The sequence below is a fragment of the Mesorhizobium sp. Root102 genome (genome assembly GCF_001425625.1).
Taxonomy (GTDB): Bacteria; Pseudomonadota; Alphaproteobacteria; order Rhizobiales; family Rhizobiaceae; genus Mesorhizobium.
Map to the genome: position 1 here is coordinate 110,780 of NZ_LMCP01000006.1, position 52,692 is coordinate 163,471.

Sequence of the window (52,692 nt, forward strand, 5' to 3'; positions counted from 1 at the left end):
GCCGCCCTCCTCGCTCTGCTCCTCTCCTTGCGGCTGGTTGTCGTCATTGTCCTCGGAGTCTTCCGTCTCCTGGTCGTCGCCGAGCTCCTCGGCCATTTCCATGGAGGCGAGCATCTCGCGCACGACACGGGCAAAGGCCTGCTGGTCGCCGAGCTTTGCCGACAACCCGTCGAGGTCGGCCTTGGCCTTTTCCTCGACCCAGGGGCGCCAGAGCTCGACCAGCCGCTCGCCGCTTTTCGGGACGGGCTGGCCGGTCAGCTTCTCGCGCACCATCAGGGCGAGGGCTTCCTCGATCGGCGCGTCGGCCTTGTCCTTGACGTCGACGAGGTTGGCCTTGGCGTATTTGTCCTCCAGCATCGAGCCGATGTTGTCGGCGACGCCTTGCATGGCGCGGCTGCCGATCGCCTCGACACGAGCCTGCTCGACCGCGTCATAGATGGCGCGGGCCGCTTTGCCTTCCGGCGCCAGCTTGGTGTGGATGCGCGCGTCGTGACAGGCGCGCTTCAGCGCCATGGAGTCGCCAAGGCCGCGGGTGATCGCAATGTCGGTCTTCGACGCCTTCTTCGGCAATTCGGGCAGCCGCGCCCGGTTGCCGGCGAGCGCCGGCCTGTCTTTGGCGAAGCCGACTTCGAGTTCCTTGTCGCCGGCGATGGCGCGCATGCAGACGGTGACGGCGCGCTTGAAGCTATCGGCTTCAGACCCCGTCTTCGACTTGTTGCGCGTGTTGTCGCCCGGACCCGCCATCGAGACCCTGCTTAGCCCAGCACCACGTTTGCCGCTGATTCCGGCAGATCCTCGCCGAAGGCGCGCTGGTAGAACTCGGCCACCACGGAGCGCTCGAGCTCGTCGCATTTGTTGAGGAAGGTCAGCCGGAACGCCATGCCGATATCACTGAAGATCTCGGCATTCTCGGCCCAGGTGATGACAGTACGTGGGCTCATCACGGTCGACAAATCGCCATTGATAAAGGCCGAGCGCGTCATGTCGGCGACGCGCACCATCTTGTTGACGATCTCCTTGCCCTTGGCGTCGCGATAGTGCTTGGCCTTGGCCAGCACGATGGCGACTTCATTGTCGTGCGGCAGGTAGTTCAGCGTGGTGACGATCGACCAGCGGTCCATCTGCGCCTGGTTGATCTGCTGGGTGCCGTGATAGAGGCCTGTGGTGTCGCCGAGACCAACTGTGTTGGCGGTCGAAAACAGCCGGAAGGCCGGATGCGGGCGGATGACCCGGCTCTGGTCGAGCAGCGTCAGCCGGCCCGACGATTCCAGCACGCGCTGGATGACGAACATTACATCCGGACGGCCGGCATCATACTCATCGAAGCAGAGCGCGACATTATGCTGGTAGGCCCAGGGCAGGATGCCGTCGCGGAATTCGGTGATCTGCAACCCGTCCTTGACCACGATCGCGTCCTTGCCGACGAGATCGATACGGCTGACATGGCTGTCGAGATTGACGCGCACGCAGGGCCAGTTGAGGCGGGCGGCGACCTGTTCGATATGAGTCGACTTGCCGGTGCCGTGATAGCCCGACACCATGACGCGGCGGTTGTAGGCAAAGCCCGCAAGGATCGCCATCGTCGTGTTCTTGTCGAACAGATAGTCCGGATCGATATCGGGCACATGCTCTGATGTCACCGAATAGGCCGGCACCACCATCTTGGACTCGAAGCCAAATTTTTCCTTCACCGACACCGTTGTGTCGGGCAGGTTGGCGATGTCACGATCGACCTTGTTCATATCTCTCAACGTCTCCACGGGCGAAACGCCTCATTTCGCCGGCAATCGAATTTGTCCGGGGGCGGTCTTAGAGCCTTTTCCAACCTTATGAAAGTTGGAAAACGACACGAACCGTATGGTCGCTCAGCACAGGCCCGCCTGTTTGAGCACGCGATAGGCCTGCAGCACATCGCGGAACCGGTCTTCCGAACCTCTGTCGCCACCATTCGCATCCGGATGGTGGAGTTTCACCAGTTCCTTATAGCGCGCCTTGATTTCCTTGCCAGTCGCCTTTGTATCAAGGCCAAGCGTTTCCAGCGCCTTGGCCTCAAGCGGCTTGGCCTTGCGCTCGCGCGCCTCGCGTGGATCCTTCGGCCCTTTGAACAGGTCGAAGGGGTCGCGCATGCGGTTGTAGTAGCCGGCGCGGCCAGAACGCATCTGCGCCACATCCGGCGACGAACGCGTCGAGCCGCCGTTGACGCCCATCTTCCAGGTCGGCCGGTGACCGGTCATCGCTTCCTTCTGGAAACGCGCGACCTCGGTGTCCGGCACGCCGGAGAAATAGTTGAAGCCCTTGTTGTACTCGCGCACATGGTCGAAGCAGAAGCGGAAATACTCGCCCTCCTTCATGCGCCCGACCGGCGCACGATGGGTGCCCGCTTCCTTGCAGCCGTCCCACTGGCAAATCGGCGAGTGCGACTTCAGCTCCGCGTCCTTGTCGGGACGGACGCGAATCTTCTCGAAATATTTTGGGTACGGCTTCATCTAACCCATTTATGGGGCGTTCGCAGATGCGAAACAAGAATTGACATTTTCGCGATCATCGCCCTAACCGCTGAATCGCGGCATAAAGCAGGCGAATGGCGGATTTTGTTGCGCGGCAGCGCCTTTTGCGAAGACCGATTTTCGGTTTCAAGGCTGATGCGCGAGCCATATGTGGTGAAGGGAGACGGCGATGTCCATACAGACGACCATGGAAGACAAGCTCAACAAGGCATTTTCGCCGGACCGGCTGGTCATCATCAACGAGAGCCATCTCCATGCCGGCCATCACCACCATGGCTCCGACCATCACGGCGCCTATGACGGCACCGGCGAGACGCATTTTCGCGTCCGCGTCGTCTCTTCGGCCTTTGCCGGCATGAGCCGCATCGACCGTCACCGCGCCGTCAACGAACTGCTTGCCGACGAACTGAAAGCCGGCGTGCACGCGCTGGCGATCGAACCGGCGGCTCCCGGCGAGAAGACCCGCTGGTAGGCCAGACCCGCCCTCACCTTCCGCCGCGCTCAGAGCACCGCTTCGATGAGGAACGGTCCGCGCCGCGACAGGGCACTGTCCAGCAGCGCGTCAAAGCGTTCACACGTATCGGCCCGGGCCGCTTCCACGCCCATGCCTTTGGCCAGCGAGACCCAGTCCAGCGTCGGAAGGTCGAGGTCGAGCATGCGCCTGGCGTTCTCGCCGATGGCGCCGACACCGACATTCTTCATCTCGCCATGCAGGATCGCGTAGGTTCGGTTGGCAAAGACGATCGTCACCACGTCGAGATCTTCCCTGGCCTGGGTCCACAATCCCTGCACCGTGTACATGCCGCTGCCGTCGGCCTCGAGATTGATCACCTTGCGGTCCGGGCAGGCGATCGCCGCTCCGGTCGCCATCGGGATGCCTCCGCCTATCGATCCGCCGGTGCCCATCATGTAGTCGTGCGGCGCGGCAAAGGCCGATAGGGCGAAGAAACGCCGCGCCGAGGTGATCGCTTCGTCGCAGACGATCGCATCCATGGGAAGCTTTCGCGCCACCGACAATGCGATGGCATCTTCCGTCAGCTTGCCGTTCGGCGTTGCCTCGTTGGGAAAGGCGGTCGCGAACACCTGTTGTTGCGACGGCTTTATGCCGAGTTCATCGCGAAGCGCTTCCAGCGCCGCATGCAGATCGTCGCCATGGGCAGCCAGCGTCAGCACCTGGCAGCCCTCCCGAACAAGTCGTCCCGGCTTTCCCGGATAGGCAAAGAAGGCAACCGGTTCCTTCCCGCCAACCAGGATCAGGACGTCGACATCCCCGAGCAGAGCCGTCGCCGCATCGACCGGATAGGGGATGCGCGTGGGCGCGACACGCCCGCGTCCGCGCTGCATTCGGGCGATCAGAACCTCGCTGAACAGGCGGACATCGCTGCCCGTCGAGATCTGCCCGGCAATAGCAAGCGCATCGGCTCGTGCGGCCTTTCCGCGAACGACCATGCCGGCCCGACCCGGAGCGGCACGGATCGCCGCGGCGATCTTGCGTACCGCGTCCATGTCGACGGCGGGCGGCGGCGCCAGCCTCACCTTGCCAACCGAGACCGCCCCGACTTCACCCCAGGCGGCATCCGCCGGCAGGATCAGGGTCGTGACGCCGGGGGGTGTCAGCGATGCGCGCAAGGCCGCTTCGGTCGCCGGCGCGACATCGTCCGGGCCGCCGATGCGGCGCACCCAGTTCGACATCGGTGCCGCAAGGCCGTCGATATCGCTGGTGAGCGGCGCATCGAGTGGCAGATGGTAGGACGCATGGTCGCCGACGATGTTGATCATCGGGCTGAGAGCGCGCCGCGCATTGTGCATGTTGGCGAGACCATTGGCCAGGCCGGGACCGGTGTGCAGCAGCGTCGCGGCCGGCCGATCGGTCATCCGCGCATAGCCGTCGGCGGCACCGGTCACCACACCCTCGAACAGCCCGAGCACGCAACGCATCTGCTGTTTGCGGTCAAGCGCGGCAACGAAATGCATTTCGGACGTGCCGGGGTTGGCGAAGCAGACCGTCACATCATTGGCCAGAAGCACGTCACACAGGACATCGGCGCCGTTCATGCAGTTCTCTCCCGTCGACGATCGAAGAGCAATTCCAGGAAAAGTGTGAAGCGGTTTTCCGTCCGGAATTGCGTCAAAACAAACAGACAGAGCAATTGCACCCGGGGGCACCCGCACAGCAATATCCCGCCAGTGCTTTTGATCTGATCCAGTGGCTAGCGTACCAGCCTCAATCAGCCGACCGTCGATTTCAGGAATGCCAGCGCGGCAGCGGTCAGCGCGTCGCGGTCCTCACCGAAGTCGTGATTGATCGACATGTGCGTATAGGCGCTGCCGTCGAACAACGTTACCTCTGTACCAGCTGCGGGTAGGCGCTCGGCAAAGGCCTTCGAATCCTCGCCACGGCCAGGCGCCCGCGAATAGGCAATGAAGGTCGGCGGATACTTGTGGCCGTCTACATAGACGGCCGGCAAAAATGCCGCCCATTGCGAGGTGTCGGAAAACACACGCGCATAGGCCCGCACCATGCCGCCATTTCTGGCAAGTGCTGCAAGATCATAGGCCCTGGTGTCGTCGAGGATGAGCGCAGCTATGCCAGGCAGCCCACCGCGCATGCCGGTCAGGGCGATCAGGTGGCAGCCGGCCGAATGGCCCATGCCAACGATGCGGTTTGGGTCGCCGCCATACTGGGCGATGTTGGCTCTGATAGAGGCATAGGCCTTTTCGACGTCGCTGGCCTAGGCGGCGACATCGGCCTTAGGCAACAGGCGGCAACCGATGGAAACGAAGCAGAAGCCGTTGGCCAGCAGGAAGGCCGGCTTGGCGTTGACCTGGCTGCGTTTGCCAAACTGCCAGGTGCCGCCGTGGACGAAAAACACGACCGGCAAGCCGCTTGCACCATCGGGCGCGTAGATGTCGAGCTTGGCCGACCCGTAGTCGACGGTTTTCGGCGACGGCGCGCGCGATGCGCTGGAGGCGCCGTTCGACAGAAAAGCCGCCATCGAGGCCAGAAGCAGGGTTCGCCGATCGATCATCATTCTCTCCTGGCCACCCCGGCGGACAAATGCACCCTGGTGCCGCGAAGTTCCAATGAAGGATTGGTAACATACAAGCCGGAGGCACTATGCGACCGGCTTGATCCTCAACCTTGCGATCCGGTTCTTGTCGCGTTTCATGACGATGAAGCGCTTGCCGTGGAACGTAAAAGCTTGTTTCTCCTCGGGAATCGACTGCGTCTCGTGGATGACGAGGCCGGCGATCGTGGTCGCCTCCTCGTCGGGCAGGTTCCAGTCAAGCGCCCGGTTCAGGTCGCGGATCGGCACCGTGCCGTCGACGACGACGGAGCCGTCGGCCTCCTGCTTGACGCCCTGGATGTCGACATCGTGCTCGTCGGCAATCTCGCCGACGATCTCCTCGATGATGTCCTCCAGCGTCACCAGCCCTTCGACCTCGCCATATTCGTCGACGACGACTGCGAAATGCGCCTTGCGGCGCAGGAAGGCGTTGAGCTGTTCCTGCAAGGTCGTCGTGTCGGGCACGAACCATGGTTTCGAGGCGATCTTCATCACATCGATCCTGGAGAAGTCGTTGCCGACTTCGTTGAGCGCGCGCAGCAGGTCCTTGGCGTGGAGCACGCCGACGATGTTGTCGAGCGAGCCCTTCCACAGCGGCATGCGGGTGTGCGGGCTCTGCAGGATCTCGCGCACAACCGCTTCCGGTGCATTGTCGGCATTGACCGAGCGCATGTTGGTGCGGTGGACCATGATGTCGGAGACTTCGAGCTCGGCGAGATCGAACAGGCCGCCGACGCGGTCGCGGTCCTCGCGCACCACCTGGCCGTCGCGGCGGAAATCGTCCACCGCGCCGCGCAACTCGTCCTGGGTCGAGCGCTGCGGCTCGATGCGCGACAGCTCATAGCCGAACATGGCGAGGAGGCGCGTGCGCACGGCAACGACCAGCAGGAGAAGGATGGCAAGGACGGCGACGACAATCCAGCCGGTCTCGTTGGTCATCTCGGCCGCATCTTCTGCTGGCCCAGCCTGCTTTCCTGCTGGCTGGGATGGTTCTCTTTTAGGAACGACAGCACTTCCGAGGCCGGCACATCCTTGGCGATGAAGGCCTGGCCGACGCCGCGCGTCAGGATGAAGGTCAGCGCGCCGCGCGACACCTTCTTGTCCTGGGTGATGAAGGCCAGCAGCGCCTCGGCGTCGGGCAAATCGCCTGGAATATCGACTATCCGCCAAGGCAGGCCGACGGCGCGCAGATGCGCTTCGACGCGCGCTGCGTCGTCGGGGCTGGCCAGGTTGAGCCGCGACGAGAACCGGTACGCCAGCGCCATGCCGATGGCGACGCCCTCGCCATGGACGAGACGGGCTCCGTCATACCGCGTGGCGGCTTCCAGCGCGTGGCCGAACGTATGGCCGAGATTGAGCAGGGCACGGTCGCCGGTCTCGAACTCGTCGCGGGCAACGACGTCGGCCTTGGCGCGGCAGGCTTCGGCAATCGCCTGCGCCCTCTCCGGCCCGCCGGCAAACACCTTTGCCCAGTTCTCTTCCAGCCAGGCGAAAAACTCCGGCCGGTCGATCAGCCCGTATTTGGCAAGCTCGGCGTAGCCTGCACGGAATTCGCGGATCGGCAGCGTGTCGAGCACTCCGGTGTCAGCCAGCACCAGCTTCGGCTGATGGAAGACGCCGACAAGGTTCTTGCCGCGCGCACTGTTGATGCCGGTCTTGCCGCCGACCGAGGAATCGACCTGCGCCAGCAATGAGGTCGGAATCTGCACGAAATTCATGCCGCGACGCACGATGCCGGCGGCAAAGCCGGCGAGATCGCCGATGACGCCGCCGCCAAAGGCGATGACGATGTCGCCGCGCTCCAGTTTCGCAGCCAGCACACCGTCGACCACCTCCTCGAGATGGGCGAAGCTCTTGGTCTTCTCGCCGGGCGGCAGCGTGATGACGGCCGGTTGAATGCCTACCGTTTCGAGGCCGGCTTTCAGCGCATCGAGATGCGCTGCCGCGACATTGGCATCGGTGATGACGGCGGCGCGTGTGCCCGGCAGGCGGCGCGAAATCTCCGCACCCGCGCGGGATAGCAATCCCGAACCGATCAGAATGTCGTAGGTCCGGTCGCCAAGGCCGACTTCGACAACAACGGGTGCATCAACGCTCACGATTCCACCTCGCCTGTCGCGGCAGTCTCATCGATGCCGAAATGCCGGCACAGCGCGTCCACCACCTCGGTGGCTATGACCTCTTTGCGGTCGTCGCGGGTCGGCACTGTGACATCGGATGTCGCGTAGACCGGATAACGCTCCCCCATCAGCCGCTCCAGCACGGCGCGGGGGTCAGCGCTTTTCAGGAGCGGCCGGTTCTGCTTCTTGGAGACGCGTTCCATCAACAGGTCGAGCTCGGCCTTCAGCCACACCGACACGCCGTGCGAGGCGATCGCCTCGCGCGTCTGCGCGTTCATGAAGGCACCGCCGCCTGTCGACAGCACTTGTGGGCCGTTTTCCAGCACGCGCAGGATGACGCGCTGCTCCAGCGCCCTGAATTCCGTCTCGCCATAGCGCTCGAACAGCTCCGGAACGGTCATGCGCGAGACACTTTCGATCTCCTGGTCGCTGTCGATGAACGGAAGCGCCAGCATCGTCGCCACCTTGCGGCCGATCGCCGTCTTGCCGGCGCCCATCAGCCCGACAAAGACGACGGAACGGCTGCCCAGCCGGCCAAGCAGCGCGGCGTGGGTCTCGTCCGGAGGATTTGCTGGCAGCGCGTTCATCGGATGTTTTCCACGGCCCTCTTTGCCGGCGTATCGACATGAAAAGCCCGTTTGCGTCAAGCGTGGCAAGCACCTTGAGCCTGATATGGCTGACCTCTGCATCAGAAGTTGCTAGCGGGCCTCAGCTTCTTCCTTGAATTGGCCGGATTGGCGTCCCATAAGGGGACAGGGTTTGGAAACGCAGAACAAGAAGACGGGCGAATATTGATGCCGACACTGTTTCGCTTTGTCGTTACGCTCGCGATTCTGGCTGGCATTGCCTATGGTACGATGTTCGCACTGGTGATGTTCGTCGAGCCCAAGAAGGGGGAAATGAGCGTGCGCATCCCTCCGGAAAAGCTCAATCCCAAGAAAAGTTGAATGACAAGAAAAGCTGAATGAACAGCGCCGCCCGCATCGAAGCCTTTCTGGAAATGATGAGTGCCGAGCGGGGTGCTGCCGAAAACACGCTTTCCTCCTACCGCCGTGACCTCGAAGACGCCTCAAGCGAGATCGATGGCGGTCTCGCCGGCGCGGCCGCTGCCGATATCCGCGCCTATCTCGACGACATCGCCGCCCGTGGCTTTGCCGCCACGTCGCAGGCGCGCAAACTGTCGGCGATCCGCCAGTTCTTCAAATTCCTCTACGCCGAAGGCCTGCGCGGCGATGACCCGACCGGCACGCTGGACAGCCCGAAAAAGGGCCGTCCGCTGCCCAAGACGATGAGCGAGGCCGACACCGCTAGGCTGATCGACCGCGCGGCACTTGAGGCCGGCGATGCTGCGCTCGGCAACAGTGAATGGCTGGCTTCGCTGCGGCTGCATGCGTTGGTCGAGGTGCTTTATGCCACCGGCCTGCGCGTTTCCGAACTGGTCGGCCTGCCGGTGACGGTGGCGCAGCGCGATGACCGCTTCTTCATGGTGCGCGGCAAGGGCGACAAAGAGCGCATGGTGCCGCTCTCGGCCAAGGCGCGCACAGCGATGAAAAGCTGGCTTGCCGCCCGCGCCAAGGTTCCCGCCTTCGCCGACAGTCCGTTCCTGTTTCCGGCCGCCTCCGACAGCGGCTGTCTCTCGCGTCAGGTCTTCGCGCGCGACCTGAAAGGGCTGGCGGCAAGAGCCGGCATCGCCTCGGCGAAGATCTCGCCGCATGTGCTGCGCCATGCTTTCGCCAGCCATCTCCTGCAGAACGGCGCCGATCTCAGGGCCGTGCAGCAATTGCTCGGCCATGCCGACATATCGACGACACAGATTTATACCCATGTGCTGGAAGAGCGGCTGGTGCGGCTGGTCAACGATCATCATCCGCTTGCCGACTAGACCTCATATCGCTATGTGAGGACGACATTCCACCGCCCGGAGCCTTGTATTCAAGGGTTCCGTCAGCCATTGCCTTCCGACGTATCGGTCCGCTCACGCATGTATAATTACCTCGATTTCGAAAAGCCGGTGCAGGACCTCGAGGGCAAGATCCTTGAGCTGAAGAAGCTTGCCGAGAACGGCGAGGCGGTGGATGTTGGCGACGAGATCAGCCGTCTCGAGAAGCGCTCCCGCGACGCCCTGCGCGACGCCTACAAGGCGCTGACCCCGTGGCAGAAGGTGCAGGTGGCGCGCCATCCCGACAGGCCGCATTGCGTCGACTACATCAAGGGTCTGTTCAACGATTTCACGCCGCTGGCCGGCGACCGCAATTACGGCGAGGACCAGGCGATCGTCGGCGGCTTCGCCCGTTTTCGCGGCGAGCCTGTCGCCATCATCGGCCAGGAAAAGGGTTCCGACACGACCAGCCGGCTGAAGCACAATTTCGGTTCGGTGCGGCCGGAAGGCTACCGCAAGGCGGTGCGGCTGATGGAACTCGCCGACCGCTTCAAGATCCCGTTGCTGACACTGGTGGACACCGCCGGCGCCTATCCCGGCGTCGGTGCCGAGGAGCGTGGCCAGGCGGAAGCCATTGCCCGCTCGACTTCGGCCTGCCTTGGCCTGAAAGTGCCATCGATCTCGGTGGTCATCGGCGAAGGCGGCTCGGGCGGCGCCATCGCGATCGCCACCGCCAACCGCGTCTACATGCTCGAACATTCCATCTACTCGGTGATCTCGCCGGAGGGCGCCGCCTCGATCCTGTGGCGCGACACGACGCGGTCGAAGGACGCGGCGACCAACATGAAGATCACCGCGCAGGATCTTCTGGAGTTGAAGATCATCGACGCCATCATTCCCGAGCCGCTCGGCGGCGCGCATCGTGGCGCCGAAACCGTGATTGCCGCGACCGGCGACCTGATCGCCAGGACGATGAAAGAGTTTGCTGGCGCCAACACCGATTTCCGCGAGCAGCGCCGCGAGAAGTACCTGGCTATGGGCCGCAGTCTCTGACCACGTGCAGCCTTGCCCGCCACAATGTGGCGGTCCGGAGCATTTTTGCCACAAAAATGCCGCTGCATTCGGCTCAATGGAACAGCCGCGAGGGGACGCGTCGACACTTGCGGTAAGGAATTTTCAAGGTTAACGGGCTTAGGGTCCGCCCACGTTCAATGCAGTAGCCGTGGCACAAATTGCCCTGGCGCCAGAGAAAAGACGATATCCGCAGCCATGTTTGTCAAGATTGCCCGCACCGGACTTCTGATCGCCGCCCTCGGCGTTGCCGGCTGCAACAATTCGTCGATGAAGGATTTTGCCCCGGAGGCCAATAAGCCGCTGCCCGACAAGATCCTCGCCGACATGAAGGCCAAGGGCATGGTCCGCACTTCCTCGGTGATGGCCCGCATCTTCAAGGAAGAGGGCAAGCTCGAAATCTGGAAGGCCAAGACCAATGGCCGGTACGACATGGTGGCCAGCTACGACATCTGCAAATGGTCGGGCAAGCTGGGCCCCAAATACACCGAGGGTGACCGCCAGGCGCCGGAAGGCTTCTACACGGTGCGGCCGTCGCAGATGAATCCCCGCTCGAACTACCATCTGTCCTTCAACATCGGCTTTCCCAACGCCTATGACCGCGCCAATGGCCGCACGGGTCAGAACCTGATGGTGCATGGCGCTTGCTCGTCGTCGGGCTGCTATTCGATGACCGATGCGCAGATCGAGCAGATCTATGCCTTTGGCCGCGACGCGTTTCAGGGCGGGCAGACCGAGTTCCAGGTCGAGGCCTTTCCGTTCCGTATGACCGCCGCCAACATGGCGCGCTATCGCAACGACCCGAATTACGAATTCTGGAAGATGCTGAAGGTCGGCTACGACAATTTCGAGATCACCAAGGTTCCGCCGAAGGTCGATGTCTGCGAAAAGCGTTATGTCTTCAACCAGGTTGCCGCTGACGGCCAGACATTCGATCCGACCGGCGCCTGCCCGGCGACGACGCAGCCTGATTCGCTGAAAAGCGCCTACAATTCCTACATGAGCACCTATGACGCGGCTTTCAACAGCGCGGTCAAGGCCAGCGTGCCCCCACCCAAGCCGACCATCGCCGGCATCAAGGAAGCCAGCATCGTCTCCGACTGGTCCAAGCGCCGGGCGCGCGGCGAGCGCGTGCCGATCGACCCGCCGTCGCTCAACAATGACGGCACGGTCACCGAGACGGCGCGCATGGGCCGCATCGATTCGCCGGCAGGCCGCAAGATGGCCGCCCTCGACGCCGAAAAGGCCGCCAAGCAGAAGGCCGAAGAGCAGAGGCTGGCTGCCGTAGAGGCGGCCAAGCAAGCCAAGGAAGCCGCCAAGGCCCAGGCTCTGGCTCAAAAGGAGGCCGAGAAGGCCGCCAAGGAAGCCCCTGTCGCCACCGCGACCATCGTGGCCCCTTCCGAAGCCGCGCCAGTGGCCGAAACGGAGGCGGTAAGCGCCGATGAGAGCCGTGTGACGAAGCTGAAGAACAAGTTGCTCGGCATGTTCGGCGGTTGATTTTCACCCGTGGCTGACCGCGCCGATATCTATGACCTCAAGGGACTGAACTGTCCCTTGCCCGTGCTCAAGGCGAAGAAACGCCTGGCCGGGATGCAAGCGGGCAGCCAGCTGTGGCTCGAAACCACCGATCCGCTGGCCGTGATCGACATTCCGGCATTCTGCTCCGACAGCGGCCACCGTCTGATCGAAACGGCGTCGGTATCAGGCGGCCATCGCTTCCTGGTCGAGCGAGGCGAACAGCAATCGTAGGATTTACCGTCCGGCAATAGCCAGCGGGTTGTTTTCCAGCGCCGCGCGGTCGGGCGTGTCGATCGACGGCCGGTTGGTGAAGGCGGCGAACAGCCTGCGGATATAATCTTCCGGCATGTCGAGCGTGATCAGCACCAGCCGCGTGCCGCGCTTGCCATCGGGCCAGGACGACAATTGCACCGGCGGATGCAGGATCTTCTGCACGCCATGGATCACCAACGGCCGCGACGGGTCTTCCCGGAGCTCGATGACGCCTTTCATCCGCAGCAGGCGCTCGCCATGGGTCGAACGCAGCAGGTCGAGAAACATCTCGATGGCTGAAAACGGCACCGGCCCGTCATGCACCAGCGAATAGGAACGCACGCGCGAATCGTGGCGATGGCCGTGGTCATGGCCATCTTGATGATCATGGTCATAATGATGGTGGTCGTGATCGTGCGCTGCTTCCTCGCCAAGCCAGCGCCGCACGTCGGCGGATTTCGTCGCCGGATTGTAGAGGCCGCAGTCAAACAGCGCCACCACGCCTGTCCCCGTGTCGGCGACATCGAGCAGTTCGGCGCCTGGATTGATCTGCCGCAGGCGTGCCCGCAGTGTTTCCAGTTCGCTGGGATCGGTGGCCAGATCGGCCTTGCTGAGCACGATGCGGTCGGCGACGGCGACCTGCTTGACCGCCTCGACATGGGCATCGAGCGTGGCATTGCCGTTGACTGCATCGACCAGCGTGATGACGCCGTCGAGCCGGAAGGCCTGGACAAGCGCGGGATGCGCCATGATCGACTGCAGCACCGGCGCCGGGTCGGCAAGGCCGGTGGTCTCGACGATGACGCGGGCAAGACGGGCGATACGGCCGGTCTGCAGCCGGTCGACCAGATCGGCCAGCGTATCGACCAGCTCACCGCGCACCGTGCAGCACAGGCAGCCGTCGGAAAGCTGGATGATGCCGTCTGAAGACTGCTCGACCAGCAGATGGTCGATCGCCACCTCGCCGAACTCGTTGATGATGACCGCCGTGTCGGCCAGCGCCGGATCCTTGAGCAGCCGGTTGAGCAGCGTCGTCTTGCCGGCGCCGAGGAAGCCGGTCAGCACCGAGACGGGGATCGGGAAGCCGCTCATCGAACTCTATCTGTCTGTTTGAGCATGATCTTTTTCCGAAAACCGGTGCCCACTTTTCGGGATCATGCTTCTAGTTCGCAACCTTGGCCGGCTGGTCGCCCTGCGCGGCGGAGCCGGCAATCTTCGGACCGGTGCCGGCCGGCGCCGGTCTGTCGGGCCGCCAGCTGGGGATCGGCACGTCGGCGTATTCCTGGCCGCCGTGATCGAGGATGGCCTTCGGCGCCGGACCGGTGGCGCCGCCAAGGCCGACGGCAACCAGCGTCGGCACATGGTCGAGCTTTTCCTGATAGGGCGATTTCGGCACGTCCTTGGCGACGGCCGGCGGCGCTTCGGACTGTTCCTCAGGCGCCTTCTTCTTGCAGACCTCGTCATGCATGTCGTTGGGCGAGACCGTGTCGCCGTAGGGCGCCAGCGTGGTGACAGTGGCCGAACCGGCGGCAGGCGTGTCAAAACCCTGGTCGAGCAATCTCGCGGCGGTCTCGGCACGGGTGACTGCCGACTTCTCACCAAGCACGACCGCGACCAGCGTGCGCCCGTTGCGGGTCGCCGAACCGATCATGTTGAAGCCGGAGGGGCAGACAAAGCCGGTCTTCATGCCGTCGGCGCCGGGATAGCGGCCGATCAAGAGATTGTAGTTCGGGATCGCCTTCTTGCCGACGGCAAGACCTTCGATCGAAAACCACGGCACATATTGCGGAAATTCACGGCGGATCGCCATCACCAGCACGGCGAGGTCGCGCGCCGTCGTGTACTGGTCCGGCGAGTAGAGCCCGTTCGGATTGACGAAATGCGTGCCGTTCATGCCGAGCCGGGTCGCCTCGGCATTCATCCGCTCGGCAAAGGCTGCCTGCGAACCGCCGACATTTTCGCCGACGGCCATGGCGATGTCGTTGGCCGATTTGACCAGCATCATCTTCAACGCATTGTCGAGCCGCATCACCGAGCCCGGCTTGAAGCCCATCTTGCTTGGCGGCTCGGCGGCGGAGTGTTTCGTCACCTTGATCGGCGAATCAAGCTGCACTTCGCCGGCCGCGATTGCCCGAAAGGTCACATAAGCGGTCATCAGCTTGCTCAGCGACGCCGGATACCAGCGCTTGAACGCATCCTGGTGCTGCAGGATCTTTCCGCCGTTGAGGTCGAACACAACCACCGGATTGGCCAGCGCCGGCCCGGCCACGACCGTCAGCGCCATTGTGCCAGCCGAGAATAGTTTGAAGAAATGCCTGTGCCGCATGATCAAATCCGAAATCGCCTCTTGCCGTAGTCGCCCCTGGCTCCGTAAGATTTCGTTACGCGATCGCCAGCATGATAGGTCCGACCCTCAAAAACCGGACCGCATCGTTGCGGTGCTATTTACTCTATGTGACGCCAACATGGCAAAGTGCCTGGCGATCACAATTGCAAGGCGGATAACACCCGCCTGCCCCAACAGCGAGATGGAACCATCATGCCAATCCTGAACCGTGCCGCCGAAATGCAGGACGAAGTCGCCGGCTGGCGCCAGCATCTGCACCAGACGCCAGAACTGAACTTCGACGTCTTCAAGACCGCTGCCTTCGTCACCGAGAAGCTGAAAGCCTTCGGTTGCGACGATGTGGTCACCGGTCTCGGCAAGACCGGCGTGGTTGGCATCATCCGCGGCCGCCAGGGCGAAGGCCCCACCATCGGCCTGCGCGCCGACATGGACGCTCTGCCGCTCAACGAGACCACCGGAAAGCCTTACGCCTCGACCATTCCCGGCAAGATGCATGCCTGCGGCCATGACGGCCACACGGCGATGCTTTTGGGTGCCGCGAAATATCTCGCCGAGACGCGCAACTTCACCGGCTCCGTGGCGGTGATCTTCCAGCCGGCCGAGGAAGGCGGCGGCGGCGGCAACGAAATGGTCAAGGATGGCATGATGGAGCGTTTCGACATCTCCAAAGTGTTCGGCATGCACAACATGCCGGGCCTGCCTGTCGGCCAGTTCGCCATCCGCCCGGGTCCGATCATGGCGGCGACGGCCGAGTTCACCATCACCGTGCGCGGCAAGGGCGGCCATGCGGCCATGCCGCACGGCACGATCGACCCGATCGTCATCACCAGCCAGCTGGTCGGTGCCTTGCAGACCATCGCCTCGCGCAGCACCGACCCGGTCGAGGCCGTGGTGGTGTCTGTGACCAAGTTCCACGCCGGCGATGCCTACAACATCATTCCGGAAACCGCTGAAATCGCCGGCACCGTGCGCACCTTGCGCAAGGAAATCGCCAAGAAGTCGGAAGAGCGAATCCGCACCATCTGCGACGGGCTGGCGACCGCGTTCGGCGCCAAGATCGAGGTCGACTACCAGGCAAACTACCCCGTGACCTTCAACCACGCGGAAGAGACGGTGTTTGCCAGCGATGTCGCAGCCGGTGTCGCCGGCGACGCCCATGTCCACCGCGGCATCCAGCCGGTGATGGGCGGCGAGGATTTCTCCTACATGCTCGAAGCCCGCCCCGGCGCCTTCATCTTCATCGGCAATGGCGACACCGCCGGTCTCCACAACCCGGCCTACGATTTCAACGACGAGGTCATCCCGCACGGCATGAGCTACTGGGTGAAACTGGCGGAAACCGCCCTGGCCGCCTGATACCTTCAACGCCAAGAGTTGGCCGAATTGCCTTCGGCCAGCCTCTTGGCGAAACGATCCGAAGCGGCTATGTGTCGGGCCGCGTGGTCCCGTAGCTCAGTAGGATAGAGCGGCAGATTCCTAATCTGTAGGTCACAGGTTCGATTCCTGTCGGGATCACCAATGTTTTCAAATACTTGGCGAATTGACGCCGTACTTTTTTGCAGGATTTTTGCGAAATAAGTACGGCGAATTTCGCAGACCTTCAGTCGTTGGGCATGCCTGCCCTAACGACGAAATGGCCGAAATCTGAGATTCAGTCTGAAGAGTTGAGTGTCAGCTTCCGTTTCAGAAGCTTCCGCGCTTTCCGACCTTCGTCGGTATTCAGATTGATCTCACACAAGGACGAAAGGCTCACGACGGCTACACTCCGCGCATGATTCTCAATCTGCTCATCGGCACTGTCGTCATAAGCCTGACGGTCTTGATCCATACCTTTGGTCTGATCGCCATTACACACGCGATGGGACACCTGGTCGCCCGGTTTCGCATGCACGGACGCCGCAGCCGTATCGTCGCGATGGTCAGCGTGGTGATGGGACTCTTTGCCGTCATGACCGCAGAGGTCTGGCTCTGGGCAGGACTATACCGGTTGCTGGATATCTTCGCCGACTTCGAAACCGCACTGTACTTTTCGACCATTACCTTTTCGACCGTCGGCTACGGCGACATCGTGCCCGCCCATGGGTGGCGTGTCCTGGCGGCGCTGGAGGGCGTAAACGGGTTCTTGCTAATCGGCTGGTCGACCGCCTATCTGATCGCGGCAGGCACCCGCATCGGCCCGTTCAAGGCCGGCGAACATTTCTGACGGGAGCCAATGCTCAGACCGCCACCGAATGCCTGGCTTTGCCGGTTTCGAAATATTTGTCGAACTTTGCCGCGATGCTCCTGACAAAGGGCCGGCTTTCCGCCGGCACGACGAAGCGGTCACCGTCAAGTTCAAGCAACCGCGCAGGATCGTGAAGGGCTGTGGAACTCGCTTTGACGAGAAGCCTTTGACCGGCTTCGCCAAAGCGCTCCACCAGATCGATCGCGGAGAAGCCGAAGTCACACATCAGCCGCTCGATGATCCAGCCGCGAACGCGGTCGTCATCGGAAAACGCAATCCCACGGACCGCGGCCAACCCGCCGTCTGCGACCATGCGCCCATACTCGGAGGTCGAAGGCATGTTCTGTGCATAGCCTTGCCGAAATTGGCTGATGGACGATGGGCCGAGGCCGATCAAGGTTTCGCAACGATCCTCGGTGTAGCCCTGAAAATTCCGGTGCAAAGTCCCGGCGCGTGCCGCCAGCGCCAGCGCATCGCCCGGTTTGGCGAAATGGTCGAGCCCGATTGCTTCGTATCCATTGTCCACGATCGCTTGCGCGGCCAGTTGCGACTGGGCAAAGCGCTCCGCGGGACCCGGCAACCAGGCCTCGTCGATCATCGTCTGATGTTTCTTGAACCATGGTACATGCGCGTAGCCAAAAAGCGCGATCCGATCCGGTTCCAGGGTCAGTGCCTGCGTGACCGTGGAGGCAACGCTCTCCCTGGTCTGGTGCGGCAGTCCGTAGAGCAGGTCGAGGTTGACGGATTCGACGCCACGCGAACGAACGCCGTCGACAACCGTCTTGGTCTGCAAGAACGTCTGCTCGCGGTTGATCGCCTTTTGCACCTTCGGATCGAAGTCCTGAACGCCGAGGCTCGCCCTTGTCATGCCGATTTCGGCAAGCGCGTCGAGGCGGGCATCGTCCATATCGTTGGGTTCGATTTCGACACTGATCTTGGCGCCGGGAAGGAACGCGAAGCTGTTGCGCAGGACGGTTCCCAGCGCCACCATGTCCTCCGGTTTGAGCATCGTCGGCGAACCGCCGCCGAAATGGACGGCACGCACGCGGCCCTTTCCTGCGACAAGACTGGCGACCGTTGCGATCTCGGCATGCAGTGACCGCAGATATGTGGTCACCGGTTCGTAGTGGCGTGTCTGCTTGGTATGGCAGGCACAGAACCAGCAGAGCTTGTCGCAGTAGGGGATGTGAAGATAGAGCGAGATCTCGGCACCCTCGTCGAGCGCCTGCAGCCAGTCACGACAAACGGCAGCGTCAACGCTTGCATTAAAATGCGGCGCCGTCGGGTAGCTCGTGTAGCGCGGCACGTTCTCACCAAGTCTGGCAACTAATTCTGGCCGCATGTTTCTATCCGCTCCGCCTTGCATGGCACGACATTGGTCCCATTGGACGTCGGCAGCCTTGATTTCGGTCAAAGCCATCCACGGACAAACTGCCGCAAGGATTTTCCTGCCGCCGATGCTATCTTGCCGGCATTTGGGTCCTCGGACGATCATGATGACAGTGCGTCAGGATGTTCACAGCACCGGCATTCCCGTGCTTTGCCAATCGTGCGAAGCACGCCACCGTGGCGTCTGCGGCGCGCTCGATCCCGATCAATTGGTCGGGCTCGCCAAGACCTCATCGAAGCACACGATCGAATCGGGGGCAGAACTGATCGGCGACGCCGAGACCGTCGATAGCTATTCGAACGTGCTTTCCGGCGTGGTGAAGCTGACAAAGAGTCTTTCCGACGGGCGCCAGCAGATTGTCGGGCTTCAGTTCGCCCCCGATTTTCTGGGGCGTCCATTCAAGGTGGAAAGCGCGATCAACGCGGAAGCGGCAACGGCCGTCTCGCTGTGTTCGTTTCCAAGGGCGTCCATCGAAAGGATGATGAGGCAATCGCCGGACCTCGAGCATCGCCTGCTCAAGCAGACACTGAACGAACTCGACGAAGCCCGCGACTGGATGGTCACGCTGGGACGCAAGACCGCCGCTGAAAAAGTGGCGAGTTTTCTGCTGATGATCGCTAGAAACATCGATCCCACGCTCGATCCAGCCACCAATGCGACGAGCTTCGAGCTACCGCTCACGCGTGCCGACATCGCCGATTTCCTCGGCCTGACGATCGAGACGGTGAGCCGCCAGTTGACCCGGCTGCGGACAGACGGCGTGATCCAGATCGACAACAACCGCCATGTGACTGTGGACAGCCTTGCTCGGTTGGCGAGCCGCTCCGGCGCCTAGTCTCGGTCGACGATCCCGATCATCGGCAGGACATGCTCGCGTTCAAACGCGATGTGCCGGCGCAAGTTCTCGAACAGGCCGCGCAACATGAAACCGATGGCTTCGGGGTTCCCGACCGTCTCGCCATGACCGATGGCCAGCAGAATTTCGGTCACCTCACCGGCAAAGCATTCGTCTTCCACATGTTCGGCCCGCAATCGCCGGGTTGAGGCAAGGTTCGCATTGCTGCCGGCCCCAGCGTCCTCGTAAGCGGGAAAGATGACCGCCTCTTCGTATTGATGAATGTTGCGCAGCAGCGGAACGATCGCGTTGGCCGCGCCGAGGCACTTCATTCGATCGACGCTGGGCAAGGCGTCCGCGATTCTTTCCAGGGCGTCGCAGAGCTGCAGCTTTTCCCTGTGCGCGCGCTTCATCACCGCGGCCGGGACCACTTCCCTGCTGGATCGATCAGTTGCTGCGGGGTTTTTATCGCCTGCTTTGAGCAGCGACGACCCCGGCCCATTCTTCCGGCTCAACGGCGGCCTCCGTTCATGTGCAAGAGCACGCTGCCCAATCAGATGGGGTTGAGCTTTGACATGGATCAAGGCGGCGACAACGCGGCTGCTGAATTGGTGTCCCACGTGGATCGGCGTCCGCGCATCGGAATCCGAGGTCGGGGATATCTCATGAAGTTCGGCACAGAAATCGTCGCTTTGAGCCTTTTCACATTTGCGGCCCTGGTGGCTGCGGGCTTCGGCATGGACGAGCCATTTCGACAGCACATGTGGGTGCTGTTTTTTGTGTTGCTCGGTTTTGTCGGCATCCTCATCCGCAACACGAGCTTCGAAGCTGCCGCTCCGATCGACCCATCCGCTTACATGGATGGTCCAATCCGCTACGGCGCCATCGCCACCATGTTCTGGGGTGTCGTCGGTATGCTGGTCGGCGTGGTCATCGCCTTGCAGCTCGCCTACCCCGATCTCAACATCCAGCCCTGGTTCAACTTCGGCCGTTTGCGGCCACTACATACGTCGGGCGTCGTCTTCGCTTTCGGCGGCAACGCATTGCTTTGCACGTCACTATACGTCGTGCAACGCACCTGCCGCGCGCGGCTGTTCGGCGGCGATCTCGCCTGGTTCGTGTTCTGGGGTTACCAGCTTTTCATCGTCATGGCCGCGACCGGCTATCTGCTCGGCATCACCGAGAGCCGGGAATACGCCGAACCCGAATGGTATGTGGACATCTGGCTGACCATCGTCTGGGTCGCCTATCTGATCCTGTTCCTGGGCACGATCTTCAAACGCAAGGAACCGCACATCTACGTCGCCAACTGGTTTTATCTCTCCTTCATCGTGACCATCGCGATGCTGCATGTGATCAACAACCTGTCGATGCCGGCCTCGTTCCTGGGCTCCAAGAGTTACTCCGCCTTTTCCGGGGTCCAGGACGCCCTGACGCAATGGTGGTATGGCCACAACGCCGTCGGCTTCTTCCTGACCGCCGGCTTCCTCGGCATGATGTATTACTTCGTGCCCAAGCAGGCGAACCGGCCAGTCTACTCCTATCGGCTGTCGATCATCCATTTCTGGGCGATCATCTTTCTCTACATCTGGGCCGGGCCGCATCACCTGCACTACACCGCCCTGCCCGATTGGGCACAGACGCTCGGCATGGTGTTCTCGATCATGCTGTGGATGCCGTCATGGGGCGGCATGATCAACGGCCTGATGACGCTGTCCGGCGCCTGGGACAAGCTCCGCACAGATCCCATCATCCGCATGATGGTTATGGCCATCGCCTTCTACGGCATGTCGACCTTCGAAGGTCCGATGATGTCGATCAAGGCGGTCAATTCGCTGTCGCATTATACTGATTGGACCATTGGCCACGTGCACTCCGGCGCACTCGGCTGGGTCGGCATGATCTCGTTCGGCGCAATCTACTTCATGGTGCCGAAGCTCTGGAACCGTGAACGGCTCTACTCGCTGAGGCTCGTCACCTGGCACTTCTGGCTGGCGACACTCGGCATCGTCGTCTACGCCGCCGTCATGTGGGTGTCCGGCGTCATGCAGGGCCTGATGTGGCGAGAATACGACGAGCAGGGCTTCCTGGTCTATTCCTTCGCCGAAACCGTCGCCGCCATGCACCCCTACTATGTCATGCGCGCCATCGGCGGAGCCATGTATCTCTCGGGCGCCCTGATCATGGCCTGGAACATAGCCATGACCATCCTCGGATACCAGCGCGAGGAGGAGCCGATGCCGGGCTCCGTTCCCGCCCTTCAGCCTGCCGAATAAGGAGCCAGAAAATGGGCTTGATGGACAGACACGCACTGATCGAGAAGAACGCTACGCTTCTTCTCGTCGGCTCCCTCCTTGTGGTGACCGTCGGCGGCATCGTCGAGATCGCACCGCTCTTCTATCTCGACAACACGATCGAGAAGGTGGAAGGCATGCGGCCCTATTCGCCGCTCGAACTTGTCGGGCGCAATATCTATGTGCGCGAGGGCTGCTACCTCTGCCACAGCCAGATGATCAGGCCGTTCCGCGACGAAGTCGAGCGCTACGGCCACTACAGTCTGGCTGCCGAGTCGATGTACGATCATCCTTTCCAGTGGGGATCGAAGCGCACCGGGCCGGACCTCGCCCGAGTAGGTGACCGCTATTCGAATGCATGGCACGTCGCGCATCTTTCCGATCCACGTTCCGTGGTGCCGGAATCGATCATGCCGAGCTATGCCTTCCTGAAAGACGCGCCGATCGAGGTGAAGGATTTCTCGACGCATCTGGTCGCCAACCGGCGTGTCAGTGTCCCCTACGACGACGACATGATCGCGCACGCAAATGCTGATTTGATGGCGCAGGCCGACCCCAACGCCGACACATCCGGCCTCGAAGCCCGCTACCCCAAAGCCAAGATCGGCGACTTCGACGGCAACCCGCAACAGGTCACCGAGATGGATGCCCTCGTCGCCTATCTGCAGATGCTCGGGACGCTGGTCGATTTCAAGAACTACGACGAAGCCGCCGGTTTCCGCTGAGGAGTTTTATCCATGGATTACAATCTGATGCGAGAATTCGCGGACAGCTGGGGTCTGGTCGCCATGGCCCTTTTCTTTGTCGCCGCAATTGCATTCGCGCTCCGCCCCGGCAGCCGCAAGCTGGCCGATGAAGCTGCCCGGATTCCCCTTGAGGACGAGTGATCATGAGCGACGAGCATCTCGATGAAATCTCTGGCATCTCGACCACCGGCCACGAATGGGATGGCATCCGGGAGCTGAACAACCCGCTTCCGCGCTGGTGGGTCATCACGTTTTACATCACCATTGTCTGGGCGATCGGCTACACCATCGCCTATCCGGCATGGCCGCTGCTGCACTCGGCAACAAAAGGTGTGCTCGGCTATTCCAGCCGCAACGAAGTCAGGAACGAGTTGACTGCGGCTGAAGCCGCCAAGGGCAAATATATCTCGGCGGTCGAGTCCAAGAGCGTCTCGGAGATCGCCGCGGACGATGGCTTGCGCGAATTCGCAATCGCCGCCGGTGGCGCCGCTTTCAAGGTCAATTGCGTCCAATGCCATGGCTCCGGCGCCCAGGGTTCCAAGGGCTTTCCCAACCTCAATGACGACGACTGGCTTTGGGGCGGCAAAGCCGAGCAGATCCAGCAGACGATCACGCATGGCATCCGCTTCGCCTCCGATCCGGATACGCGCTTGTCGGAAATGCCCGCCTTTGGCGACATCATCACCGCCGACCAGATCGCTCAGGTGAGCGCCTACGTCGCCAGCCTGTCGGGAAAGGTCCAGAATGCCGGCCTCATCGAGCCTGGCGCCAAGGTCTTTGCCGAGAATTGCGTCGCCTGTCACGGTGCCAACGCAAAAGGCAACAAGGAGCTCGGCGCCCCAGATCTGACCGATGCGATCTGGCTCTATGGATCCGGCGAAGCAGCCATCGCCGCGCAGGTCCGTGCGCCGAAACAGGGCGTCATGCCGGCCTGGGGCGCACGCCTGGGCGAGACCAAGGTCAAGGAACTCGCCGTCTACATCCATTCGCTTGGTGGTGGGGAATAGGAAGCGGGGACCTGTTCCCGGCCCTTCGCCAGCCAAGCGACGAGGCCCGGCCATGCCGGGCCTCGACCTGTATTCGGCACCGGCGATTGACTTGCATCAACGCGCCAGCCCCCGCCCCGCGGCAAGACTTGCCCACGCTGACAGCCTAGGCATGGGCAGATTGTCGCCTGCGCGAGTGGAGATGCATGTGCTGGACAATACGCAGGTAGAGCGGCTCGAAGCCGAAGCGGTCAACTCCGCCAAAGTGCGCCAGCCGATGTATGCCGCGCGCAAGAAGATATTCCCGAAACGGACAACGGGAAGCTTTCGCCGGTTCAAGTGGCTGGTGATGGCGATCACACTCGGCATCTACTACCTGATCCCGTGGTTGCGATGGGACCGTGGCCCGTTTGCCCCGGACCAGGCCGTGCTGCTCGATCTCGTCAACCGGCGCTTCTACTTCTTCTTCATCGAGATCTGGCCGCAGGAATTCTATTATGTGGCCGGCCTTTTGATCATGGCCGGCGTCGGTCTTTTCCTGATCACGTCGACAGTTGGCCGGGCTTGGTGCGGCTATACATGTCCGCAGACCGTATGGGTCGATTTGTTTCTGGTCGTCGAGCGCGCCATCGAGGGTGATCGCAACGCACGCATGAAACTCGATGCCGGCCCCTGGACCGCCCGCAAGCTTGCGCTGCGGGTATCGAAGCACGCCATCTGGCTGGTCATAGGGGCTGCGACCGGCGGCGCTTGGGTCTTCTATTTTGCCGATGCGCCGACGCTGATTGGCGAACTCTTCACCGGCACCGCGGCACCCGTCGCCTACATCACTGTCGCCGTGCTGACGGCGACGACCTATACGTTTGGCGGGCTGATGCGCGAGCAGGTCTGCACCTATATGTGCCCATGGCCGCGCATCCAGGCAGCGATGCTCGACGAAAGTTCGCTCACCGTCACCTATAATGACTGGCGCGGCGAACCGCGTTCGCGTCATGCGAAGAAGGTGCAAGCTGCAGGGCAGTCCGTCGGCGATTGCGTCGACTGCAATGCCTGTGTCGCGGTCTGCCCGATGGGGATCGACATTCGCGATGGCCAGCAACTCGAATGCATCACCTGCGCGCTTTGCATCGACGCCTGCGACGGCGTCATGGACAAGCTCGGCAGGGAGCGTGGACTGATTTCCTACGCGACGCTCTCCGATTACAACGCCAACATGATGCTGGCGACCGCGGGCGGCTCCAGTTCAGTCAACCCGTCGCTGGTCAGGACCGCTGATGGCCTGTTTTCCGACAAGGTGGCGCATTTCCATATTCGCAAGATCTTCCGGCCACGCACTTACGTCTACATGGGTATGTGGTCGTTGATCGGCCTGGGTCTGCTCTATTCGCTGCTGACGCGCGATCGGCTCGAAGTCAACGTGCTGCATGACCGCAACCCGCAATTCGTCACCCTGTCCGACGGCTCGATCCGCAACGGCTACACCGTCAAGCTGCTCAACATGATCCCCGAGCCAAGGACCATTGTTGTCACGATGCAAGGCTTGCAAGGGGGCGAAATGAGCGTGGTCGGGGACGACGTAAAGGCGGGCCGCTCCTTCGCCATCCCGGTCGAGCCCGATCGCCTGAAAATGCTGAAGGTCTTCGTGCGCCAGCCGGCCGACCAAATCCATGGCGCAGCGCAAACCTTCACGTTCCGTGTCGAGGACAAGTCGAGCTTCGAGGCGGACGAATACACCGCCACCTTCAACGCGCCGGAGACTGCCAGATGAGCGCCAGAACTCAAAAAACCCGCGAATTCACAGGCAGGCACATGCTGTTCACCATCCTTGCCTTCTTCGGCGTGGTCATCGCGGTCAATCTGACCATGGCCACGCTCGCCAACACGAGCTGGACCGGCCTTGTCGTCGAAAACACCTATGTGGCTAGCCAGCAATTCAACAAGAAGGCCGAGGAGGGTCGCGCGCAGGCAGCACTTGGCTGGACCGGCAAGCTGACCATCGCATGGGGCGAGGTCCGCTATGGCCTCACCGATGCCGCCGGCAAGCCGGTTCCCCTGCATGGCGTCAAGGTGCTGTTTCGACATCCCGCATACGAGAAAGAGGACAAGTCCGTCACGCTCGCCCACGCCTCCGGCGAGGAATTCGCCGCGCAGCACATGCCGAAGGATGGCGTCTGGATTATCGAAGTCGACGCCGATGCCGGTCTGGATGAACCCTACCGCGACGTCCGCAGGATCATGATTTCCAATGGATCACTGCAATGAGTTGTTGTGCACCGGGCGCTGAAATGGCGCTGGATCTCGTCAGCACCACTTCGGTCCTACCGTCTAGCCAGGAGATCAGGCTGGCAAGCCGATCGCTTGGCGATGATCTTCGCCAGACCGACCTTTCAGTGCCGACGGTTCATTGTGCGGCCTGCATCCAAGCGATCGAGACAGCGCTGGCAAAGCTCGACAACGTCGAGGGTGCTCGCGTCAACCTGTCGACGAAACGGGTCGCGGTCAGGTGGCGAGGCGACCAGGTTCCACCGTTCGTCGCTGTTTTGGGGCGACTGGGCTACGAGGCTCATCTGTTCGACCCGGAGGTCGGCAACAAGGACAAGACGCTTTCAGAGTTGATCCGCGCCGTCGCTGTCTCCGGCTTTGCGGCGGGCAACATCATGCTGCTTTCGGTCTCGGTCTGGTCCGGCGCTGAAGGCGCGACCCGCGACCTGTTTCATTGGGTCTCGGCGCTGATCGCCATTCCTGCCCTCGCCTTCGCCGGCGGCATCTTCTTCCGCTCGGCTTGGAACGCGCTGCGCCACGGTCGCATGAACATGGACGTGCCGATCGCAGTTGGCGTTTCTCTGGCCTACGCCATGAGCCTCTACGAGACGATCAACCATGGCGACCACGCCTATTTCGACGCGTCGGTATCGCTGCTGTTCTTCCTGCTGATCGGCCGCACGCTCGACCACGTGATGCGAGAGCGTGCGCGGACCGCCATAAAAGGGCTCTCACAGCTGGCCGCACGTGGCGCCATGGTGCTGCGCGGCGACGGCGCGCGCGACTATCTGCCGGTTGGCGAGATCGAACCGGGAATGCAGCTGCTCGTCGCAGCCGGCGAAAGGATTCCCGTCGACGGCAAGATCATTCATGGGGCGACGGATCTGGACTACTCGCTGGTCTCCGGCGAGAGCACGCCCAGAAACGTGGCGCCTGGTGAAACCGTGCAGGCCGGTGTACTCAATCTTACCGGCTCGCTGACGATCGAGGCGACAGCTGCCGCGAAAGATTCGTTCCTGGCGGAAATGGTTCGCCTGATGGAGGCCGCGGAGGGCGGTCGCGCGCACTATCGCCGGATCGCCGATCGCGTTTCAGCGCTCTATGCTCCAGTGGTTCATCTAACCGCTTTAGCGACATTCCTTGGCTGGATGGCGGCGACCGGCGACTGGCACCGGGCGATCACAATAGCCATTGCCGTTCTCATCATCACATGCCCATGCGCGCTCGGCCTTGCCGTGCCGATCGTTCAGGTGGTCGCGGCGCGGCGCCTGTTCGAGAACGGCATCATGGTCAAGGATGGTTCGGCCATGGAGCGCCTGGCGACAATTGACACAGCGGTGTTCGACAAGACCGGAACGCTAACGCTCGGGCAGCCCCGGCTGGTCAATGCGGCGTCGATCGATCCGGGCATGCTGGCAATCGCCGCAGACATGGCCGCGCATTCCCGCCACCCATTTTCAAAGGCCATAGCCGGCTTTGCCGCTCTTGGCAGGCAACACAAATTCGATGCCGTCAACGAGCACCCGGGATTTGGAATCGAGGCCACTGATGCCGGAAGCACCTGGCGGCTGGGCCGACGCGGATGGGCTGGATGGAAGGCTCGGACCGGTGGCGAAGGCAAACATGGCTATGGCGGAACGGTCCTGACAAAGGATGGGTTCATTGTCGCCACGTTCGATTTTGAGGATGCGCTGCGTGCGGGCGCCAGGGCGGCGATCGAGCAATTGAACGACGCCGGAGTGTCGGTGGAAATGCTATCGGGCGATACAGCCGGCGCCTGCGGCGAAGTTGCAGAAATGCTGGGTGTCGACGACTTCGTTCCGTGCCTGCTGCCGTCCGGCAAGGTCGAGCGCGTCGAGACCATGACGAAAGACGGACACAAGGTTCTGATGGTTGGCGACGGCCTGAACGACACGCCCGCACTGAGCGCGGCGCATGTCTCGATCGCACCGGCCACCGCCGCCGACATTGGCCGCAATGCGGCCGACTTCGTATTCCTGCGCGAAAGCCTTCTGGCAGTGCCGCTCGCGCTGGACGTCTCGCGCAAGGCGGGAAATCTGATCCGCCAGAACATCGCGATTGCGATCGTCTACAATGCCGTCGCCGTGCCGATCGCCATCCTGGGGCACGTCACGCCATTGATAGCGGCGATCGCCATGTCCGCCTCATCGCTCCTTGTCATTGGGAACGCGCTAAGATTGCAGACTTCCATGCCAAATTCACCGGCGAAAAATGTGCGGCGCGACAGGCGTTCCAACATCACCAAATTGGCCCAATCCTCATGACAACCCTTGCCTACCTCATACCTGTGGCCCTCTTCCTTGGTGCGCTTGGCCTGGGGGGCTTCCTGTGGGCTTTGAAGAGTGGCCAGTACGAAGATCTGGACGGCGCCGCCGAGCGGGTCCTTATCGATCGGGAAGATAAGCTCGGCCGCTAGCCAAGCGCTGGCAAAATAACCGGACCACGACATTCTCCGCCTTGACTATGACGCGCTGGATCGATGTGTTCGAGGCTCTAACATTCCCAAAATTAACTCCATCAATTTGCGGCAGCGCAAAGAAACGCTGCGTCAGGTCATCTAGGTTCTCCTCATCCACAACGGTTGAGAGACAGGAGACTGAAATGATCACGCGACGCGAAGCTCTGTTCGGTGCAGCGATTGGCGCTGCCGCCGTGGCAGCACTGCCGGCATTTTCGGCAACTGTGACAAAGGCAGATATTCGAGGGCTCGCCCGAGAGAAGATCAAGCTCGTGGCACCACCTTTCGTGCATCCGCACGATCAAGTCGCCAAGGGTGGACCGAAGATCGTCGAGTTCACCATGACGATCGAGGAAAAGCCAATGATCATTGATGCCGATGGTACAAAGCTCAACGCGATGACCTACAATGGCTCGATCCCCGGTCCGCTCATGGTCGTGCATCAGGACGACTATCTCGAGCTGACGCTCATCAATCCCGATACCAACTCCCTCGCCCACAACATCGACTTCCACGCTTCGACCGGTGCGCTGGGCGGCGGCGCCCTCACCTTGATCAATCCCGGCGAACAGGTGACCTTGCGCTTCAAGGCGACGCGAACGGGAACGTTCGTCTATCACTGCGCGCCTGGTGGCGCGATGATCCCTTGGCATGTCGTCTCCGGCATGAGCGGCGCCATCATGGTCCTGCCGCGCGATGGGCTCAGGAACGACAAGGGCGAGCCGGTCAAATACGACAAGATCTTCTACATCGGCGAGAACGACTTCTATATTCCGCGAGACGACAAGGGCAACTTCAAGAGCTACGAATCGGCCGGTGACGGTTACGACGACATCGTCAAGGTGATGCGTGGGCTGATCCCCACGCATGTCGTGTTCAACGGCAAGGTTGGATCCTTGACCGGCGACAACGCCATGAAGGCGAAAGTCGGCGAGACCGTGTTGATCGTCCATTCGCAGGCCAACCGCGATACGCGGCCGCATCTGATCGGCGGGCACGGCGATTATGTCTGGGAGCAGGGCAAATTCGCCAATCCGCCGGCCAAGGATCTGGAAACCTGGTTCATCCGCGGCGGCTCGGCTGGCTCGGCGCTCTATACGTTCCTGCAGCCGGGTGTCTACGCCTACGTCAATCACAATCTGATCGAGGCTGTGGAACTCGGAGCGACCGCTCACTTCATGGTCGAGGGCGAGTGGGATGACGACCTGATGACGCAGGTCGAGCCGCCTAAACCCGTCGCCACCAACTGACGGCACTCCAATCTGCCCGGATAGCGTCGCTGTCCGGGCATGGACAAAAGCAATGTCTCCTTTCATCCTCAAAGTTTTCTCGGTTGCCATGGCGGCCGCAACGGTTCCAATGGGCTTGACCGCCATCGGCCGGAACGGACATCGCGAGCCCCACCCTGCCGCCATGACAGTCACCTTGGTGCCCGGTCCGATCACCTATCCCCTGCCGGGCGAGTTCTTGAGGAACGGACGCCCGCAAGCAAATCTCCGGCTCAGGCGACAGTTCCACGAACCCATCGAAATCATGACCTATCAGGTCAGCGTGTCGGACTATGCGGACTGCGTGTCGGCTGGCGGCTGTCAGCCGGCACAGGAGACGCGCGCGATCCCGAGCAATGCTCCCGTTACCGGAGTGAGCTATCTCGACGCCAATGCCTACGCCCAATGGTATTCGGAAGTGACAGGCGACGACTGGCGGCTGCCGTCCGATGAGGAGTGGGCGTTTGCCGCGGCAGAGCGGTTCGCAGGGGAATTCGAGGGTGTCGAAAACGACGCCAGCAACCCCGCCAGACGATGGCTCACCAGCTACAAGGCCGAGGTGGACCTCAACCGCAAACCAGACCCATTGCCCAGGAGCCGTGGCTCTTTTGGTGTGAACTCCCAAGGCCTCGCCGACTTTTCCGGCAACGTCTGGGAGTGGACTTCGACCTGCTATGTCCGCACCACGTTGGCCGTGGATGGAAGCGTTGCAAGTTCGGTCGACAATTGCGGCGTCCACGTCCTTGAGGGGCTTCACAGAGCCTACATGTCAAACTTCGTCAGTGACGGGAAAAGCGGAGGCTGTGCCGTCGGCACGCCTCCCGACAATCTGGGATTCAGATTGGTCCGTGACCATTCGGGATGGGCAAGCCGGATCCTTGGTGGGCTTGGCATCGTCTGAAAAGCAGGAATAGCGGGCCACGTCTTCTCGACCGTCGCGAGCCCGCCCGCCGCCCCTCGCCTCACCGTGCCTTGGGTGTCGTCAATGCGGTTCCGTGGATCAGCAGGAAGCCGGCGAATGCAGCCACCCATGCGGCGCCGGCCATATCGATCACCGCGCCTGAGGGGAAGAAAGCGGCCAGGATTCTCAATGTTCCCGCGAGCAGGATGGCCACGAAGATGAACGAGGCGCCGTTCCCAGCCTTGAGCGTTCTTCCTGTGTGTCCGAGCGTTGCGCGGGTCATCACGGCGAGCGTCATGGCTCCGACCGCACCCGTTCCGAGCGCGTGGAGCCCCGCAGCAGCTGGCACGGCGGAAGGAAAAAGGATCGAAGCCGATATAAGGCCGAGGCCGACCGGCACGAAGGCATATGCAAGATGGAGGATGAGCACGAGCGGATCCCGCAACGTGCGTTCGCCAGCCCAGCGCGACAGACGCCACGCCTGGCAGATTGCAGCGACCGCCATAAGCATTCCCGAGGCGTGGTTGTCGGGGGCGAACGTCCATGCTCCCAGCGCGATAGCAGAGATGGCTATCGATACGATGTCAAAACGGCCGAACGGCGCGGGCAGCCTGCCAGGATTTTCGCGAACGAGCCAGTTGCGCGTGAAGCTCGGAATGAGGCGCCCACCGATCAGCGAGATGAGCACGATCGCCGCGGCCATACCGAGCCTGCGGCTGATGTCGGATGTGCCTTGAAGGTGCGCCTCGATATGGAACATGCCGTTGGCGCACGCCAGGACGGCAAGCGGCAACAGCACCTTGAGATTGCGCCAGTTCCGTCCCGCGACGATCTCGCGGGCCGCCGCGGCAGCGACAGCAAGCAGAAAGCAGCCATCGATCACGGCCGCTGCTTCCCAGCCAATATCGGCCGAGAAGAAAACAGCCGCACGCCCAGCAAGCCACAGGACCACCAGCGCCAGCAGCGGCAAGCCTTGCACGGGCAGCCGGCCGGTCCAGTTCGGGATGGCGGTCAGCAAGAACCCGGTAACGATCGCCGGCAGATAGCCGAACAGCATCTCGTGAATGTGCCAGTCGACGGCAGCGAACGCACTGTGGGCATCGAGTTCGCCGGCATACATCGGCAGCCAAAGCAGAATGGAGAGCGCGGCATACAGCGACCCGAGGAAAAAGAAGGGCCTGAATCCGTAGGAAAGAAATGCGGGCCCAGTGTAGGCCCGCAGGCGTGGAATTCCCATGATCTGCGTCTCCAAATGAACAGGGCCGGATGAACCGCCGCTCTCGGTTCGTCCGGCCCGCGCCCGCCTCGCCTATGGCAGGCAGACTGTATGCCTCAGTTGGCCGGAACCTGGGTGAACAGGTCGGCGAACACCGTTTTTGCCTTGCCAGGATGCTTGACCGCCTTGGCGGTATCGAGGTTGACCGGCTTGCCGACAACGATCAGCGCGACCATGCCCATTCCGTAGTGGGGCGCGCATTTGACACCGTAGACGCCCTCCTTCGTCAGCGTGACGGTTATTTCCTCACTGGGCTTTCCCTTGAAAGGCTCGGCGCCGTCCGGAATCATGCCCTTGATCGACTCGGCATCATGCGTCTTGTCGGTCGGCACGAACTTCACGGTGTCGCCAGGAGCTGCCTTGACGAAGGCCGGCTGGAAAACCATTGCGCCCTTTTCGCCCTTGTTGAGCATTTGCACCACATGCTCTTCGGCGCTTGCGCCGCTAGCGAGCGCAAGGATGGAGATTGCGGCGGCGAGGATGGAGAGTTTCATCGATTTGTCCTTTGTTCGTGTTCGCGGCATTGCGCCGTTCCACGCCATCTAGCCAGATGCGGCTGGGAACAATTTGCGCTGGCGCAAACTTGGGACAAGAAAGGTCTCCCGCACGACTGATGCGGACCATGGGCTGTGAGGTATCCGCTTGGCTGCGCTGGACCGATCGCTGATATCGCTGCTGCCCCTCTTCCAGGGGATGGAGCCCCAGGAGCAAAGCGAGATCCTCAAAGGCGCTCGATCGTCACACTACGCCAAGGACTCCTCGATCCGGTAGCTCAGCATCACCGCCACCGTTGCCGGCCATTTTCTCATGATCTCGTCGACGACCATGTCCCGACCGATCGAACTGAGTTCCTTCACGATGGGGTCCCCGCGATTTGCGAAGCCTCGTGATATATCCCGCCCGCGCCGCCTTCGTTGCACTTTCGCAACTTCATAGAACTGGCGCTGAACCCTCTCGGGTTATTTCGAAGGACGATAAGTGCCCATGGCACAGCCTGGTTCGACGGTTCGCAAGACCCGTCAGATGGCAGTACCAACGACGGCACCAATACCGGCGGTCAGCGCCATTGCCAGCGCCCCCCAGAAGGTGACGCGAACAGTTGCCCTTAACACATTGGCGCCGCCGGCTTTGGCCCCAATGGCGCCCAAAACCGCCAGGAACAGGAGCGAGGCGACAGACACCGTTGCGGCAAGCCAGGCGGCCGGCGAAACAAGCACCATCGCCAATGGCATGGCCGCGCCAACCGAAAATGCAGCCGCCGAGGCCAAGGCAGCCTGGATCGGTCGCGCCGTCGTCACCTCCGAGATGCCAAGTTCTTCGCGAGCGTGGGCGCCGAGCGCATCCTTCGCCATCAATTGGTCCGCGACCTGCAGGGCCAGCGTTGGCTCCACGCCACGTTTGACATAGATCTCCGCAAGTTCCTGTCGCTCGAAGTCTGGCTGCGTCGCCAGTTCCCCTTTCTCACGGGCAAGGTCGGCCTGTTCGGTATCGGACTGCGAACTGACCGAGACATATTCGCCGGCCGCCATCGACATCGCGCCGGCGACCAGACCGGCGACACCTGCGACGAGAACATCGGCCGCCGCGGCGTTGGCTGCCGCCACGCCAACGATCAGGCTCGCCGTCGATACGATGCCGTCATTGGCGCCGAGCACGGCGGCTCGCAGCCAGCCGATGCGGGAGATGAGATGGTTTTCAGCATGCAAGCGGCTCACGGTGTCACCCCATACGCCGGGCCGCCGGGAGCAGCATCCTGACCAGCACGTCCGATTTCACATAGAAATGCTGCCACAGCGCCGCCGCGGCATGGAGGCCAACGGCAATGATGATCACCGGCTTGGCGAGTTCGTGAATCTCACCCATCACTCGAAAGCTGAAGTACCATGCCAGCGCCCCGGTAATCGGCATCCCGAAAATGAACAGGTAGAGCAGGAAATGAGCGACCGCCGAAGTCCGCTTCAGCAGGACGCTTTCTTCGGGCGGCGCGGCCGGCACACCATGCCGTAGACGGACTGCAATCCGCCAGATCGCCAGCACCAGAACGGCCAAACCGACATAGACATGAATATTCGCGTTGAGGATGTCGCCAGCTGCCGGCTCTGTGCCGCGCGAGAACGCCCGGTAAGCCGGCTTGATGTCCTCACCGATTACAAGCTGCAGAACGACCAGCCCTGCGATAATCCAATGCAGAAATATCTGGGTTCCAGTGTATCCGGCCGGCTCGTTGGCAACAGTCATAGGCAGCTACCTCGCTTGAGAGAACCTTCCTACCTTGCTGCATATGCGACCATGTTGATCTAGGACAAGTCAATTCACCGTTCCCCTCTCGCTTTCACTATCCCCTCGCAGTTCGAACTCGGCTGACAGCCAGTTGTCAGCTTGGTCGTGGGATATTGCCTCCGAAGCGGACTCGATGAACCGCCCTGCAAGATTCAACGTGGAAATACAATTCCGATGAAACAGATTGCCTTGTCGCTTTTCGTGATCGCCGCCTCCGGCGCCTATGTCTGGGATCAGGCCGGCAAGAATCCGGCAAACGACATGCTCGGCGAAGCGCTGCCGGCCAACGCAGCCGGAGCGCCTTCCGTGCAGCCAAAAGAGCCCGGATCCGCTGTGGCTTTGCCGATGCTTCGGACCTCGCCGGCGCCTCTCGATGCCCGGCTCAGAACAAGGTTCCCCATTGCCCGGGAAACGACGGCTGCCATAGCAGTGCTCGCCAAACGGCCAAATGAACCAGTCAAGCAGACAGTGGCTCCGGTGGCACCACAACCGTCGCCAACGCCACTGGCGCCGCAAGTGGCTTCGGCTGACTCCGATCCTGCGCTACCAGCACCTTCCTTCGCCATAACTCCCGCCGTCTACATACCGGTCCCCCAGCCGAGGCCAGCATACCCGGAGACGCTAGCGCGCATCATCCGTACAGGCACGAAGCTCGCAGCACATGGCTATACCGATGGCGTCTACACCGGCCCCGCGGCCGATGCCTATTACGGTATCATCCAGATTCAGGCCCTCGTGCAGGGCGGGCAGCTTACGGCGCTGAAAGTGCTGAAATATCCTTCCGATCGCCGCACCTCCATCAGCATCAACAGGCAGGCGCTGCCCATGCTGCGCGACGAAGCGATCCGCGCCCAAAGCGCCAATGTGGACATTATTTCGGGCGCGACGCTGACCAGCAGGGCTTTCATCCAGTCGCTAGGCGGCGCGCTGAAGAAAGCATCGTCCTAGTTCCATGCGTGAAACGCGCATTTTGATGGGAATGCCCATTACGGTCGACATCGGCGGCGCGTCGAACGCTGAGCTGATCGATACGGTCTTCGGCTATTTCGAACATATCGACCGGCGCTTCAGCACATATCGGGCGGACAGCGAGATCGCTGCCATCAACCGCGGCGGCATTCCGGTCGTCGACTGGAGCAGCGAAATGATGGAGGTGCTGGCCATTGCCAAACAGACGAAAGACGAGACGGCCGGATACTTCGATATTCGCAAGCCCGACGGGTCGCTCGACCCTTCCGGCATCGTCAAGGGCTGGGCCATTCGCAATGCGGCAGGCATCGTTCAGCGAGCCGGCATCAACGATTTCTTCATCGAGGCGGGCGGGGATATCCAGTCTGGCGGCAAGAATGCATCGGGCCATGACTGGAGCGTCGGCATCCGCAATCCCTTCAACGCGGATGAGATCGTAAAGATCGTCTATCCCCGCGGTCGCGGCGTCGCTACCTCCGGCACCTATGTCCGCGGTCAACACATCTACAACCCGCATGGCATTGGCAGTCCGATCCAGGACATCGTCAGCCTGACCGTGATCGGCGCCGATGTGCTCGAAGCCGATCGTTTCGCCACCGCGGCCTTCGCCATGGGTCGGGACGGCATTCTTTTCGTCGAGCAGACACCTGGCCTGGAGGGATATCTCGTCGACGCCAATGGCCGCGCAACGCCGACAACCGGGTTCGGAGCCCTTTGCCTGCAATGATCAAGACCATCGACCGATTTCTCGATCACCTGACCATGTACAGGCTGGTCCTCTACTATCTGATGGCGCTGGTCGGCGCGGCGTTCGTGCTCGGCTTCGTCAAGCTGGTACCACATGATCCGACTGCGCTTGCCTTCACGACAGCGCTTGCGCTGGCCGCCTGCTGGATCACCAACAAGGTCTTTGCGCTTGTCTTCGCAGTCCCGGCCAACAACGAGTCCGTCTACATCACAGCGCTCATTCTGGCGCTCATTCTCGATCCGGTTGCCGTCACGGACATAAAGGGGATTGCGGCGGTGGCATTGGCAGCCGTCTGGGCGATTTCATCCAAATTCATTCTCGCGATCGGCCGGAAGCACCTTTTCAACCCGGCTGCTCTGGGCGTGGCGCTGTCGGTGCTGCTGCTCGACCAACCAGCCACCTGGTGGGTTGGCGGCAATCTGCCGTTGCTTCCGCTCGTTCTCGTCGGCGGCATGCTCATAGTCCGCAAACTTCGCCGGCTTGACCTCGTCTCGACCTTCATTGTCGTGGCGCTGGCGACCATCCTGGCAACCACGGATCCATCGCAATACTGGACCGCGCTCACGGAGACACTGGGTTCGTCGCCTCTGCTGTTCTTTGCCTTTGTGATGCTGACCGAGCCGCTGACCGCGCCGACGATGCGTTGGCCGCGTATCGCCTTTGCCGCCATCGTCGGCTTTCTGTTTGCTCCCAACATCCATATCGGCTCGTTCTATTTCACGCCGGAACTGGCGCTGCTTGCCGGCAACCTGTTTGCCTATGCGGCGGGCCCCAAGGGACGCTTCGTGCTGACCTTGGAACGCATCGAGCAATCGGCTGTCGACAGCTTTGACTTCGTCTTCCGGTCGCCGCGCAAGCTCGCCTTTGAGGCCGGCCAGTATCTCGAATGGACGCTTGGCCTCGATCGTGCCGACAATCGCGGCAACCGCCGCTATTTCACGGTCGCCTCTGCGCCGACGGAGGAGACAGTCCGTCTCGGTGTCAAGTTCTATCCGCAATCAAGTGCCTTCAAGCGCGAATTGATGACCATGAAGCCAGGCAGCACGATCCATGCCGCGCAACTGGCCGGCAACTTCACTCTGCCCGCCCAGCGTGAAACCAAAATCGCGTTCCTGGCCGGAGGCATCGGCATCACGCCGTTTCGCTCGATGCTGCAATATCTCCTCGACCGCAAGGAGCGGCGACCGATCGTCATTCTCTACGGAACAGAAGGCCAGCAGGACATCGCCTATCGCGACGTGCTTGGCGCCGCCCGGCAGGAACTTGGTATCAAGACGATCCACGCCGTGGCGCGAGGGGGCGAGCGCGGGCAATATCCCGGATACATCGACGAGCGCCTGATACGTCTGGCTATACCCGACTACCTCGAGCGCACTTTCTACATTTCCGGCCCGCAGGCGATGGTCAAGGCGCTGCGTCAGAAGCTGCTGGCCATGGGCATTCGCCGCTCGAAGATAAAGGTCGACTATTTCCCGGGTTTCGCCTGAAGCATGCTCAACTGTGTCGCGGCAAGGAAATGGCCACCGCCAGACCCGGATCGGCATTGGCCATGGCAAGACGTCCGCCATAGGCTTCGACGATATCGGATACGATGGCCAGGCCAAGACCGCTGCTGCCGCGCTTGCTGTCGAGCTGGACACCACGTGACAGCGCTGACTCCCGATCGACATCCGGTATACCTGGGCCATCGTCCGCAACACTGACGGTCACCTCGTCCCAGGCAATGGATGCACCGACACGGACTGACGATTTTGCGTAGCGCGCGGCATTCTCCACCAGATTGCCGAGAATTTCTGACAAGTCGCCTTCGTCGATCGGCGCCGTCAGATTTTCCGCGACATCCAGCTTGAATGAAAGCTGCTTGCCGCTTGGTGTCCGTTTGACCACGGCAATGACGCCGGCCGCCACGTCCGACACAAGGCAGGATGCCTTGCCGGAGACGCCGGGCGCGAGGCGGGCGCGCGCGAGCTCCCGCTCGACATGGCGCCGGATCGCTCCGGCGCTCTTCTCGATCTCATCGGCCAGCTCAGTTTCGCCTTTTTTTCTCAACGCGCGGATATCGGCCGACAGGACTTGCAGCGGTGTCTTGAGACCGTGCGCCAGATCGGTGGCGCGCGAGCGCGCTCGCGCAAGTGCCTTCTCCTGGGCATCGAGTAGGCGATTGATTTCGTCCGCGAGCGGCTGGACTTCGCTTGGTGCCGCCACCTCAAGCCGTGCAGTTCGTTGTGCAATCACGTTTCTCACCGAGACCCGTAAGGTTTCCAGAGGCGCGAGACCGACGGTGATCTGGATGAAGAAGGCCGCCATGAGAGCAATGGCGAGCAGAATGAGGGCTGGTGCAAGGTCGCGGACATACCCGTCGACGGATTCCTTCACCGTTTGATGGTCTTCCGCCACGACGGCGCGAAACGATCGGCCGCTGGCGTCGATGATCGTGCGCTCGACGGCGATGGTGAGCTCGCCTTGTGGCCCTTTGAATTCCTTGATCTCCCTGAGTTCGCCGTTGGTTGCGTGATCAGGCAAAGCAAGCGTCGCGTCCCACAATGAACGCGAGCGGACGAGGTTGCCGGAACCAGTATCCTGCACCTGCCAGTAGTGGCCAGAAAAGGGAATGGAGAAACGCGGATCGGCCAGGGTTGCCTGGACCGAAAGACGGCCATCGGCGGCGAAATTGGTCGCGCCGATAAGGTCGTTCAGGTCGACGGTCAGCTCGCTGACAACGCGCCGCTCGACATTCAGCTCGAACAGATAGCGCAGTCCGACACCAGCGATGGCAAGAGCAACAAGGATCGAAATCGTTGCCGCCAACCAGAGCCTGAAGCGGATCGAGTTGCCCATCAGCGGGTATCGTCTGGGACGAAGTACCCGAACCCGCGCCGCGTTTCGATGACGTCACTCCCAAGCTTGCGACGCAAACGCGCGACGATTACCTCGACCGCATTCGGATCGCGGTCGTTCCCTGAATCGTAAAGATGCTCGGCCAGTTCGGTCGGCGCCACCACCCGCCCGGCATGATGCATCAGAAACGCCATGAGCCGGTATTCCAACGGCGAAAGCGCAATGGGAATGCCGCGCAGTGAAATGCGCATCTGGCGTGTGTCCAGAAGCAGGGGCCCCGACTTGAGCACTGGCGCGGCCTGCCCGGTCGAGCGGCGTAGGATTGCGCGTAACCGGGCAAGCAGCTCTTCCATTTCGAAAGGTTTCGGGAGGTAGTCGTCAGCGCCAGCATTGATGCCTTCGACACGTTCCGTCCACATGCCCCTGGCGGTCAAGATGAGAACCGGGAACCGGCGGGCGTTGGCTCGCCAACGTTTCAAGATCGTGAGACCATCGAGCTTGGGCAACCCGAGGTCTAGGATCGCAGCATCATAGTTCTCCACATCGCCTGCGAACCAGGCAGCCTCTCCATCGCGAACGGTATCAACCGCCATTCCGGATGCCTTGAGGACTGTAGCGATATCGGTCGCGATACGAGGCTCGTCCTCGGCCAGGAGGATCTTCATCAGTCGCCCTCCCCCTCGCGCATGATGGCACCGGCGCCGGCGTCGACGTCGATAGTCTTTCGCCGGCCATCGGCACCGACGACCTGAAACCGGTAGACCCATCTGTTGGCCTGGCGGATGAGGTCGACCGCAACAACGTCGCCGGGGGCTTTGGCGCGAACAACGTCCAGTATATCGGCAAGGCCTTTGATCTCGCCGTGTTCGTACAAATCCCGTGCCCGGTCATGGTCGCCGTCGTCGTCCTCATCGGCACGGGTTGCGAGAGGCATGGCCAGGACAAGTCCAGCGAGACCCAGCACCGCCAAACACTTCAACTGGCTTTTCATCGGCAAGGCATGTCGCACATTGAAGCTTTCAATTTGCTGTCAGTCATCCTCAGCCCGCAGCAAGCAAAGGGTCCATATCAAGGCATCATCGCGTTCAATCATGGCCGCGCCGAGAAGGATACCAGACCATGCGCAATTCAATGTTTGTCCTTGCAGCACTTGCAGGCCTCACGATCTTTGCCCTGCCGGCGGCCGCTGAATCGGAAGAAGGATCATGTGGGGCGCCACCGTCTGTTGTCCCGTCCGGCCCCATCGACCTGCAGGCCATCCCGATGCAGGACGCAACCACCCCGAAAGCCATCAAGGGTGATGACGATGCGTGTGACGACCGGCAGGGCGATGAGGCCGACGAAAACGACTAGATCTCTCGTTCGCAGTGCGTGGCCCACTACAGCACATAACGCTCGCAAATGTCGTCGGCCAAGGCTCGCTGCAAGGCCGGCAATTATCCAAGGTCCCTTGCCAATTTCTGGAGAGTCTTCGTGGTCCCCATTCAACATATCCACCCCATTCTTGTTCATTTTCCTATTGTTCTGATCTACACGCTTGTGGCTATCGACCTTGTGGCGCTGGCTGGCGGCAGCGCCGTCACCGGGAAATCGGGCGCTGGTACGATCTCTACTTTTGTGGCCTTGGCTGCCGGAGTGTTCGCCATTGGTACCTGGTTCTTCGGCGGTCTTGCCCTGGATCACGCCGAAGCGGCCGGCTTCAGCAGCGATATCGCGGAAATCCACGAAAGCCTGGGGGGTATCACTGCCTTTGCCTTTCTGATCTGGGGACTTGTGAGGCTCGCGCTTTGGATACGCAACCGCGAGTTTCGGGCTGTGACGATCACCATTCCTCTGATTGAAATTGGCGGAGCGGTGTTGGTCACTGCGACGGCCTACTATGGTGGACTGCTTGTCTACGAACTTGGCGTGAATGTCGCTAAGACCGCAATCGCTGGGTGACGGGCACGCGCCCGTCATTCGTGATCTCGACTTTGGACCATTTGCCTCGGTGGCAAAATGATTCAGATCAAGGCGCTTCATGCATGGGACTTCTAAGAAGCCGGAGGTTTGGAGAACTCCGGAGAGCGAACATGCAAGCCGAAGCCATAATGAGCAAGCCAGTCGTCGGCATAGATCCGTCCGCATCGATCGCTGAGGCGGCCGGGATGATGCTCATCAAAAAGATCAGCGGCTTTCCCGTCATTCGCGGCGACGGCACCCTGGTGGGGATCGTCAGCGAGGGAGATTTCTTGCGTCGCGGGGAACTGGGCACGGAGCGCAAGCGCCCGCGCTGGCTGGAGTTTCTCGTCAGCCCCGGAAAGGCCGCCGATGAATATGTCCACGCCAATGGGCGACGGATCGAGGAGGTGATGTCGCAAGATGTGGTCACGGCATCCCCTACCGCATCGCTCGCCGAGGTCGTCGAGCTCATGACGCGTCACCATGTGAAACGCATTCCGGTCGTCGACGCTGGGAAAGTCGTCGGCATCATCACCCGCTCTGATCTTCTGCGGGCATTGCTCAGCGTCCTTCCTGATGCAGCCCCTTCAGCCATCGATGACGAACAGATTCGGCAGGACATCATGACCGAGCTAGCGACACAGAAATGGGCCGGCAAGGACTTGATAAACGTGACGGTGAACAAAGGCGTGGTGAAACTGAGCGGCGCCATCTTCGACGAACGCGAGCGCCAGGCAGCCATTGTAGCAGCCGAAAACGTCGCCGGCGTCAAAGCTGTCGAGGATGATCTCTTCTGCGCCGATCCCGTGTCCGTCGTCCTTGTTTCGTAGCGGTGGCACGACCGGGTTGGTGTCGCCAGCGGCCATGCCAGTGGGTTTCGACGTTGCATGGAGTATAGGTCCACCTGCGAAACAGCAGAAATGCTTCTAGAAAGAACAGATCGTCCACGAACGTCATGACTTCCTCAAGGCTGATCTGCTCGATGCACTACGATTGGCCGGCTGCGTCCTGCAGTCGTGCGATTAGGTCGCGGTTGCGACAGTAATCTGGCGGAACATCTGCTTGCTGATGTTCGTCAAGCCAGGTCGAGCACTCATCCTGATGCCCGCAAGAACGACAGCGGTCCACCGCCCGATTGGTGACGCCCGCATGGTCCGGCACCGATTTCAATTGTTTGTCGACCCCGAGCTTCTGCATCATGCGACCCATCAAAGCGGTTCTGGCGTCGACTGAAATCAGGTAATCGAGAAGGGTCATGTTGATCGCTCTTGCCTACTGGCCATCATTGCACTGTTGGCGGCCGGCGGCGTTGATCTCGATCAACAGACGGCATCATTGCCAACCCCTGAGCGCTCAACAGGAAGCATGGCGCTAAACCGAAGCGACAAGGCGGTCGAGAAAGGGCCGCTGACCAGCAAGAGGTTTTTCCCGGGCAAGGTCTAGATCCAGCCATTCACCACGGTCCACCTCGGGAAACGACTGCACGCGGCAGCTACGTCGTGGCCGTTCCATCTCGAATATGTTGCTGCGCAACGTCGCGGTGTCGAAATCGCCTTCAGCGCGAAAGCAGTGATGAGTTTGCTTCTTCGCTGGCGCAACTCACCCAAATTGACCAGGGCTCCCTTGGGCTCCCAGCCCGTCTCTTCCGTGAATTCGCGCCGCGCCGCGGCTTCTGGAAGGTCGCTTTCGTCGAACTCGCCCTTGGCGATGGACCGGGCGTCAAGATCGCGGCTTTGTCAGAATGGGCCGCCCGGATGGACGAGCAGCACCTGCAGCGCCTTGGCGATCTACGATAGGGCAGAATGCCCGCGCTTCTTCTCATCATCGCTTCAAGCCTCCCCACGCGGCCTATGATCTGGGATAGCCCGCATGAACCTTTGGCCCTCTGTCGATCAGCTGCTCCGCCCCCTTCCGGTGCGACTGGCGGCTCTTTTGTCCGAAAAACAAGCGCTTGGTCGCCTCCGAGGCCAACAGATAGAGCGAGGTGATTGCGACAAGCCCGGCAAGCACGGGGAGCGGCAAGGGCACGAAGCCGAACCAGGCTGCAAACGGCAGATAGGGGATCATGATCGCGACAATCCCGACACCCAATGTAAGCCAGGCGAGTAACGGGCTTGGGCGGCTCGCCCAGAAAGCGCTGTGGGTGCGCACAATGAGCACGATAGCAAGCTCCGTCAGCAGCGACTCGACAAACCAGGCAGTCTGGAATGCGGCCTCCGTGACATGCGCGAAGAACAGAAGGAACGCGAAGGTCGCAAAGTCGAACAGCGAACTGACCAGGCCAAAGCTGATCATGAACCGTCGCACAAATCGGATGTCCCAGTGGCGAGGCTGGCGCAGTTGGTCGGCATCGACGTTGTCGCTTGCGATGGCGAGCGAAGGAACGTCAGAAAGGAAATTGTTGAGCAGGATCTGCTTTGCCAGAAGCGGCAGGAAAGGCAGGAACAGCGAGGCGACAGCCATGCTGATCATGTTGCCGAAATTGGCGCTGGTGGTGATTGAAATATATTTCATCGTATTGGCGAATGTCTTGCGGCCGTCGTCGACGCCGCGCACGAGCACGCCCAGATCTTGCTTGAGAAGGATAATATCGGCCGCTTCGCGCGCGACATCGACAGCGGTGTCGACCGAGATGCCTATGTCTGCCTCATGAAGGGCGGGCGCATCATTGATGCCGTCGCCAAGGTAACCAACAACATGGCCCCTGCTCCGCAAGGCCTGAACGATGCGCTCCTTCTGGTTGGGATCGATCTCGACGAAGAGATCGGTGTGCTGCACGCCCGCAAAGAGCGCGCTCTTCGTCAATTTCGAAAGTTCCTCGCCGGTCATGATTCTGTCGAGGGGCAAGCCGACCGCTTGGGCAAGATGTGCGGCAACGTACCGGTTGTCGCCCGAAATGACTTTTACCGCGATGCCGCGGTGGGCGAGCTCGGCAAGCGTCTTCTCGACTCCTTCCTTTGGCGGGTCGAGGAAAAGCAGGAAGCCCGCGAAGACGAGATCGATTTCGTCTTTCCTACTGAACGTTTTCCGGCTCTCAAATCGACGAATTGCCAGGCCCAGAACGCGATAGCCATCCGCGCTCCAGCGCCGGAATTTTTCGTCGATCGCCGCACGCTGCTTCTCATCGAGGGGTTCCAGCCCTTTCGCCGTGCTGACGAAGCCGCACGTTTCGAGGACATTTAGTACGGCGCCTTTGGTGATTAGAAGATCTTCGGCATCCTTGGTCCGCACAACAACGGATAGGCGCTTGCGAATGAAATCATAAGGGATCTCGTCAACCTTGGTGAAAGCGGCCAATGATGCGCCTTTGCCCGGTGCACCGGCGATCGCCTCGTCCAGCGGGTTCTTCAGTCCGGTCTGCAAGGTTGCGTTGAGACGTGCCCAAAGCAGGATGTCGGTTGACGCATTGCCGTCGACGTCAAGCCATCCGTCTAGGTGGATCACGCCTTCCGTCAGCGTGCCGGTCTTGTCGGTGCAGAGCACGTCCATGCTGCCCAGATTCTCGATGGCGTCGAGACGGCGCACGATGACGCCATTGGCAGCCATCGCGCGAGCCCCTCTAGCCAGCGTCACACTGATGATGGCCGGAAGGAGTTCCGGTGTAAGTCCAACCGCCAATGCCAGCGAAAACAGCAGCGATTCAATCAGTGGGCGATGCAGCATCAGGTTGGCGAAGAACACCAGGATGACAATCGCCAGCATGATCTCGGTCATCAGATAGCCGAACAGTCTTATGCCCCGGGCAAACCCGGTTTCGGGGATTTGGCGCTCCAGGGCAGCAGCGATCGATGCGAATTCAGTGCCGGGGCCGGTCGCTGCCGCAAGCACGGTTGCTGTACCGCTGCGAACCGAAGTGCCCGTGAAAACCGCATTGCTGCGCTGTGCCACCGAAGCCTCGCGCGCCGACCGCCCCGGCGCCTTCACGACGGGAAAGGTTTCGCCGGTCAGCACGGCCTCGCTGACATTGAAATCGCGCGCGTCCAGAATGACACCGTCCGCAGGAATGAGGTTTCCGGCCGAGAGGCGGATCACGTCGCCCGGTACGATGTCTTCGGCAGCAACCGAGCACTCTACGCCGTCACGCAACACAATAGCTCTGCGCGAAATACGCTGTTTCAGTGCTTCGGTCGCCCGCGACGCACCGTACTCCTGGGTGAAGCTCAGGACGCAGCTTGCCAGCACGATCGCGCCGATGATCGCAGCCTCCTGGCCCTCCCCGACGAAGGCCGATACGCTGGCCGCGAAAATGAGGATCAGGACCAGCGGGCTCCGGAACTGGCGGGCAAACACTGCCAAGGCCGACGCGCTTGACGTCGCCGCCGGTGTGTTTCGGCCGAATTTTGCGAGCCTCGATGCCGCTTCGGACGAAGCAAGCCCCGAGGCTGAGGTCTCAAGGCGTAGCAGGAGGTCATTGGTCTCGATCGACCAATAGGCACCGTCCTCTGGCGAGACGGATTGCTGGTCAGCTTCGCCTATCATCAATACGACATGAAACGGTTGATGCCGCTCTCTTCGATCAGCGTGCGGGTGACGCCACCAAACGCCCATTCCCGCAAGCGGCTATGGCCATAGGCGCCAGAGACGATGAGGTCCGCATGGATCGAGCGTGCGAATGTCAGCAACCGGTCGCCGTCAGCCTCGCCGGCGATCAGCTCGGTTCGCGCCTTGATGCCATGGTGTTCAAGAAAAGCGGCAACATCGTCAAGGCTGTCACGACAGCTCTCATCGCGGTTGGTGTCTATCGTGGCGACGACAACCTCGTTGGCCTTGGCCAAAAAGGGCAGCGCATCTGCCACCGCCCGTCTCGCCTCCCTGGTGTCCTTCCAGGCAACCAGCACGGTTTTCGCAAGGATGTGTTCGACATTGCCTGCGGTGACCAGGACTGGCCGCCCGGCACCGAGTGCAAGGCTGCCGATATCCACAGCGCGAAAGACGTTGTCTCCATATCCGCCGCCGGTGACGATGAGGTCGGCCGCCTTGGCCGAAACGCTGAGGAACCGGGTCGGACTGCAGACGGCTTGTCCCCATTCGCTTGTAATCGAAGCTGGCACCAGCCTCTCGAACACTTCACGCAATTCGGCAAGCCGCTTTTCGATTTCCGTTCTTTGAATCTGCATGATCTCGCCTTCGTAGACCATGCCGTCGCCTGTCGCGACCAGCGGCGGGACATCAGCTGCCGCCAAGCCGATAAGATGGGCTCCAAATCGTTCGGCAAGTTCGATCCCGACCCGCACAATGGGTGCGGGAGTCGCATCGATGGCGAGGTTCACGATAATTGACTTATAGGACATTACGGGCGCCTTTCGCTGAAACGATGCAATGCGTAATGAATTGCATTCGCGAGCGCTCAATGCCTTGATGCGCGTCAAGGACCGCCAACCGCCAACTGCATCTGCGTCCGAAAACGTCTCGATCCGTTTTGCGTGTGCGGCGAGAAGTGATAGTTAGCCCCAGTAGCACCGTCTCGAACCCAGGAACCTCAGGTGATCCAAGACGAAGCGCCAGTCGGGACGACACTGAAATCACTCTTGTCACGAATGTTCGATCAGGCTCCGGGCTTTATTGCGCTCATGCGCGAACCAGGTCACGTTTTCGAGCTGACCAATGCCGCCTACCAGCGATTGATCGGCAACAGGCAAGTGATTGGAAAATCAGTGCGGGACGCCTTTCCCGAGCTCGAAGGAGATGAGTTTTTCGAACATCTGGACCATGTGTACACGACTGGCGAGCCCTATAGGGGTCATGGGGTGAAGGTTGGCCTTCGCAACAAAGCCGACGGACCGGCAGAAGAGCGCATCCTTGATTTTGTCTATCAACCGATCAAGGCTGACGATGGCCGTATCACCGCGATCTTCATCGAGGGCACGGATGTCAGCGAACTCTCCTTTGCAAACGCCGCGCTTCGACTGCGTGAGGACCATTTGCGATCGATCCTGGCAACAGTGCCGGACGCGATGGTCGTCATCGACGAACAGGGCCGGATCCAGTCGTTTAGCACCGCTGCCGAAACGCTGTTCGGCTATCAGTCAGGCGAGGTCATTGGTAAAAACGTCAATATGCTGATGCCTTCACCCTATCGCGACGAGCATGATGCCTATCTGCTTCGCTACCTGACGACGGGAGAGCGCCGGATCATCGGGCTCGGCCGCACCGTTACCGGGGCACGCAAGGATGGCACGACTTTCCCGATGGAGCTTTCCGTCGGCGAGATGCATCCGGGAACCGGACGCTTCTTTACCGGCTTCTGCCGCGACCTGACCGAACGCCACCGGGCAGAAGCAAGAATCCAGGAGCAACAGCAGGAACTCCTTCACATGGCGAGGTTTACCGCACTCGGCGAAATGGCTTCGACGCTTGCACATGAGATCAACCAGCCGCTCACCGCGATCACAAACTACCTCAAGGGCAGTCGTCGGCTGCTCGAGAAGAGTACGGAAGAGAACGCGCCTATGCTGCGGGATGCCGTGGACAAGGCAGCTGAGCAGGCCCTGCGGGCAGGAGACGTCATTCGTCATCTGAGGGATTTTGTTGCAAGGGGCGAAAGCGAGCGTCAGGTCGAACGACTGCCGGCTCTGATCGAGGAAGCCTCGTCGCTCGCCCTGGTCGGTGCAAGGGAGGTAAATGTCCTCGTCAGCTACAAGCTTGACCCTGCCGCCGAACTGGTCTTGACCGACCGCATCCAGATTCAGCAGGTTCTGCTCAACCTGATGCGCAACGCGGTGGAGGCCATGCAGGACGCGCCTCGCCGCGAATTGAAAGTCACAACCGTTGCCCGGGATGATGGGATGGCCGAGGTGAGCGTGATCGATACTGGCCCAGGCCTCGCGCCGGAGATCTCGGCACAACTTTTCCAGCCATTTGTAACCACCAAGAAGCAAGGCATGGGTGTCGGCCTTTCCATTTGCCGCACCATCGTTGAATCGCATGGCGGCCACATATGGGCCGAGGCAATGCAGGCCGGCGGAACCGCCTTTCGGTTCACCTTGCGCATCGTGGGGAAAGACGAGGTCTCCAATGGCCGATAGTGATCTGGTCCATGTTGTCGACGACGACGTCGATGTTCGCAAGTCGCTTGGTTTTCTTCTGGCCACAGCGGACTTCGCTGTGCGCCTGCACGAATCGGCCACGGCTTTTCTCTCGACGGCGCCGCGCAGTCTCGACGGCTGCATCGTCACCGACGTACGCATGCCGGGCATAGACGGCATCGAGTTCATGCGCCAGCTCAGAGCAAGCGGACATACAATTCCGGTGATCGTTATGACGGGCCATGCCGATGTGGCGCTCGCCGTTCAGGCAATGAAGGAAGGCGCTTCCGATTTCATCGAAAAGCCGTTCGACGACGAGATGCTGATTGGCGCGATTCGCTCCGCGTTGGCCAACCGCAACCAGGCGAATGCAGCGCATCCGCAGTCTACGGAAATCCGCGGGCGTCTGGCGACCTTGTCAGAACGCGAGCGGCAGGTGCTGGACGGGCTTGTGTCGGGTCTGCCCAACAAGACCATCGCCTATGATCTTGGAATCAGCCCGCGCACAGTCGAGATCCATCGCGCCAACGTTATGAGCAAGATGGGCGCGGCCAGCCTTTCACATCTTGTGCGCATGGCGCTGATCGTGGAATCCAGACCCTAGGGAGAGCCTTCGAGAGGTTTGTCAAATCTGGCCTGGGCCTGCTCCGGCGCCCAATCGCGCCAGTGGGTCGGCCGGATGTCAACACGGGCGCCGGTGATGGCGTTTTTCCAGCCTTCCCGAACCCTTGTGCAGGGAAATACGAGCGCATGCGCCCCCTCCTCGTCGAAGACGGCCAGTTCGAGGTCGCGACCAAACGGTGCGCTGAGGATTGGGTTCCACATCGTCCAATGATCCCTCAAGCGCAGGTTCGCGCCTTGATCTGGATCATTTCTGAAATCGCGTGATGCGATCGTGGGCAAGTATGCGTGTCTGTCGTTCCGAGCGGACGCGGTTCCAATCATTTGTCTGTGTAGCCGCCATCCACGAGGTGGTAGCTGCCGGTGCTGAAGCTGGCATTGGCAGACAGCAGGAAGCATGTCAGCACCCAGACTTCCCTCTGGTGCTCCCAAGGGGTCGGCTGGATGCAAGGCCGCCAGCTGACCAATCGTTTCAGCATCCAGAGCTCTTCCGATGCCGGCTTTGACGCGAATGTTGTGGCCGGGGTGCTACATCACCGGCCTCTTCGTCAGCCGCAGCCAGAACGTGCTTGGTCGAGACATTGTCACAGGCGCCGATCTGCGCCTGCGCGAGGGCTTGCATCCTGTCTGCTCCTTGATCGTGATCAATGCCCAGCCTGGCGAATGACCTATCATTCTACCACGAAGGAGAATTGTGATGCAGTACTCAAGGTCGATGAAGCGCTATGGGCATCCAGCATGTTGCCCGAGGGCATTCTGGAGCGTTGGTTCATTGCCAGCGGTGACACAATCAAGGCCGGTGAGCGAATAGCCGAAGTTCGCGTTGAAGACGCGCTGCACGAGATCGTCGCTCCGGCAGATGGCCGCGCAACGATTGTCGCCACAGCAAATGCCGTCATCGAACCCGGCTCGATCCTGGCAACGCTGGAGTCCCAGCCTGCGTGAGGCATTCGCCGTCTCACGGCGAAGTTTGCGCTCATCCCTCAACAATAACCTCAAGGATGTATCAACATGCAGGCCCAACATGCCGTCGCCTGGCTGGACCATCGCGAAGCCAAGGTGTTTTTCTTCAACCGTGAGGCAGCCGAGAGCCTGAGGCTCGCCACCACGCTGGCGCATCATCAGACCCATAACAAGGCAGGCACCGTCGACGGCAAACGTGCACCGGAAAACAATGCCTTCTACCACGAAGTCGTCAAGGCCCTGGAGCCGGCGAAGGAATGGCTGATCGTGGGACCAGGATCGGCAAAGGATGAACTGGCCAAGCATATCCGCGACCACCACTCCCAGTTGAAGGATCGCATCGTCGGCATTGAACCGGCGGATCATCCTACGCAAGCTCAGATCGTGGCCCATGCGCGGACGTTCTTCCGTGCCGCCGACCGGATGTTGCCCTAGATCGATCTGGGCCAGCCTGCTGGCGCCGCAATCGGCCGCGAGGTCGATTGCATGTTACAGAGCGGCTTGCGTGAACTCCGATCGCGCAACGGGCCGTCAGGTTCGTCGCCTGCCTCGATCGTGGCCTCGATCACGGTTGCTGCAAGCTGTTGATGTAAGCGATGATTGCCTCGATCTGGTCGGGGCTCGCAACCCACTCGGGCATGTCCGGATGGCCGGTCGAAATACCCTCGGCGAGGGCTTCCTCGAGATCCGTGATCGGATAGCGCTTCGACAAGGTGCGAAACGCCGGAGCGTCGGGATGGCTGCTTTTGTCGGTTTTTCCAACGGCGTGGCAGCGGGCGCAATTGAACTCAACCAATGCTTGACCGCGTTCTGTCAGGCCGGTGGCCTGTGCAGGCAGCACAGAACCAAGCAACACCGCCGCAAGCGCGCAAACCCATCGACGCCGCCAGCGACCCCCATTGCCCATATAGTCGCTCACGGTTGCAGGCCTCCGCATTTCCGATCTACGCAACTGTCTTCGCCGCCACGTCCTCGATGGCGGTTCTGGCTTCCTTGCGCAAGCGCCTGGCCGTTTCCGACGCCAGCCTGGAGGTCAGCGCTGCGACCTTGCCGGCTTCGATGGCGTATTCCGATGTCGCATTCTGCAGGAAGGCGGAGAAGATGTCGAAGGCATCGTTGAACTCGGAGCCGGCGATGAGATCATCGGCCAGCTTGGCATCCTGCTCATAGCGATGCTTTAGAAACGCCATCGTTTCGATGTGATAGCGCATAATTGCCTTGAAAGCGTGCGCCTGAAGAGACGCCGCGGCGAGGACGACCTTCTGGCCATTTTCCGCCATCGGCAATAGTTGCATGCCGAACTGCGACGGTTCGGGATAGGTCTGCATGATCGATACTCCGTGTGAAGCGACGCAAACAAAAGTCTGCACCACACGAGGCTAACGCCATTCGTCGCCGGGTCGTTGATCCGGATCAACCGGCGTATGACCTTTGCCGGGATTCACGAGCAATCGAGCGCCACTGATCTCATTGCCGCGTTTGACACGCATCAAGGTCGTCGCCCTTCCTTCGTGGCTAGCTCGCTTCAACGCAAAGAGGGTTGCAGCGATGGCCTTCAAAACGATCATGGTTCAGCTGGACGTGGACTGCATCGCCGCGCCACGCATCTCGATGGCGTGGGATCTTGCTCAACGGCATGATGCCGACCTGATCGGCTTCTGTGCGGCCGAGCCGCATCTTGTCATCCCAACCGGCACCGACAATCAGGCCGCCGCGAGGGCGATGTGGTCCCAAATGGAGGAGATTGAAGGTCGCCTCAACTGCCTGAGAGAAGAGTTTCTAAGCACCGTCAACGGCAGCAATCGCTCGTCGTGGCGCGGCGAAATAGGGAATCCGACCGGGCAGCTCGCCCTCAATGCGCGTGCCGCCGATCTAATCATAACCGGCTCGCCGGCGATCGATCTGGTGGCCGACCATCACCGCACCCTGGACACGGCAAGTCTCATCCTTGCAGCCGGCCGCCCAATACTTGTGGCGTCGAAACCCTGTGCCCCGATCAAGGCCGAAAGCATCTTGATTGCATGGAACGACACGCGGGAAGCGCGACGCGCCGTCGTCGACGCCATGCCCTTCTTGATCACCGCCAGGGATGTCGTGATCGCCACCGTGGACAACGGGGATACCAGACCTGCGGAGAAGGTTGCGGACGTCGAACTCTTCCTGACCCGACACGGCGTAAAGGCGCGATCGGAAGTCTTGGATGCACGGCGCTCCGAACCGGCGGAACTGCTCCTCCAGGTCGGCAAGGAGATTGCGGCTGATCTGATTGTTCTGGGTGGCTATGGCCACAGCCGTGTGCGGGAAATGACCTTTGGCGGCGTGACACGTTCCGTCCTGCGCAGCGGATCACTGCATCGGTTCATATCGAACTGATCAAAAAAGACATCTCAGGCTCCGTGATATTGGCATGAATCAAGGTCGGCCTTTCCCGCAAACGGCTACGTTTAATCCTTGCCAAATGCCAAGCAGCGGGGACGGTGCGGCGGCACCAGCGATTGCGCAATAGGCAAAGGGAAGTCGACATGAATTATCAGCGGTTCTTCGAGGAAGCGATCGACCAGCTCCATGCCGAGCGTCGCTATCGCGTTTTCGCCGACCTCGAGCGCATCGNGGGAAGTCGACATGAATTATCAGCGGTTCTTCGAGGAAGCGATCGACCAGCTCCATGCCGAGCGTCGCTATCGCGTTTTCGCCGACCTCGAGCGCATCGCGGGCAAGTTTCCGCGCGCCATCTGGCGTTCCAACGGCCGCGCCGAGGAAATCACCGTCTGGTGCTCCAACGATTATCTCGGCATGGGCCAGCATCCCGACGTCATCGCCGCGTTCCAGAATGCGGCCGGCAAGATGGGTTCGGGCGCCGGCGGCACCCGCAACATTTCCGGCACCAGCAACCCGCTGGTCGAGCTCGAACTCGAGCTTGCCGATCTGCACGACAAGGAAGCGGCACTCGTCTTCACCTCCGGCTTTGTCTCCAACGAAGCCTCGATCTCGACCATCGCGCGGCTTTTGCCCAACTGCCTGATCATCTCGGACGAATTGAACCACGCCTCGATGATCGAAGGCGTGCGGCGCTCGGGCGCCGAGAAGAAGATCTTCCGCCACAATGATGTCGCGCATCTGGAAAGCCTGCTGCAGGCGGCGGGCCGCGAACGCGCCAAGCTGGTCGTCTTCGAAAGCGTCTATTCGATGGATGGCGACATCGCGCCGATCAGGCAGATCGTCGAGCTCGCTGAACGCTACAACGCCATGACCTATATCGACGAGGTCCATGCCGTCGGCATGTACGGGCCGCGCGGTGGCGGCATCACCGAGCGCGAGGGCCTGGCCGACCGTATCGACATCATCGAGGGCACGCTGGCCAAGGCGTTCGGCACGCTGGGCGGATACATCACCGGCACCAGCGCAGTCATCGACGCCGTGCGCTCCTATGCGCCGGGTTTCATCTTCACCACGGCGCTGCCGCCGGCGATTGCCGCCGCCACCACCGCGTCGATCCGCCATCTCAAGCGCTCGCAGGCCGAGCGCGATGCCCAGCAGCAGCAGGTGACGCGAACCAAGCAGATACTTTCGGCCGCCGGCCTGCCCGTGATGGACTCGCCGACCCACATCGTGCCGCTGCTGGTCGGCGATCCGGAGGCCTGCAAGATGGCCAGCGACCGCCTGCTCGGCGTGCACGGCATCTACATCCAGCCGATCAACTACCCGACGGTGCCGCGCGGCACCGAGCGGCTGCGCATCACGCCGACGCCGTTCCACTCCGATGCACTGATCGCCGAGTTGCAGGAYGCGCTGGTCGAGACCTGGGATGCACTCGGCATTCCCTATGGCTCCGCCGGTCGGCCATCCGTCGCCAAGAGCGACCGGATCATTCCCCTGCTGGTGCC

At 61.4% G+C, this 52,692-nt stretch carries 55 protein-coding genes, 1 tRNA gene and 3 pseudogenes (1 of these 59 running past the window's edge); 32 read left to right on the top strand and 27 right to left on the bottom strand.

The annotated features are described in order from the left end of the window. The 3 genes from cobT to ASD12_RS07935 form a co-directional block, all read right to left on the bottom strand. Positions 1 to 744, bottom strand: partial view of a cobaltochelatase subunit CobT gene (cobT, locus tag ASD12_RS07925; protein ID WP_056583709.1) — the beginning only. 1,155 nt of this gene lie to the left of the window's left edge; the window shows 744 of its 1,899 coding nt (coding positions 1-744); it begins with the start codon at positions 742 to 744; its stop codon lies beyond the left edge, outside the window. An 11-nt stretch (positions 745 to 755) separates the two neighbouring features. Further along, positions 756 to 1,742, bottom strand: a complete 987-nt coding sequence (gene cobS / locus ASD12_RS07930; protein ID WP_056583711.1) for a cobaltochelatase subunit CobS — start codon at positions 1,740 to 1,742, stop codon at positions 756 to 758. A 123-nt stretch (positions 1,743 to 1,865) separates the two neighbouring features. Next, positions 1,866 to 2,486, bottom strand: a complete 621-nt coding sequence (locus ASD12_RS07935; RefSeq protein ID WP_056583716.1) for a J domain-containing protein — start codon at positions 2,484 to 2,486, stop codon at positions 1,866 to 1,868. Positions 2,487 to 2,676: 190 nt separating this feature from the next. Here ASD12_RS07935 and ASD12_RS07940 point away from each other — a divergent pair, with 190 nt between their 5' ends. Further along, a complete protein-coding gene (locus ASD12_RS07940; protein ID WP_023757265.1) occupies positions 2,677 to 2,979 on the top strand; it encodes a BolA family transcriptional regulator in 303 nt (100 codons plus the stop codon). 29 nt (positions 2,980 to 3,008) lie between these two features. On the opposite strand, the gene ASD12_RS07945 is transcribed toward ASD12_RS07940, so the two are convergent. The 5 genes and pseudogenes from ASD12_RS07945 to ASD12_RS07965 form a co-directional block, all read right to left on the bottom strand. Continuing rightward, positions 3,009 to 4,562, bottom strand: coding sequence for an acetolactate synthase large subunit (locus ASD12_RS07945; protein WP_056583718.1), 1,554 nt, complete (start codon positions 4,560 to 4,562; stop codon positions 3,009 to 3,011). A gap of 173 nt (positions 4,563 to 4,735) precedes the next feature. Further along, positions 4,736 to 5,539, bottom strand: a pseudogene (locus ASD12_RS35860) (alpha/beta hydrolase). Positions 5,540 to 5,623: 84 nt separating this feature from the next. After that, complete coding sequence (locus ASD12_RS07955) at positions 5,624 to 6,514, bottom strand: HlyC/CorC family transporter (RefSeq protein WP_056583725.1); 891 nt, start codon at positions 6,512 to 6,514, stop codon at positions 5,624 to 5,626. Continuing rightward, positions 6,511 to 7,674 carry a 3-dehydroquinate synthase gene (gene aroB / locus ASD12_RS07960; protein WP_056583728.1) on the bottom strand — a complete coding sequence of 388 codons (1,164 nt, stop codon included), beginning with the start codon at positions 7,672 to 7,674 and terminating at the stop codon, positions 6,511 to 6,513. Before aroB ends, ASD12_RS07955 begins: the two co-directional genes overlap by 4 nt. Beyond that, positions 7,671 to 8,282 (bottom strand): shikimate kinase, encoded by a 612-nt coding sequence (locus ASD12_RS07965; RefSeq protein WP_056583730.1) that lies wholly within the window; start codon positions 8,280 to 8,282, stop codon positions 7,671 to 7,673. The genes aroB and ASD12_RS07965 overlap by 4 nt, the downstream gene beginning before the upstream one ends. Positions 8,283 to 8,489: 207 nt before the next feature. On the opposite strand from ASD12_RS07965, the gene ASD12_RS07970 reads away from it, so the two are divergent. From ASD12_RS07970 to ASD12_RS07990, 5 genes are all read left to right on the top strand, one after another. Further along, on the top strand, positions 8,490 to 8,642 hold the full coding sequence (locus ASD12_RS07970; RefSeq protein ID WP_056583734.1) for a hypothetical protein: 153 nt from the start codon (positions 8,490 to 8,492) through the stop codon (positions 8,640 to 8,642). A gap of 17 nt (positions 8,643 to 8,659) precedes the next feature. Further along, entirely contained in the window at positions 8,660 to 9,577 is a 918-nt protein-coding gene (locus ASD12_RS07975) for a site-specific tyrosine recombinase XerD (protein WP_056583738.1), read from the top strand. A gap of 99 nt (positions 9,578 to 9,676) precedes the next feature. Continuing rightward, entirely contained in the window at positions 9,677 to 10,627 is a 951-nt protein-coding gene (locus ASD12_RS07980) for an acetyl-CoA carboxylase carboxyltransferase subunit alpha (RefSeq protein WP_056583741.1), read from the top strand. Between the two features lie 216 nt (positions 10,628 to 10,843). Next, on the top strand, positions 10,844 to 12,142 hold the full coding sequence (locus tag ASD12_RS07985; protein WP_056583744.1) for a murein L,D-transpeptidase family protein: 1,299 nt from the start codon (positions 10,844 to 10,846) through the stop codon (positions 12,140 to 12,142). Positions 12,143 to 12,151: 9 nt separating this feature from the next. Further along, positions 12,152 to 12,394: a sulfurtransferase TusA family protein gene (locus ASD12_RS07990; protein ID WP_056583747.1), complete on the top strand. Its 243-nt coding sequence runs from the start codon at positions 12,152 to 12,154 to the stop codon at positions 12,392 to 12,394. Positions 12,395 to 12,397: 3 nt separating this feature from the next. Here the strand turns inward: ASD12_RS07990 and ASD12_RS07995 are convergent, their stop codons facing one another. Further along, positions 12,398 to 13,507 (bottom strand): GTP-binding protein, encoded by a 1,110-nt coding sequence (locus ASD12_RS07995; protein WP_056583751.1) that lies wholly within the window; start codon positions 13,505 to 13,507, stop codon positions 12,398 to 12,400. A gap of 70 nt (positions 13,508 to 13,577) precedes the next feature. Next, the gene (locus tag ASD12_RS08000; protein ID WP_056583915.1) at positions 13,578 to 14,741 is read right to left on the bottom strand and encodes a D-alanyl-D-alanine carboxypeptidase family protein; all 1,164 of its coding nucleotides are present in this window, start codon (positions 14,739 to 14,741) and stop codon (positions 13,578 to 13,580) included. 213 nt (positions 14,742 to 14,954) lie between these two features. Between ASD12_RS08000 and ASD12_RS08005 the strand changes: the two genes are divergently transcribed. From ASD12_RS08005 to ASD12_RS08015, 3 genes are all read left to right on the top strand, one after another. Then, a complete protein-coding gene (locus tag ASD12_RS08005; protein WP_056583754.1) occupies positions 14,955 to 16,118 on the top strand; it encodes a M20 aminoacylase family protein in 1,164 nt (387 codons plus the stop codon). 85 nt (positions 16,119 to 16,203) lie between these two features. Continuing rightward, positions 16,204 to 16,280 (top strand) — tRNA-Arg (locus tag ASD12_RS08010). A 253-nt stretch (positions 16,281 to 16,533) separates the two neighbouring features. Beyond that, positions 16,534 to 16,965 carry a potassium channel family protein gene (locus tag ASD12_RS08015; RefSeq protein WP_056583756.1) on the top strand — a complete coding sequence of 144 codons (432 nt, stop codon included), beginning with the start codon at positions 16,534 to 16,536 and terminating at the stop codon, positions 16,963 to 16,965. Positions 16,966 to 16,978: 13 nt separating this feature from the next. Here ASD12_RS08015 and hemN read toward each other — a convergent pair whose 3' ends face one another. Beyond that, positions 16,979 to 18,328: an oxygen-independent coproporphyrinogen III oxidase gene (gene hemN, locus ASD12_RS08020; RefSeq protein ID WP_056583919.1), complete on the bottom strand. Its 1,350-nt coding sequence runs from the start codon at positions 18,326 to 18,328 to the stop codon at positions 16,979 to 16,981. Between the two features lie 154 nt (positions 18,329 to 18,482). On the opposite strand from hemN, the gene ASD12_RS08025 reads away from it, so the two are divergent. After that, entirely contained in the window at positions 18,483 to 19,211 is a 729-nt protein-coding gene (locus tag ASD12_RS08025) for a Crp/Fnr family transcriptional regulator (protein ID WP_056583759.1), read from the top strand. Here the strand turns inward: ASD12_RS08025 and ASD12_RS08030 are convergent. Then, complete coding sequence (locus tag ASD12_RS08030) at positions 19,208 to 19,624, bottom strand: hemerythrin domain-containing protein (protein WP_056583760.1); 417 nt, start codon at positions 19,622 to 19,624, stop codon at positions 19,208 to 19,210. The genes ASD12_RS08025 and ASD12_RS08030 overlap by 4 nt on opposite strands. 252 nt (positions 19,625 to 19,876) lie before the next feature. Here ASD12_RS08030 and ccoN point away from each other — a divergent pair, with 252 nt between their 5' ends. The 10 genes from ccoN (at position 19,877) to ASD12_RS08080 (ending at position 30,147) form a co-directional block, all read left to right on the top strand. After that, positions 19,877 to 21,487 (top strand): cytochrome-c oxidase, cbb3-type subunit I, encoded by a 1,611-nt coding sequence (ccoN, locus tag ASD12_RS08035; protein WP_056583922.1) that lies wholly within the window; start codon positions 19,877 to 19,879, stop codon positions 21,485 to 21,487. Positions 21,488 to 21,498: 11 nt separating this feature from the next. Then, positions 21,499 to 22,230, top strand: coding sequence for a cytochrome-c oxidase, cbb3-type subunit II (ccoO, locus tag ASD12_RS08040; RefSeq protein ID WP_056583763.1), 732 nt, complete (start codon positions 21,499 to 21,501; stop codon positions 22,228 to 22,230). 12 nt (positions 22,231 to 22,242) lie between these two features. Beyond that, the gene (locus tag ASD12_RS08045) at positions 22,243 to 22,392 is read left to right on the top strand and encodes a CcoQ/FixQ family Cbb3-type cytochrome c oxidase assembly chaperone (RefSeq protein WP_056583765.1); all 150 of its coding nucleotides are present in this window, start codon (positions 22,243 to 22,245) and stop codon (positions 22,390 to 22,392) included. A gap of 2 nt (positions 22,393 to 22,394) precedes the next feature. Beyond that, positions 22,395 to 23,258: a cytochrome-c oxidase, cbb3-type subunit III gene (gene ccoP / locus ASD12_RS08050; RefSeq protein ID WP_056583768.1), complete on the top strand. Its 864-nt coding sequence runs from the start codon at positions 22,395 to 22,397 to the stop codon at positions 23,256 to 23,258. Between the two features lie 187 nt (positions 23,259 to 23,445). Then, positions 23,446 to 25,005: a cytochrome c oxidase accessory protein CcoG gene (gene ccoG, locus ASD12_RS08055; protein ID WP_056583925.1), complete on the top strand. Its 1,560-nt coding sequence runs from the start codon at positions 23,446 to 23,448 to the stop codon at positions 25,003 to 25,005. Beyond that, a complete protein-coding gene (locus tag ASD12_RS08060) occupies positions 25,002 to 25,499 on the top strand; it encodes a FixH family protein (RefSeq protein WP_056583771.1) in 498 nt (165 codons plus the stop codon). Before ccoG ends, ASD12_RS08060 begins: the two co-directional genes overlap by 4 nt. Continuing rightward, a complete protein-coding gene (locus tag ASD12_RS08065) occupies positions 25,496 to 27,784 on the top strand; it encodes a cation-translocating P-type ATPase (RefSeq protein WP_056583775.1) in 2,289 nt (762 codons plus the stop codon). Before ASD12_RS08060 ends, ASD12_RS08065 begins: the two co-directional genes overlap by 4 nt. Continuing rightward, on the top strand, positions 27,781 to 27,936 hold the full coding sequence (ccoS, locus tag ASD12_RS08070; protein ID WP_056583776.1) for a cbb3-type cytochrome oxidase assembly protein CcoS: 156 nt from the start codon (positions 27,781 to 27,783) through the stop codon (positions 27,934 to 27,936). The genes ASD12_RS08065 and ccoS overlap by 4 nt, the downstream gene beginning before the upstream one ends. A gap of 185 nt (positions 27,937 to 28,121) precedes the next feature. Next, positions 28,122 to 29,228, top strand: coding sequence for a copper-containing nitrite reductase (nirK, locus tag ASD12_RS08075; protein ID WP_056583777.1), 1,107 nt, complete (start codon positions 28,122 to 28,124; stop codon positions 29,226 to 29,228). Positions 29,229 to 29,280: 52 nt separating this feature from the next. After that, entirely contained in the window at positions 29,281 to 30,147 is an 867-nt protein-coding gene (locus ASD12_RS08080) for an SUMF1/EgtB/PvdO family nonheme iron enzyme (RefSeq protein WP_056583779.1), read from the top strand. 61 nt (positions 30,148 to 30,208) lie between these two features. Here ASD12_RS08080 and ASD12_RS08085 read toward each other — a convergent pair whose 3' ends face one another. The 4 genes from ASD12_RS08085 to ASD12_RS08100 all read right to left on the bottom strand — a co-directional run bounded on the left by ASD12_RS08085 (position 30,209) and on the right by ASD12_RS08100 (position 33,661). After that, a complete protein-coding gene (locus tag ASD12_RS08085; RefSeq protein ID WP_056583782.1) occupies positions 30,209 to 31,384 on the bottom strand; it encodes an NnrS family protein in 1,176 nt (391 codons plus the stop codon). A gap of 95 nt (positions 31,385 to 31,479) precedes the next feature. Then, positions 31,480 to 31,917 (bottom strand): pseudoazurin, encoded by a 438-nt coding sequence (locus ASD12_RS08090; RefSeq protein ID WP_056583788.1) that lies wholly within the window; start codon positions 31,915 to 31,917, stop codon positions 31,480 to 31,482. 525 nt (positions 31,918 to 32,442) lie between these two features. Then, the gene (locus ASD12_RS08095; RefSeq protein WP_056583795.1) at positions 32,443 to 33,138 is read right to left on the bottom strand and encodes a VIT family protein; all 696 of its coding nucleotides are present in this window, start codon (positions 33,136 to 33,138) and stop codon (positions 32,443 to 32,445) included. A gap of 4 nt (positions 33,139 to 33,142) precedes the next feature. Continuing rightward, positions 33,143 to 33,661: a cytochrome b/b6 domain-containing protein gene (locus ASD12_RS08100; RefSeq protein WP_056583805.1), complete on the bottom strand. Its 519-nt coding sequence runs from the start codon at positions 33,659 to 33,661 to the stop codon at positions 33,143 to 33,145. Between the two features lie 216 nt (positions 33,662 to 33,877). Here ASD12_RS08100 and ASD12_RS08105 point away from each other — a divergent pair, with 216 nt between their 5' ends. From ASD12_RS08105 to ASD12_RS08115, 3 genes are read left to right on the top strand one after another with little or no spacing between them, the layout of a single operon-like run. Continuing rightward, entirely contained in the window at positions 33,878 to 34,651 is a 774-nt protein-coding gene (locus tag ASD12_RS08105; protein ID WP_244482780.1) for an FMN-binding protein, read from the top strand. A gap of 25 nt (positions 34,652 to 34,676) precedes the next feature. After that, entirely contained in the window at positions 34,677 to 35,399 is a 723-nt protein-coding gene (locus ASD12_RS08110; RefSeq protein ID WP_244482781.1) for an FAD:protein FMN transferase, read from the top strand. Further along, positions 35,396 to 36,907 (top strand): RnfABCDGE type electron transport complex subunit D, encoded by a 1,512-nt coding sequence (locus ASD12_RS08115; RefSeq protein ID WP_056583811.1) that lies wholly within the window; start codon positions 35,396 to 35,398, stop codon positions 36,905 to 36,907. Before ASD12_RS08110 ends, ASD12_RS08115 begins: the two co-directional genes overlap by 4 nt. A gap of 7 nt (positions 36,908 to 36,914) precedes the next feature. Here the strand turns inward: ASD12_RS08115 and ASD12_RS08120 are convergent, their stop codons facing one another. Genes ASD12_RS08120 through ASD12_RS08130 form a run of 3 tightly spaced genes read right to left on the bottom strand, consistent with a single transcriptional unit; the run spans position 36,915 to position 39,192 of the window. Beyond that, positions 36,915 to 38,258 (bottom strand): HAMP domain-containing sensor histidine kinase, encoded by a 1,344-nt coding sequence (locus tag ASD12_RS08120; protein ID WP_056583816.1) that lies wholly within the window; start codon positions 38,256 to 38,258, stop codon positions 36,915 to 36,917. After that, positions 38,258 to 38,923 carry a response regulator transcription factor gene (locus ASD12_RS08125; protein WP_056583819.1) on the bottom strand — a complete coding sequence of 222 codons (666 nt, stop codon included), beginning with the start codon at positions 38,921 to 38,923 and terminating at the stop codon, positions 38,258 to 38,260. The genes ASD12_RS08120 and ASD12_RS08125 overlap by 1 nt, the downstream gene beginning before the upstream one ends. Further along, positions 38,923 to 39,192 (bottom strand): PepSY domain-containing protein, encoded by a 270-nt coding sequence (locus ASD12_RS08130; RefSeq protein WP_244482782.1) that lies wholly within the window; start codon positions 39,190 to 39,192, stop codon positions 38,923 to 38,925. The genes ASD12_RS08125 and ASD12_RS08130 overlap by 1 nt, the downstream gene beginning before the upstream one ends. 185 nt (positions 39,193 to 39,377) lie before the next feature. Here ASD12_RS08130 and ASD12_RS08135 point away from each other — a divergent pair, with 185 nt between their 5' ends. The 3 genes from ASD12_RS08135 (at position 39,378) to ASD12_RS08145 (ending at position 41,029) form a co-directional block, all read left to right on the top strand. Then, positions 39,378 to 39,611, top strand: coding sequence for a hypothetical protein (locus ASD12_RS08135; RefSeq protein ID WP_056583826.1), 234 nt, complete (start codon positions 39,378 to 39,380; stop codon positions 39,609 to 39,611). Positions 39,612 to 39,731: 120 nt separating this feature from the next. Continuing rightward, positions 39,732 to 40,199: a DUF2231 domain-containing protein gene (locus ASD12_RS08140; RefSeq protein WP_244482783.1), complete on the top strand. Its 468-nt coding sequence runs from the start codon at positions 39,732 to 39,734 to the stop codon at positions 40,197 to 40,199. A 131-nt stretch (positions 40,200 to 40,330) separates the two neighbouring features. Then, complete coding sequence (locus ASD12_RS08145) at positions 40,331 to 41,029, top strand: CBS domain-containing protein (protein WP_056583832.1); 699 nt, start codon at positions 40,331 to 40,333, stop codon at positions 41,027 to 41,029. A 157-nt stretch (positions 41,030 to 41,186) separates the two neighbouring features. On the opposite strand, the gene ASD12_RS08150 is transcribed toward ASD12_RS08145, so the two are convergent. From ASD12_RS08150 to ASD12_RS08160, 4 genes and pseudogenes are all read right to left on the bottom strand, one after another. Continuing rightward, a complete protein-coding gene (locus ASD12_RS08150) occupies positions 41,187 to 41,456 on the bottom strand; it encodes a DUF6455 family protein (RefSeq protein ID WP_056583835.1) in 270 nt (89 codons plus the stop codon). A 114-nt stretch (positions 41,457 to 41,570) separates the two neighbouring features. Further along, positions 41,571 to 42,024, bottom strand: a pseudogene (locus tag ASD12_RS32870) (NUDIX domain-containing protein). A gap of 23 nt (positions 42,025 to 42,047) precedes the next feature. Continuing rightward, complete coding sequence (gene mgtA / locus ASD12_RS08155) at positions 42,048 to 44,678, bottom strand: magnesium-translocating P-type ATPase (protein WP_056583838.1); 2,631 nt, start codon at positions 44,676 to 44,678, stop codon at positions 42,048 to 42,050. Then, positions 44,678 to 45,490, bottom strand: coding sequence for a universal stress protein (locus ASD12_RS08160; RefSeq protein ID WP_056583841.1), 813 nt, complete (start codon positions 45,488 to 45,490; stop codon positions 44,678 to 44,680). The genes mgtA and ASD12_RS08160 overlap by 1 nt, the downstream gene beginning before the upstream one ends. Positions 45,491 to 45,736: 246 nt before the next feature. Between ASD12_RS08160 and ASD12_RS08165 the strand changes: the two genes are divergently transcribed. Together ASD12_RS08165 and fixJ are read left to right on the top strand one after the other, a co-directional pair. Then, complete coding sequence (locus tag ASD12_RS08165; protein ID WP_244482788.1) at positions 45,737 to 47,224, top strand: PAS domain S-box protein; 1,488 nt, start codon at positions 45,737 to 45,739, stop codon at positions 47,222 to 47,224. Then, entirely contained in the window at positions 47,214 to 47,828 is a 615-nt protein-coding gene (gene fixJ, locus ASD12_RS08170; protein WP_056583851.1) for a response regulator FixJ, read from the top strand. The genes ASD12_RS08165 and fixJ overlap by 11 nt, the downstream gene beginning before the upstream one ends. On the opposite strand, the gene ASD12_RS08175 is transcribed toward fixJ, so the two are convergent. Both ASD12_RS08175 and ASD12_RS35210 read right to left on the bottom strand, forming a co-directional pair. After that, positions 47,825 to 48,127 carry a hypothetical protein gene (locus ASD12_RS08175; RefSeq protein ID WP_348271711.1) on the bottom strand — a complete coding sequence of 101 codons (303 nt, stop codon included), beginning with the start codon at positions 48,125 to 48,127 and terminating at the stop codon, positions 47,825 to 47,827. The genes fixJ and ASD12_RS08175 overlap by 4 nt on opposite strands. Before the next feature lie 38 nt (positions 48,128 to 48,165). After that, a pseudogene (locus ASD12_RS35210) lies at positions 48,166 to 48,261 on the bottom strand (short-chain dehydrogenase); the annotation flags it as partial. Between the two features lie 322 nt (positions 48,262 to 48,583). Between ASD12_RS35210 and ASD12_RS08180 the strand changes: the two are divergent. Next, positions 48,584 to 48,790 carry a lipoyl domain-containing protein gene (locus ASD12_RS08180; RefSeq protein ID WP_244482784.1) on the top strand — a complete coding sequence of 69 codons (207 nt, stop codon included), beginning with the start codon at positions 48,584 to 48,586 and terminating at the stop codon, positions 48,788 to 48,790. A gap of 66 nt (positions 48,791 to 48,856) precedes the next feature. Then, complete coding sequence (locus ASD12_RS08185) at positions 48,857 to 49,243, top strand: hypothetical protein (protein WP_056583857.1); 387 nt, start codon at positions 48,857 to 48,859, stop codon at positions 49,241 to 49,243. A gap of 130 nt (positions 49,244 to 49,373) precedes the next feature. Here ASD12_RS08185 and ASD12_RS08190 read toward each other — a convergent pair whose 3' ends face one another. Next, a complete protein-coding gene (locus ASD12_RS08190; protein ID WP_244482785.1) occupies positions 49,374 to 49,727 on the bottom strand; it encodes a cytochrome c in 354 nt (117 codons plus the stop codon). A 25-nt stretch (positions 49,728 to 49,752) separates the two neighbouring features. Then, entirely contained in the window at positions 49,753 to 50,136 is a 384-nt protein-coding gene (locus ASD12_RS08195) for a phasin family protein (protein WP_056583861.1), read from the bottom strand. Between the two features lie 220 nt (positions 50,137 to 50,356). On the opposite strand from ASD12_RS08195, the gene ASD12_RS08200 reads away from it, so the two are divergent. Continuing rightward, a complete protein-coding gene (locus ASD12_RS08200; protein WP_056583864.1) occupies positions 50,357 to 51,181 on the top strand; it encodes a universal stress protein in 825 nt (274 codons plus the stop codon). Between the two features lie 249 nt (positions 51,182 to 51,430). Further along, positions 51,431 to 52,692 (top strand): 5-aminolevulinate synthase (hemA, locus tag ASD12_RS08210; protein ID WP_056583869.1); only part of this gene is annotated, 1,262 nt, incomplete at its 3' end.

Excerpts from the sequence above, each read along its gene's own strand:
- cobS (WP_056583711.1), bottom strand. The coding sequence starts at position 1,742 with ATGAACAAGGTCGATCGTGACATCGCCAACCTGCCCGACACAACGGTG.
- ASD12_RS07935 (WP_056583716.1), bottom strand. The coding sequence starts at position 2,486 with ATGAAGCCGTACCCAAAATATTTCGAGAAGATTCGCGTCCGTCCCGAC.
- ASD12_RS07940 (WP_023757265.1), top strand. The coding sequence starts at position 2,677 with ATGTCCATACAGACGACCATGGAAGACAAGCTCAACAAGGCATTTTCG.
- ASD12_RS07945 (WP_056583718.1), bottom strand. The coding sequence starts at position 4,562 with ATGAACGGCGCCGATGTCCTGTGTGACGTGCTTCTGGCCAATGATGTG.
- ASD12_RS07955 (WP_056583725.1), bottom strand. The coding sequence starts at position 6,514 with ATGACCAACGAGACCGGCTGGATTGTCGTCGCCGTCCTTGCCATCCTT.
- ASD12_RS07965 (WP_056583730.1), bottom strand. The coding sequence starts at position 8,282 with ATGAACGCGCTGCCAGCAAATCCTCCGGACGAGACCCACGCCGCGCTG.
- ASD12_RS07970 (WP_056583734.1), top strand. The coding sequence starts at position 8,490 with ATGCCGACACTGTTTCGCTTTGTCGTTACGCTCGCGATTCTGGCTGGC.
- ASD12_RS07975 (WP_056583738.1), top strand. The coding sequence starts at position 8,660 with ATGAACAGCGCCGCCCGCATCGAAGCCTTTCTGGAAATGATGAGTGCC.
- ASD12_RS07980 (WP_056583741.1), top strand. The coding sequence starts at position 9,677 with ATGTATAATTACCTCGATTTCGAAAAGCCGGTGCAGGACCTCGAGGGC.
- ASD12_RS07985 (WP_056583744.1), top strand. The coding sequence starts at position 10,844 with ATGTTTGTCAAGATTGCCCGCACCGGACTTCTGATCGCCGCCCTCGGC.
- ASD12_RS07995 (WP_056583751.1), bottom strand. The coding sequence starts at position 13,507 with ATGAGCGGCTTCCCGATCCCCGTCTCGGTGCTGACCGGCTTCCTCGGC.
- ASD12_RS08000 (WP_056583915.1), bottom strand. The coding sequence starts at position 14,741 with ATGCGGCACAGGCATTTCTTCAAACTATTCTCGGCTGGCACAATGGCG.
- ASD12_RS08005 (WP_056583754.1), top strand. The coding sequence starts at position 14,955 with ATGCCAATCCTGAACCGTGCCGCCGAAATGCAGGACGAAGTCGCCGGC.
- ASD12_RS08015 (WP_056583756.1), top strand. The coding sequence starts at position 16,534 with ATGATTCTCAATCTGCTCATCGGCACTGTCGTCATAAGCCTGACGGTC.
- hemN (WP_056583919.1), bottom strand. The coding sequence starts at position 18,328 with ATGCGGCCAGAATTAGTTGCCAGACTTGGTGAGAACGTGCCGCGCTAC.
- ASD12_RS08025 (WP_056583759.1), top strand. The coding sequence starts at position 18,483 with ATGACAGTGCGTCAGGATGTTCACAGCACCGGCATTCCCGTGCTTTGC.
- ASD12_RS08030 (WP_056583760.1), bottom strand. The coding sequence starts at position 19,624 with ATGAAGCGCGCGCACAGGGAAAAGCTGCAGCTCTGCGACGCCCTGGAA.
- ccoN (WP_056583922.1), top strand. The coding sequence starts at position 19,877 with ATGAAGTTCGGCACAGAAATCGTCGCTTTGAGCCTTTTCACATTTGCG.
- ccoO (WP_056583763.1), top strand. The coding sequence starts at position 21,499 with ATGGGCTTGATGGACAGACACGCACTGATCGAGAAGAACGCTACGCTT.
- ASD12_RS08045 (WP_056583765.1), top strand. The coding sequence starts at position 22,243 with ATGGATTACAATCTGATGCGAGAATTCGCGGACAGCTGGGGTCTGGTC.
- ccoP (WP_056583768.1), top strand. The coding sequence starts at position 22,395 with ATGAGCGACGAGCATCTCGATGAAATCTCTGGCATCTCGACCACCGGC.
- ASD12_RS08060 (WP_056583771.1), top strand. The coding sequence starts at position 25,002 with ATGAGCGCCAGAACTCAAAAAACCCGCGAATTCACAGGCAGGCACATG.
- ASD12_RS08065 (WP_056583775.1), top strand. The coding sequence starts at position 25,496 with ATGAGTTGTTGTGCACCGGGCGCTGAAATGGCGCTGGATCTCGTCAGC.
- ccoS (WP_056583776.1), top strand. The coding sequence starts at position 27,781 with ATGACAACCCTTGCCTACCTCATACCTGTGGCCCTCTTCCTTGGTGCG.
- nirK (WP_056583777.1), top strand. The coding sequence starts at position 28,122 with ATGATCACGCGACGCGAAGCTCTGTTCGGTGCAGCGATTGGCGCTGCC.
- ASD12_RS08080 (WP_056583779.1), top strand. The coding sequence starts at position 29,281 with ATGTCTCCTTTCATCCTCAAAGTTTTCTCGGTTGCCATGGCGGCCGCA.
- ASD12_RS08085 (WP_056583782.1), bottom strand. The coding sequence starts at position 31,384 with ATGGGAATTCCACGCCTGCGGGCCTACACTGGGCCCGCATTTCTTTCC.
- ASD12_RS08090 (WP_056583788.1), bottom strand. The coding sequence starts at position 31,917 with ATGAAACTCTCCATCCTCGCCGCCGCAATCTCCATCCTTGCGCTCGCT.
- ASD12_RS08100 (WP_056583805.1), bottom strand. The coding sequence starts at position 33,661 with ATGACTGTTGCCAACGAGCCGGCCGGATACACTGGAACCCAGATATTT.
- ASD12_RS08105 (WP_244482780.1), top strand. The coding sequence starts at position 33,878 with ATGAAACAGATTGCCTTGTCGCTTTTCGTGATCGCCGCCTCCGGCGCC.
- ASD12_RS08110 (WP_244482781.1), top strand. The coding sequence starts at position 34,677 with ATGGGAATGCCCATTACGGTCGACATCGGCGGCGCGTCGAACGCTGAG.
- ASD12_RS08115 (WP_056583811.1), top strand. The coding sequence starts at position 35,396 with ATGATCAAGACCATCGACCGATTTCTCGATCACCTGACCATGTACAGG.
- ASD12_RS08120 (WP_056583816.1), bottom strand. The coding sequence starts at position 38,258 with ATGGGCAACTCGATCCGCTTCAGGCTCTGGTTGGCGGCAACGATTTCG.
- ASD12_RS08125 (WP_056583819.1), bottom strand. The coding sequence starts at position 38,923 with ATGAAGATCCTCCTGGCCGAGGACGAGCCTCGTATCGCGACCGATATC.
- ASD12_RS08130 (WP_244482782.1), bottom strand. The coding sequence starts at position 39,192 with ATGCCTCTCGCAACCCGTGCCGATGAGGACGACGACGGCGACCATGAC.
- ASD12_RS08135 (WP_056583826.1), top strand. The coding sequence starts at position 39,378 with ATGCGCAATTCAATGTTTGTCCTTGCAGCACTTGCAGGCCTCACGATC.
- ASD12_RS08145 (WP_056583832.1), top strand. The coding sequence starts at position 40,331 with ATGCAAGCCGAAGCCATAATGAGCAAGCCAGTCGTCGGCATAGATCCG.
- ASD12_RS08150 (WP_056583835.1), bottom strand. The coding sequence starts at position 41,456 with ATGACCCTTCTCGATTACCTGATTTCAGTCGACGCCAGAACCGCTTTG.
- mgtA (WP_056583838.1), bottom strand. The coding sequence starts at position 44,678 with ATGATAGGCGAAGCTGACCAGCAATCCGTCTCGCCAGAGGACGGTGCC.
- ASD12_RS08160 (WP_056583841.1), bottom strand. The coding sequence starts at position 45,490 with ATGTCCTATAAGTCAATTATCGTGAACCTCGCCATCGATGCGACTCCC.
- ASD12_RS08165 (WP_244482788.1), top strand. The coding sequence starts at position 45,737 with ATGTTCGATCAGGCTCCGGGCTTTATTGCGCTCATGCGCGAACCAGGT.
- fixJ (WP_056583851.1), top strand. The coding sequence starts at position 47,214 with ATGGCCGATAGTGATCTGGTCCATGTTGTCGACGACGACGTCGATGTT.
- ASD12_RS08180 (WP_244482784.1), top strand. The coding sequence starts at position 48,584 with ATGTTGCCCGAGGGCATTCTGGAGCGTTGGTTCATTGCCAGCGGTGAC.
- ASD12_RS08185 (WP_056583857.1), top strand. The coding sequence starts at position 48,857 with ATGCAGGCCCAACATGCCGTCGCCTGGCTGGACCATCGCGAAGCCAAG.
- ASD12_RS08195 (WP_056583861.1), bottom strand. The coding sequence starts at position 50,136 with ATGCAGACCTATCCCGAACCGTCGCAGTTCGGCATGCAACTATTGCCG.
- ASD12_RS08200 (WP_056583864.1), top strand. The coding sequence starts at position 50,357 with ATGGCCTTCAAAACGATCATGGTTCAGCTGGACGTGGACTGCATCGCC.